Here is a 57,671-nt window from a genome sequence, read left to right as displayed (position 1 = left end):
CGCGGCGTGTTCTGATCGCGCGCCGCCGGGCGCCGGATTGCAAACTTTGCACGCAGCGACGCCCGGACTTTCATTTTGACAATCGCGCTGGCGGCGCGCCCGGATGCTTTCGGGCGTGCCGCCTTGTGCTTGGGGCTTCGCGCCGAATGGCACGGGCCTTGCTTAACGCTCCTTGTCGATCGCAACGCCGGACGGCCAGCGGCACCATGCCGCTGCGCTAAGACGCGAGGCTGCCTGGGAGGCCACGTCGAGCCGGATGGTCGCGCGGTCTTTTATAAGGAGAAGTGAAATGACGATCGGAACCATCCTGCTGATCATCCTGATCCTGCTGTTGATCGGCGCCATTCCGTCCTGGCCGCACAGCCGCAGCTGGGGTTACGGACCGAGCGGGATTCTCGGCGTCGTGCTGATCGTGGTCATCGTTCTATTGCTCATGGGCCGGATATGACGTCTTGCGGAGCGTGCGCGCTCCGCGACCGGCTCGAATAAAGAGGGGCGCCCGATCGGAGCGCCCCTCTTTTTTTTCGTCGATGCCCGCTTTAGACGCGCATGACCTGCCCGTTCGGCTCGATCTTGCGCGGAATCACCGGCTCGCTCTCTTTCGGCGATGCCGCCTTCGCACGCGGCGCGGCCATCGGCTGATCGATGGCGCCCTTGTCGGCGACCTGCTTGACCGCCGTCGCGCTCTTGCGCTTTTTCTTCGCCGCGATGCGCGATGCGGCGTGCGCCTTCGGCTTGGCCTTGGCGAACTGCGGCTGGGCTGGCTGCGCTTCCGGCGGGTTCCAGACTTCCGTGTAACGCTGCGAAGCCATGACGGGCGACGTCCCCAGCACGAAAGCGATCGTCAGGAATGCGAGCTTCAAGTCGTTTCGCTCCATCGTTGATGCCCTAGTGACCTTGCCCCGCGCGGCGCGAGAGAATCGCGTCGAGCGAGCGCTCGGAGGTTTCGAGTTCGCAGAGCGCGGCGTCGAGGCGCTCGAGCGACCGCGCGACGGACTGCGCGCCGAGTTCGAAGTCCGGCTCGCCGCGCGTGGCGTCGAACGCGGCGTTCACGGCGCGGGTCGCGCGCATGAAACGTTCGAGCGCGGCGGCTTCGAGCGAAACGTGGCGGGAAATCATCGGCGAACTCCTTGTTGCTGACAAGCTGTACGAATATACAGTAACGCTGCCGCCCGGCAAACAAACGGCGCGCAGCGTCGCAAAAATGCCGAACCGCCCATTGACGGCTTTCGTTGCGCTCGACGCGACGCTTTGTCGCGCTGTTTCTTCAACAGGCGACGGTTAAGCCGCGCTTAATTCTGCGCGGCCACACTCGTTTCGCGATTCAGCCCGCGCCGCGTTCATACGGCGCCGCGCATCCGGAATCGGAGTTATCAACGAGGAATGTGCCATGCCCGCCAACTTTGCCGCGCGCCCGACGTTCGCCAATCTCGCTCGCGCGATGCGCAGCCATACCGCGCTGAAGCTCAGCCGCTGCCGGCTGTCCGCGCCGATCGAGCCGCCGGGGGGCGAGCCGTACCGCACGGTCGAGTGGACGCTGAAAACCGATCCGCGCGTGCAGCGCTGCGTGCTGCGCGCCGATTGCACGCCATCCGATATCGCCGACGCCTTGCGGGCCCACGTGCCGGGCCGCCGCTACGGTCCGTCCGACGACGACGAGTGACTCATCGCGCAAAAGCGAGATTTCGCTTGAACTAATCCATATATGGACTAACATGCGTTAAGAGTTCCTTTGGAGACTTAACGACATGCCTCATGCCGCACACGTCGCATCGCCGGCGGCAGACCGCGCGCCGCGCCCCGCGCTCAACGTCGGCGAACTGTCCGCCGCAGGCTTGCGCGCGTTCGCAAAGATCGCCGAGGCTTGGGCGCTGTCCACGGACGAGCAGATCAGGCTCCTAGGCTCTCCCGGCCGTTCCACCTTCTTCAAGTGGAAGTCCGCGCCGCAATCGGCGCGGCTCGGCCGCGATACGCTCGAACGCCTTTCGCTCATTCTCGGCATCTACAAGGCGCTGCAGATCCTGCTGCCGGAACCGCAAGCCGCCGACGGCTGGATCAAGCGCCCTAACAGCGCGCCGCCGTTCGGCGGACGGCCCGCGCTCGATCGCATGCTGGCGGGCAACGTCAGCGATCTCGTCGCCGTGCGCCAGTATCTCGACGCGATGCGAGGCGGCTGGGCGTGACGGGAGACAAGGCTGTATCGAACTGGCGGGACACGTGGCCGCACGGCGAGGTGCACTGGTCGCCGGCGTATCGCGTCATTCCCACGCGCTTTCCGGCGGTGAATCTCTTCGACCGCGTCGCGTCGCCGCAGGATTTCGACGCGCTCTATGCGCTCGAAGCCATGACCAACGACCGCCTGCGCACCGAAGTCGGCGAACTCGATCTCGTGCCGCGCGAGGAGCGCTGCTTCGGACCGGGCTGCGGGCCGATCATGGCCGCGTTCACGCATCTGAACCCGAACGGCAGCCGCTTTTCCGACGGCAGCTACGGCGTCTTCTACTGCGCGCGCGAGCGCCAGACGGCGATTGCCGAGACGCGCTATCACGCGGGCATTTTTCTCGCCGCGACGAAGGAAGCGCCGCTGCGCCAGCAAATGCGCCTCTATCGCGTGACGGCGCGCGGCGAAGTGGTGGATTTGCGCGGCGACGGCATCGCGCGGGCGGGGCTGGATGCGCGCATTCTCGATCCCGACGAGTACGCATACGGCAAGACGCTCGGCCGCGCGGTGCGAGCGGCGGGCGCGCCCGGCATCGTGTATCCGTCGGTGCGCGATCCGAAGGGCGAATGCCTCGCCGCTTTGCGCACGACGCTGCTGCGCGATTGCCACCACGCCGCGTATCTCGAATACAACTGGAATGGCGACGCAATCGATTGCGTGTTCGAGCTGAATCAGGTCGGCTAGGCGCGCATCAGCCGATGGCCACCGCCGTCGACGTGCGCGTGCGCGACAGCTTTTTCGTCGCGGGCCGCGCGGCCTTCGGCGCGGTCTTGCGCGCGACGGTCTGAAGCGCCTGCGCCGCCGCGTCCTTCTTGCTGCCCTTCAGTGCGCCCGCGCGCGCCTTGCGGCTCGATTCCGCGAGCAGGCCGGTGAGCCGCGCATCGCTCGCGGCGGCGCCCTTGCGGTTCGCGCGCGCGGCCTCGCGCGCCCGGCGCTTCGCGTCCTTCTCGAGGAAGATGACGAGCGCGGCTTCGTCGATCTTGAGCCCGTGACGGCGCGACGCGGACAGCGCCTCGGCCAGTTCGCCGGCTTCGAACGCCTCGATCACCGCCGGATGCACGTAGCACTTGCGGCAGACCGCCGGCGTGTTGCGCAGCAGTTGCGACACTTCCTTGATGGTCCCGACGACGTGCTTGCGCGCCTCCGTCACCGTTTCCCATTTGAGCTTTCGGAGCGCCGCGAGCGCGAACACGCTGCCGGCCCACGTGCGGTAGTCCTTCGCCGTGAAGTCCGCGCCGGTGACTTCGCGCAGATAGTCGTTGATGTCGGACGAACTCACCGCATGACGCTCGCCGTCCGCATCGAGATACTGGAAGAGGTCCTGGCCCGGCAGGTCCATGCAGCGCTTCACGATGCGCGCGACCCGCGCATCGCTCACGGCGACATCGTGCTCGATGCCGCTCTTGCCGCGAAACTTGAACCGCAGCGTCCCCGCCGACACCTTCAGGTGGCGCTTTCTGAGCGTCGTCAACCCATACGAGCGGTTCTCGCGCGCGTATTCCTCGCTGCCGATGCGGATGAGCGTCGTATCGAGCAGGCGCACGACGGTGGCGAGCACCTTGTCGCGCGGCATGCCGTCGAGCGCGAGATCGCGCATGACGCGGGCGCGCAGCTTCGGCAGCACGGCGCCGAACGCGAGCATGCGCTCGTACTTGTTCGCGTCGCGCGTTTCGCGCCATTGCGGGTGATAGCGGTACTGCTTGCGCCCGCGCGCGTCGCGCCCGGTGGCCTGAAGGTGGCCGCGCGCGTCGGGGCAAATCCAGACATCGACGTAGGCGGGCGGAATGGCGAGCGCGTTGATGCGGCGAATCTCCGCTTCGTCTTCGATGCGCTTGCCCTGCGTATTGAAGTAGACGAACGCGCCGTCGATCCATTCGCGCGTGTAGCCGCGCCGCGAATCGTCGACGTAGCGCAGGCCCGGCGGAAGCTCATCCACGATCGCCTGAGCCACGGCGTTCTGCGCGGCGCAGGCTTCCTGCGCAGCCCCGTTGCCGCTTTTACGCCCGGCGTTGCGTCCCGCGTTGCCACCGTTCTTCGCCACTGCGCGCCTCGACTTTCTACTTTCGATTGATGGCGACGATGACAGCAACGCGCGTGCCTCGGAACCGGTCCGGCTAAGGCAGCGCCAGTTCGCGCGCGCCTTCTGACGCGGCCCAGCGCTCCTTGACCGACCAGCGCTCCTCGGTGCCCGCCTGGACGATGGTGAGCCGCCCTTCCGCTGCGAACGCGCCCGTGTCGATATAAATCTGCGCGCCGATCTGCCGGACCGCGCGCATCGGCGTGTGACCGCAGTAGGTCGGCGACAGCCCGCGCTGCAGCGACGGGTCGCCGTTGCCGAGCGCGAGCGAGCGGCCCCATAGCATCTCGCCGCGCGTGTTGTCGGAGAAATCGGCGGCGTCGAGATCCGCGTCGCTGCCGAAAAATTCCGCGTGCAGCACGTTGAAGCGCCGCGCGCCCTCGCCGACGACGCGCACGAGCGGCAGCGGCGCGAGCCGGGTCGCGAGCAGGCGCAGTTGTTCGTCCGCGAGCGTTTCGGCCCACGCGCCGCCGATCGCGTACCACGACTGGCGGCGCATCTCGCCGGTTGCCACCGCGATCAGCGAATCCTCGTGATTGCCGAGCACCGGATAGAACCACGGCTTGTCGATGAGGTCGATCGCGGCGAGCGAATCCGTGCCGCGATCGATGAGATCGCCGACGGAAAACAGGCGATCGCGCGAGCCGTCGAAATCGATCTCGCGCAACAGATAGCGCAACGCATCCATGCAGCCGTGCAGATCGCCGACCACGAAATCGCGGCCGACGTCATTGGCGGGATGCCTGCACACGACGGGATAAGTAGGATCATTCATGCGTCGATCTTAGCGCCGGGGAAATGGGACGTGTGCGCGCTGGGTCGCTTTCGTCGCGGAATTCGCATCGCCGACGCGCGACGTTTCGCTTGCGGGGTTCCTGACGATTCGATCGCGAATGCACATGTCCGAAAAAGTTGATTATTGCGCGATTGCGCGCAGCCGCGCGACGTCCGCCGCGCGCGTGGCGGCGCGCGGATCGCCGAACTGACGCGTCACGAAACTGGCGAGCGCGGCGATTTCTTCGTCCGACAGTTGCGCGCCGAACGCGGGCATCGACGCGCTCGCGCCGCGACTTGGGCGCTGGACGCCGTGCAGAATCACGAGAACGAGGTTGCTCGGGTCCATCGCGCCGAGCGCGCCGGTCACGGCGTCGTGTACGAGCGGCGGAAACGCGCGGCCCTCGCCTTCGCCGCTGATGCCGTGACAGCTCGCGCAGGCGGCGGCGTAAAGCCGCGCGCCATCGGCGTGCGCCGCGGCGGTCGGCGCGAAAACGGACATCGCGTCGAGCGCCGTCACATCGACCTTCGCCGGCTGGCCGAAGCTCCATCGCGAAGGCGCGCGTTCGTCGCCCGCCACGACCGGCATCGAACGCAGATAGACGACCATCGCGCGCAGATCGTCGCCGCTCAGAAACTGCGTGCTGTTCGCCACGACTTCCGCCATCGGCCCGACCGCGTATGCACGGCCGGGCGCCGCGCCGGTCGCGAGATAGCGCAGCAGTTCGTCGTCGCGCCATGCGCCGATGCCCGCCACGCGCGCGGGCGTCAGATTGCCCGCGCGCCAGCCGGCCACCGTCGCGCCGCCGAGCCGCTCGCCGTCCTTCAATCCGCCGAGCAGGTTGCGCGGCGTGTGGCACTGCCCGCAATGGCCGAGCGCGTCGACGAGATACGCGCCGCGATTCCACTGTGCGCTCTTTGCCGGATCGGGCACGAAGCGCCCCGGCGAGAAATTGAACGCGTTCCACACGGCCATCAGCCAGCGCTGATCGAACGGAAAGGCGAGCGCGTGGCGCGGCGGCGTGTAGCGCACGGGCGGCACGGTCGCGAGATAGGCGCGCATGGCGAGCACGTCGCTGTCGGAGAGGCGCGTGTAGGCCGTGTACGGGAACGCCGGATACAGCCGCTCGCCGTGCCTGCCGATGCCCTCGCGCATCGCGCGGACGAACTGCGCGTCGGTCCACGCGCCGATACCGGTCGCGCGGTCGCTCGTGATGTTCGGCGTATAGAACGTGCCGAAGCGCGTCGCGATAGCCCGGCCGCCCGCGAACGGGCGCGCCGGGTCCGCCGTGTGGCACGCCATGCAGCCGCCCGCGCGCACGAGATACGGGCGCGCTCGACGTCTGCGGCCAACGCCGCGTCGCGGAACACGAAGGCCAGCGCAAGCAGCGCAAGAACGGCGAACGCGCGCTTCGTCATCGCAACGACGCTTCCAGCGTGTCCGCGAGCCGCAGCGCGAGCGCCGCGATGGTCAGCGTGCAGTTGACCGAGCCGCCCGCAGGCATCACCGCGCTTCCGGCGATGAACAGATTCGGATGCTCGTGCGCGCGGCAATCGGCATCGACGACGGAATCGTTCGCGTCGCGGCCCATGATCGCCGTGCCCATGATGTGGCTGCTGGGCGCGAGCGCATCGTCGTATTCGATTTCCTGACCGTCGAACCAGCCGGCTATGCGCGCAAAAAGCGCACGCGTGTCGGCGCCGCTGCGGCGCACGTAGTCGTCGATCGAATACGTGATTTCGGGGCGCGGCAGCCCGAGCGCGTCCTTCTGCGCGGAGAGCGTCACGCGGTTCTCCGGCGAGGCCACTTGCTCGTGGAAGCTGCCGAGTGTGAGGCGCCGCGCGGAGCGCTCGCGGATTTGCCGGTCGAGTTCGCCGCCCGTCAGCCCGTCCTCGATCAGCTTCGCCGTGACGACGAGCGTCGGCGCCGCATTCGACAGATGCAGCTTCTTCGCCGCCTGCTGGCCGCGAAACGCGCCGTCGCGGAAATCGACGACCGAGCTCATCTCCACCGGCCCGCGCCCCGGCCACAGCGCTTCGTTGGCGAGAAAGCTCACGCCGATGCCCGGATGGTCCATCAGATTGCGCCCGACCTGATCCGAGCCGTTCGCGATGCCCTTCGGAAAGCGCGCCGACGCGGACATCAGCAGCAGCTTCGGCGTTTCGATGCCGTTCGCCGCGATGACGAAGCGCTTGCCCGTCACGCGCGTGCTCGCGCCGTGCGGGTCCTTGTAGTCGATCGCGACGATCTCGCCCCGCTCGTTCGACTCGATGCGGTACGCGACCGCCTGCGCGATCAGCGTCGCGCCCGCGCGCTCGGCTTTGTCGGCGTGCGTCGCGCCGTGATAGAGCGCGCCGATCGGACATACCGGCATGCAGTTGTTCGCGCCGCAGCACGGCGGGCGGCCGTCGTAGACGCGGCTGTTGCGCGCCATCGGCTCGGGAACCGCGTGCAGCGACTGCGCGGCGAGCACTTCGCCGAAACGCCGGTCCATGTAGGAGAGCGGCAACGGAGGCATCGGATACGGACTGGAGCGCGGCGAGCCGAGATCGATGTCCGGTCCCGCGACGCCCAGTTCGCGTTCGGCTTGCGCGTACCACGGCTCGAGCGTTTCGTACGGAAACGGCCAGTCGCGCCCGACGCCGTATCGCGTGCGCAGCGCGAAATCGGCCGGCAGGAGCCGCCACGCGGCGCCCGCCCAATGCCACGTCGTCCCGCCGACGAGCCGCAGAAACTGCGGCTCATACACCTGCGCGCCCCGATTGACGAGATAGCTGCCCGGATTCGTCGGCTCGGGACGCGGCGCGTGGCGCTCGAGCGGATAAGGCGCGCACGGGTCGCGCTTTTCGGGCGCGCGCCGAAAGTTCTCGACGATCTGCCAGCGCGCGAGACGCGGCCCCGCCTCCAGCACGATGACCGACGCGCCCGCCTTAGCCAGCCGATGCGCGACGAGACTGCCCGCCACGCCCGACCCGACGATGACCACGTCCCCCGCTGTCGAAACCGCCATGCGCTATGCCTTTGTCGTTTGCGTTTTACGGCTTGCTCGCCCAGTCGGCTGGCTGGCCGCGGCAGTAGGAAGGAACCGTGAGCATGTCGCGCACGGGATCGAACATCAGTGCGCGCTCGAACGCGACGACTTCGGCTTGCGCGCCAACGCCCGCCACGCCGAGATACCACGCGCGCATCGTGTCGCCGACGGTTTTTGCCAGGTCCGGCTGCGTCGCGTGCAGCGCGGCGGTGACGACATCGCTCGGCGTGCCGCCGTGCGTGGACAGCCACCGGTCGAGCCGCGCGATCTTCGCGTCGAACTGCGCGTCGGCGTGCGCGAGCGCCGCATGCACGCGTTGCGCGAGAAGCGAATCGAAGCCGCTGCGTCCGGTGAGCTTCATCGATACGGCGATGAACCTGTCCAGCGCGGCAGGCGCCGCTGGCGTCGAAGACACGGAAGCAGCCGAAACTGCCGCCGAAGCGCATGCGCCCGTCAACATCGCGCGACGCATCGCGAAGGACACGCGCTTACGTTTGAACATCGCTCGATCTCATGTGGCTCTCATGTGGATCTCATCTGGATGTAAGCCGCGTCAGTGATAATCGCTCGCTCCAGGCGACGCCGACTCTCTCTCTCGCGACGATGAACCTTCTCCCGCCCGTCCTGCGCACGCGCCCGCGCGCCTTCATCGGCCTGCTCGTTGGTTTCTTCATCGCCGCTTTGGTTCCGGCGCATGTGCGCGCGACGGTGCGCGCGCTGATCGGCTGGGACGCGGCCGTGTGGCTGTATCTCGCGCTCATCTGGCTGCAGATGGCCACTGCGCGGCAAAGCAACGTGCAGGCGCTCGCCGAACGTGAGGACGAGAACGCCGCCGCCGTGCTGGTGATCGTGAGTCTCGCGGCCATCGCGAGCCTCGTCGCGATCGTCGTCGAACTGGCGGCGGCGAAGAGCCTCGGCGCGCACGCGTTTCCGAACTACGCGCTCACCGGCGCGACGATGCTCGGCGCGTGGTTCCTCATCCCGACGATGTTCACGCTGCACTATGCGCGGCATTACTATCGGTCGCCGTCCGGCGATCCGGCGCTCAAGTTTCCCGACCGCCATCTGAAACCCGACTATTGGGATTTCCTTTACTTCTCCTTCACGATCGCGGTCGCTTCCCAGACTTCCGATGTCGTGCTGTGCTCGACGAGCGCGCGGCGCACGGCGCTCGCGCAATCGGTGCTGTCGTTCTTCTTCAATCTCGCGGTGCTCGGGCTCTCCGTCAACATCGCGGCGAGCATGGTCGGCGGCTGATAGCCGAACGTTCGTCGGCTTCCTGCCTTCCCCGGCGCGGCGCGCAATGCGCCTGTCACATGCGGGCCATACGCTCTTCGAGATTCGCCTTGTAAAAACGCGGCGCGCGGCGCAGTCAGTTTTACACGTGGCACGCGCGTGCGCTTCTCAGTGCTGCGGCGTGAGCGCAATCAGACCCCGATCGAACATAAGTCCGAAATGATCGTGGGGCGCCGCACATACGCGAAACACCGGTGGCACGTAGATTGCTGGATTGCTGCACTGCGCAAGCAATTTCCAGAACAAACTCGATCAGCATCAAAACGCGCGGCCCGGCTCTTCCTCGTTACGTCGACAACAAGAGCGAGGCGCATGGCCATCGCCGCGTCAGCCCGCACAGGAGCCCATTTTGCCTTTGAACGTACTGCTGGTCGCCTCCGAGGCCGTCCCGCTCGCCAAGACCGGGGGTCTCGGCGATATGGTCAGCGCTTATGCCGCCGCCCTGCGCGCCGCTGGCGTCGACGCGACCATCCTTCTGCCCGCTTACCCGAAGGCGATTGCCCAGGCGGAAGGCATCAGCAAGTTGTGCACGCTTCGCGGCCTGCCGGGCGGCGACGCGGCGCTCCTGCGCGCGCGCATGCCCGATACCGGCGTGCCGGTTCTCCTGCTGCGCTGCGATGCGCTTTATGCGCGCACCGGCCTCTATCAGGACGCGCAGGGCCGCGACTATCCGGACAACGCCGTGCGCTTCGCGACGCTGTCGGCTGCCGCCGTGCGGATCGCGCAAGGCGTGCGCGGCGTGAAGAAGCCGGACATCGTTCACGCGCACGACTGGCACAGCGGCCTCACGCCGCTTCTGATGAAGCATGCCGACGTGCAGGCGAAGAGCGTTTTCACGATCCACAACCTCGCGTTCCAGGGCAACTACGCGCTCTCTCTCGGTGCGTCGCTCGGCGTGCCGGAGAAGTGGCTGGTGCACGCGCTGAGCGATCCGAAGAGCATCGAGTTCTATGGCGCGCTGAGTCTGATGAAAGCGGGCATCGTTCACAGCGACCGCGTGACGACCGTGAGCGAAACCTACGCGCGCGAGATTCTCACGCCGCGCTTCGGGCATCTGATGGAAGGCGTGCTGCAAAGCTGCGCCGGCAAGCTCTCGGGGGTGGTGAACGGCATCGACGAAGATACGTGGAATCCGGCCATCGATCCGCTCATCGAGCGCAACTATTCGTTCGACGACATGCGCGGCAAGCACGCCTGCAAGCGCCGCCTGCAGCGCATGTTCGGCCTGCCCGCCGATCCGTTCGCGCCGCTCATGGCGATCGGTAGCCGCATGACGGGCCAAAAGCTCGCGGATGTGGTGATCGAAGCGCTGCCGCGTCTGCTGGAGCGTCATCCGCGGCTCCAGCTCGCGGTGATCGGCCAGGGCGAGGCGTATATCGAAAAGGGCTTCAGAAAGCTCGCGCAGGCGTGGCCGGATCGCGTGGGCGTGCATATCGGCTATGACGAGCGGCGCGCGCACGCGCTGCACGCGGGCGCGGACATTCTTCTGCACGGCAGCCGCTTCGAGCCGTGCGGCCTCACGCAGATGTACGCAATGCGCTACGGCACGCTGCCCGTCGCGTCGCGCGTGGGCGGCCTTGCCGACACCATCGTCGATGCGGGGCATGGCGCGGACATCGCCGCACGCGAGACGCTCTACGTTCGCGACGGCACGCACGACGCGCCCATCGCCGTGCATGACGGGACGCGCGCGCCCACCGGCTTTCTCTTCGACGGCGAAACGCCCGACGACGTCATCGCGGCCGCAAGCCGCGCGATCGACGCGTACATGCGCCCGCCCGTCTGGCGCGCAATGCAGCGCAACGCGATGTCGTGCGAGTTCGGCTGGGGCGAGGCTGTCGCGAAGATGATCGCGCTTTATTCGGATATCACGGGCCTGCGCCCCATCCGCGCCGCCGTCCGTCTCCGCCGCGCAGCCGATGCCGCTCCTGCCGATGCCGTTTCCGCCGCCGCTACCGCCACCGCCGCCGCTGCCGCCCGCGCGCTGCGGCACGGCGCGCACGAGCACGGCAAGCCGCTCGTCGCGAGAAGCGCCTGAGGCCCGGCGCGCGTGCCCGTCCCGGATGCGCGCACGCCGTATCGACGGCAGGCGACGCATAAACCCGGGCGCGGCACGTTCCATGCTCTTACCCCCCGTGCAATGCCGGCAGGAAATCCCTTTCGGGACCGTGGCGCGCCGGCCAAGCGCGACGAAGCGGCTGCGGCGCCCGGTGCACGGTGCATCGCGAGCGCGCGACGGGGCGTGCGTCGCTTGAGCGCGCAGCGTTTTCCGATTGTCGCGACGCGCGGCGCGCGAGACGCGCCTCAACGTGCGGACCGGCTCTTCGGCCAGTTTGACCCGTGAGCGTGATCGCGATTCGTTGCCCGCATCCCCGCCACCGCAGGACGACTCTGGAAAAGACGAACGATGGAAAACCATCAAGCTCATCATGCGTATGCGCCCCGTATCTACTTCATCGATCCCCTTCTCGTCGGCCCGCTCTCCGAGTGGCCGGCCCAGTTCGAGCACGCGGCCTCTCTCGGCTTCGACCACGTCCTGATCGGCTCGCCGTTCGTGCCCGGCAGTAACGGGCATCGCGAGGCCGTCGCCGATCATCATCGCCTGCACCCGGTTTTCGAATGCGACGCGAGCGCCGCCGACGGCCTGCGCCAGCTCGCCGATGCCGCGAAAAAGCACGGCATCACGCTGCTCGTCGATATCGTGATCGACCGCGTGAGCGCCGAAGGCGGGCTGTATCAGGACAACGCACACTGGTTCCAGCCGTTCGAAACCGCCGACGCGCGGCTCGATCCGCGCCGGCCGCCGCGTCAGCGCGACGTCGCCATCGCCAATTTCGCCGATGGCGAAGCCGCGCATCAGTTGACGCAATGGTGGGCGCGCGAACTTGCGTCGATCGCGGATGCGGGCATCGGCGGCTTTCGCTTCGATTCGCCGCACGCGGTGCCCGCGCATGTGTGGCGCAGGCTCGGCGCGGCGGTGCGCGAGAAGCATCCGCAGACGCGCTGGCTCGCGTGGACCGTGGGCGTGTCGCGCGAGGACCTGCGCGCGCTCGCCGATGCCGAATTCGACGCGGTCTTCGCCTCGACGCGCTGGTGGGACTTCAGGGGCGCATGGCTCGTCGACGAACACGCGGCGCTCTCGCGCATCGCGCCGCCGATCGCCTTTCCCGAAGAGCCGTTCGGCGCGCGCCTGATCGCCGATCTGAGCGACACGAGCGACACCGCGCTCGTGCAACGCGCCTACTGCCGCGCGCTCGATACGGCCGCCGCGCTCGGCACCGGCCTTCTCGTGCCGATGGGCTTCGAATACGGCGTCGGCTTGCCGATGTCGCAGCAATACGGCGTCGCGGCTGAATACAAGCGCGCGAAGAGCGAGGCGCGCATCGATCTTCGCGCGCAGATCAAACGCGCGAACGGCCTGCAGCGCGACACAGGCACGCTCTCCGACGTGGGCGAACTGCGCGCGCTGACCGGCGCGGGCACGCCTTACGCGGCGCTGATCCGCGCGGCGGGCGGCGACTTGCGCGATAGCGAATCGGCGGTGCTGGTCGTCATCAATCCGGATCTCGTCGCGCCGGTGCAAGTGGACACCGCGCATCTGCTCGAAGGCGTGCCCGGCAACTACACGCGCTTTGCGCCCATCGACGACGCGAAAGCCAAGCCGCAGCGCCTCGCGTCGCTCTCGCTCAACGCGGGCGAAGTGCGGCTCTTTCGCGCCGAAGCGGAGCCGTTCATCCTGCTCGCGCAGCCGCAAGTCAAACGCGGCGCGAAAACCGCCGACAAGAAATCGGTGACGGCCGCGATCGACGCGCCGCGCGTGTCGATCGAGAGCGTCACGCCTTCGGTCGATCACGGACGCTTTCCGGCCAAGCGCATCGTCGGCGAGGCGGTCGAGATTCAGGCGGCGATCTTCGCGGAAGGTCACGACAAGATCGCCGCCGCCGTGCAATGGCGCGCCGCCGACGAAACCGAATGGCACGAAACGCCGATGTCGCTCGTGCTTCCGCTCGGCAACGATTTGTGGACCGCGCGCGTTCCGCTCGAACGCGTGGGCCGTCACGAATTCGTGGTGATGGCGTGGCGCGACGACTACGCGTCGCTCGCCGATCACATGCAGAAGAAGCTGAAAGCCGGACAGAGCGTCGAACTCGAAGTGCAGGAAGCGAAGCATCTCTTCGCGCTGATTCTCGCGGAAGTGAAGACCGTCGAGGATTCGGACAGCGGTCCGCTCGAAAAGATCATCAAGGAATTCACGAAGGCCGACGACGCGCGCAAGCTCGAACTCGTGCTCGCGCCCGCGACGGCGAAGGCGGTCGAAGCCGCGCGGCACCGGCCGTTCCTGTCGCGCGATCCGGTCGTGTACCGCATCGACTCGGAGCGCGCCGCCGCGCGCTTCGCAAGCTGGTACGAGATCTTCCCGCGCTCGATGAGCGACGACGAGAACCGCCACGGCACGTTCATCGACGTCATCGGCAAGATGCCGCGCATCCGCGAAATGGGCTTCGACGTACTGTATTTCCCGCCGATTCACCCGATCGGCCTCGCCAACCGCAAGGGCAAGAACAACTCGCTCACGGCGCAGCCCGGCGATGTCGGCAGCCCGTACGCCATCGGCGGCAAGGAAGGCGGCCATACCGCCGTTCATCCGGAACTCGGCAATCTCGACGACTTCAAGCGCATGCTAGAAGCCGCGCATGAACACGGACTCGAGATCGCGCTCGACTTCGCGGTGCAATGCTCGCCGGATCATCCGTGGCTCAAGGAACATCCGACGTGGTTCGCGTGGCGTCCCGACGGCTCGCTGCGCTATGCGGAGAATCCGCCGAAGAAGTATCAGGACATCGTGAATCCGGACTTCTATGCGAAGGACGCGAAGCCCGATCTATGGATCGCACTGCGCGACGTGTTCCTGCACTGGATCGCGGCGGGCGTGCGTATTTTCCGCGTCGATAATCCGCATACGAAGCCGTTCCCGTTCTGGGAATGGGTCATCGGCGACGTGCGCGCGCGTCATCCCGACGTGATGTTCCTAGCCGAAGCGTTCACGCGTCCGCGCGTGATGAATCGTCTTGCGAAGCTCGGCTTCTCGCAGTCGTACACGTATTTCACGTGGCGCGAGACAAAGCGCGATTTCCTCGAATACATGCACGATCTGACGCAGACGGACGCGAAGGAATATTTCCGGCCGAATTTCTTCGTCAATACGCCGGACATCAATCCGCGTTTCCTGCAAAGTTCGGGGCGTCCCGGCTTCGTGATTCGCGCGGCGCTTGCCGCGACCTTGTCGGGACTGTGGGGCGTTTATAGCGGCTTCGAGTTGTGCGAATCCGCCGCGCTGCCCAATAGCGAGGAGTATCTCGATTCCGAGAAGTATCAGTTGAGGGCGTGGGACTGGAACCGGCCCGGCAACATCGTCGCGGAAGTGACGGCGCTCAACCGCATCCGCCGCGCGAATCCCGCGTTGCAGACGCATCTCGGCGTGAACTTCCTGCCCGCGCATAACGATCACATTCTCTTCTTCGAGAAGGCGAATGCATCGGGCGACAACGTCGTGCTCGTCGCGATCAATCTCGATCCGTTCAACGAGCAGGGCGCGGATATCGAGTTGCCGTGGCAGACGCTCGAACGCTGGGGCGTGAAGGAATGGGATGCGGTGGCGGTCGAGGACCAGATGACCGGCGAGCGTTTCGAGTGGCGCGGACGCCGCCAGCATGTGCGGCTCAATCCGCATTCGCTGCCGTTCGCGATCTGGCGCATCTCGCCCACGTGGGGTTTGCCGAAGCCCAAGCCGCAGCCACAGTCCGACTGAGAACGTTAATTGCGAGAGCGGAACGAGCAGACAAGCGAACGCCTACAAAAGCATTGGAGCAAACCGTGGATACAAGGGTGAAGCGCAACAAGAAGACGTCGATACTCAGCGACGATCCGCTCTGGTACAAAGACGCGATCATTTATCAGGTTCACATCAAGTCGTTCTTCGATTCGAACAACGACGGCATCGGCGACTTCGCGGGCCTGCTCGCGAAGCTCGATTACATCGCGGAACTGGGCGTCGACGCCATCTGGCTGCTGCCGTTCTATCCCTCGCCGCGCCGCGACGATGGGTATGACATCGCCGACTATCGCAACGTGCATCCGGACTACGGCACCCTCGCCGATGTGAAGCGCTTCATTCAGGAAGCGCATGCGCGCGGCATTCGCGTCATCACGGAACTCGTCATCAATCACACGTCGGACCAGCATCCGTGGTTTCAGCGAGCGCGGCGCGCGAAGCCGGGATCGAATCATCGCAACTTCTACGTGTGGTCGGATACGGACAAGAAGTACGAAGAGACGCGCATCATCTTCATCGACACGGAGCCGTCGAACTGGACGCACGATCCGGTCGCGGGCCAGTATTACTGGCATCGCTTCTATTCGCATCAGCCGGATTTGAACTTCGACAATCCCGCCGTGATGAAGGAAGTGCTGCAGATCATGCGCTTCTGGCTCGACATGGGCATCGACGGCCTGCGGCTGGATGCGGTGCCGTATCTCGTCGAACGCGAAGGCACGAACAACGAGAACCTGCCCGAGACGCACGCCATTCTCAAGCAGATTCGCGCGACCATCGACGCCGAATATCCGAACCGCATGCTGCTCGCCGAAGCGAACCAGTGGCCGGAAGACGTGAAGGAATACTTCGGCGACGAAGACGAATGCCACATGGCGTTCCACTTCCCGCTGATGCCGCGCATCTATATGTCGATTGCGAGCGAAGACCGCTTCCCGATCACGGACATCATGCGGCAGACGCCCGAACTCGGCGCGACGAATCAATGGGCGATCTTTCTGCGCAATCACGATGAACTCACGCTCGAAATGGTCACGGATTCCGAGCGCGACTACCTGTGGAACACGTATGCGAGCGATCGCCGCGCGCGCCTGAATCTCGGCATTCGCCGGCGTCTCGCGCCGCTCATGGAGCGCGACCGCCGGCGCATCGAACTCATTAATTCGCTGCTCCTGTCGATGCCGGGCACGCCCGTCATCTATTACGGCGACGAACTCGGCATGGGCGACAACATCCATCTCGGCGACCGCGACGGCGTGCGCACGCCGATGCAATGGTCGTCCGACCGCAACGGCGGCTTCTCGCGCGCCGATCCGGAACAACTCGTGCTGCCGCCCGTCATGGGTTCGCTCTACGGCTACGACGCAATCAACGTCGAAGCGCAAAGCCGCGATCCGCATTCGCTTCTGAACTGGACGCGTAAGATGCTCGCGGTGCGCCGCTCGAAGCATGCGTTCGGGCGCGGCAAGATTCGCTTTCTGAAGCCGAGCAATCGGAAGATCCTCGCGTATCTGCGCGAACTCGATGGCGAGCCGCCGATTCTCTGCGTCGCCAATCTTTCGCGCGCGCCGCAAGCGGTGGAACTCGACCTGTCGGAATTCGCCGGCTCCGTGCCGCTCGAAATGACCGCGGATCAACCGTTCCCCGCCATCGGCCAGTTGACGTATCTGCTGACCTTCCCGCCTTACGGTTTCTTGTGGTTCCAGCTATGCCCCGGCAACATGCGCCCCGCATGGTCGCAAGCGCCGTCGGAGCAATTACCGGAGTTCGTCACCATGGTGATTCGCGCAGGGCAGACGGGTCCGACGCCTGAGAACGTGCGTCTGCTCGAATCCGAGGTGTTGCCGAGCTATCTGAGCAAGCGCCGGTGGTTCGCATCGAAGGATCAGAAGCTGCATGCGGTGCGCCTTGCCGCGCTCACGACGATAGAAGGCGCGGGCTTCGCGTTCACGGAAATCGAAGCGGATGTCGGCGATCACACCGAACGCTACGTGCTGCCGCTGTCGATTGCCTGGGGCACGGAAACCACGTCGCCGCTCTATATGCAGCTCGCACTCGCGCGCGTGCGGCGCGGCCGCACGATCGGCCATATCACCGATGCGTTCGCGGTGCCGCAGTTCACCTACGGCATCCTGATCAAGCTCAAGCAGCGCGCCGTCGTCACGACCGTGCAGAAGAGCGAGATCCGCTTCCTCCCGACCGAACGCTTCGATACGCTCGATCTCAACCCGGCCTCGCCGCCTGAAATTCGCTGGCTCGCGGCCGAGCAGAGCAACAGCTCGCTCGTGATCGGCGACAAGATCGTGCTGAAGCTCGTGCGCCGCGTGGTCGGCGGCATTCATCCGGAAGCGGAGATGAGCCGCTATCTCACGAAGCTCGGCTATGCGAACACCGGCCCGCTCTATGGCGAAGTGGTGCGCGTCGATCCGCAGGACGTGCCGCATACGCTCGTGATTCTGCAAGGCTTCGTCGACAATCAGGGCGATGCCTGGAATTACGCGCTCGATTATCTGCGCCGCGTCGTCGATGAACTCGCGGTCACCGGCGAAACCGATGAGACGAAGCCCGATCAGACCGCGCAGGCAGGCAGCTTCGAAGGCTATGCGAACATCATCGGCATCATCGGCAAGCGGCTTGGCGAATTGCACGTCGCGCTCGCCACGCCGACGGACGACGAAGCGTTCGCGCCGCGCCGCGCCACCGCGAAGGACGTCAAGGGCTGGATCGACGGCACGGTGCAACTGCTTACGAGCGCGCTCGACATCCTCGCGCAGAAGATCGGCGGCTTCAACGAACATGACCGCTTCCTCGCGCAGAGTCTGCTGGATCGCCGCGACAGGCTCGTCGATGCGGTGAAGAAGCTCGTTACCGCCGACTCCGATGCGCTTTGCATCCGCATCCACGGCGACTTCCATCTGGGTCAGGTGCTGATGGCGCAAGGCGATGCATATCTGATCGACTTCGAAGGCGAACCCGCGCGCACGCTGGAAGAGCGCCGCAGAAAGACGAGTCCGCTGCGCGATGTAGCGGGGCTTCTGCGCTCGCTCTCGTATGCGAGCGCGGCGGCGCAACCGACGACCGAGAGCGCGCCCGCGCAGGTGGCCGACCGCAAGCGTGCGCTTTTCGAGCGCATGCGCGCCGTCGGCGAGGAGAGCTTCATGCGGCAATACCGGGATGCGATCGCGTCGTCGCCCGAACCGATCGCCGCCGAGAGCGCGTTCTCCGCCCTGCTCGATCTCTTCCTGATCGAAAAGGCCGCCTACGAAATCCGCTACGAAGCGGCGAACCGGCCGACGTGGATCGGTCTTCCGCTGCGGGGCCTCGCGTCGCTCGCGAGCCGTCTGCTCGGCGAGACGGGCGAGCCGCCCGCGCCCGGCACGCGACCCGTATTCGGAGCAACCAAGGACAATCCGGATGGAACCCACCATGAATAACCGCAGCGATCCGGCAGCGGATACGAGAAATCCGGCGCATGGTCTGAATCCGCTCGATACCGACGCGCTCGTGGAAGCGCGGCATCCCGATCCGTTCTCGATGCTCGGGCTGCATCAGACGGAACACGGTCATGTCGTGCGCGCGTTCTTGCCGAATGCATCGGGCGTGCGTGTCGTCGATGCATCGAATGGCGAGCCGCTCGGCACGCTCACGCGCATCCACGATGCAGGGCTTTTCGCGGGCTTCGTCGAGCGTCCGGCTGCGTACCGGCTTCAGATCGACTGGCACGGCACACCGCAGGAAACGCACGACACGTATTCGTTCGGCCCCGTTCTCTCCGACGACTCGCTCAACCGCCTCTCGAACGCCGATCCGTATGCGGTGCTCGAATGCCTCGGCTCGCGGCCGGTCACGCATGGCGGCGTCGCGGGCGTGCGCTTCGCGGTGTGGGCGCCGAATGCGCGGCGCGTGTCGGTGGTCGGCGACTTCAACACGTGGGATGGCCGCCGTCATCCGATGCGTCTGCGTCATAACGCCGGCGTGTGGGAGCTGTTCATTCCGGGCATCGGCGCGGGCACGCGCTACAAGTACGAGATCGTCGCGCGCGAAGGCCACACGCTGCCGCTCAAGGCCGATCCTTGCGCGATGCAGAGCGAGAAGCCGCCTTCGACGGCATCGGTGGTGGCGGATGCCGACGCCATCGACCATTACGCATGGACCGATGAGCAATGGATGAACACGCGCGGCGCGAAGCAGACACCGCAGGCGCCCATCGCCATTTATGAGGCGCATGCGGAGTCGTGGCTGCGCGTGACGGAAGAAGACAACCGCGGCATGAACTGGCACGAGCTTGCGGAGCGCCTGATTCCGTATGCGAAGGGCATGGGCTTCACGCATCTGGAATTCATGCCGATTGCGGAGCATCCGTTTGGCGGATCGTGGGGATATCAGCCGCTCGGCCAGTTCGCGCCGTCCGCGCGTTTCGGCACGCCGGAGCAGTTCGCGGAGTTCGTGAACCGTGCGCACGAGGCGGGGCTGGGCGTCATCATCGACTGGGTGCCGGCGCATTTTCCGAACGACGCGCACGGTCTCATCCAGTTCGACGGCACGCCGCTCTACGAGCACGCTGATCCGCGCGAGGGCTATCACCAGGACTGGAACACGATGATCTACAACCTCGGCCGCAACGAGGTGAGCGCGTTCCTGATCGCGTCGGGCCTTGCGTGGCTGAAGCGTTATCACGTCGATGGCCTGCGTGTCGATGCTGTGGCATCGATGCTCTATCGCGACTATTCGCGTAAGGCGGGCGAGTGGGTGCCGAACATCTACGGTGGACGCGAGAATCTCGAATCGATTGCGTTCCTCAAGCGCTTGAATCAGGAAGTGCGGCACATTCCGGGCGCGATCACGGTGGCGGAAGAATCCACCGCGTGGCCGGGCGTGACGGCGAGCGTGGACAGTGGCGGCTTGGGTTTCGACTTCAAGTGGAACATGGGCTGGATGCACGACTCCCTGCACTACATGCAGGAAGACCCGGTGTATCGGCAGTATCACCATCACCTGTTCACGTTCGGGATGGTGTATGCGTATTCGGAGCGCTTCGTGCTGCCGCTTTCGCACGACGAGGTGGTGCATGGCAAGGGATCGCTCATCGGCAAGATGCCGGGCGACCGCTGGCAGAAGTTCGCGAATCTGCGGGCGTATTTGAGCTTCATGTGGACGCATCCGGGCAAGAAGCTGCTTTTCATGGGCGGCGAGTTCGGGCAGGTTGCGGAGTTCAATCACGACCAGTCGCCGCACTGGCATTTGCTCGACGATGCGATGCACGGCGGGCTTCAGAAGCTCGTGCGCGATCTCAACGTGCTCTATGTGAACGAACCGGCGCTTCACAAGCTGGATTGCGATCCGCGTGGATTCGAGTGGATCGTCGGCGATGACAATGCGAACAGCGTGTTCGCGTATCGGCGCACGGATGCGGAGGGACGCGAGCTTGTCGTCGTTTGCAATATGACGCCGGTGCCGCGGGTTGGGTATCGCATTGGCTTGCCTCGCGGCGGGCGTTGGAGTGAAGTGCTCAATTCCGATGCTGCGATTTATGGCGGGTCGAATACTGGCAATGGGGGGGTCATTCATGCTGAGGACATCGGCAGTCATGGGAAGCAGCAGTCTGCTGCACTTACTCTGCCGCCGTTGGCGGTGATCGTGATTCGGGGGGATTGAGGTTTGTTGCTCGGCGGTTTCTTGCTCTGCGGTTGTTTACGCTGCTGTTGCTTGCTCTGCGGTTGTTTGCTCTGCGGTTGCTTGCTCGGCGGTTGAGTGGGTTGTTGCAACTCGTGTCGGTCTATTAGCGTTGCCCCTCCCCGGGGCGGGGGTCACTTTCTTTGCTTGGGACCAGAGTAAGGCGCTAAAGCGCCAACTCTGGTCGACACAAAGAATGTAACCAAAGAAAGCAGCTTTCTAGCCCACAGCACTTAATGTGTGGGCAGCTTGCGGAAAGAGCATTGGCACTCAGCTTATAAACAGCCTTGAATCACCTTCCGCGCCCGCTGAGCGCCACATCCTGCGAGCCCCTTGGCTCGTTAACACCATCGTTTGCAAGCGTATGTGCGCCTGTACGTGTTTGCGGTTCAACGACGCTGATGCGCCGGCGCTCGCAAAACTCATTGACGCCCGCCGCCGACTAACGACTGGACCGCAGACGCAAGCGCAAAACGCGGATGTGGTGTTATCGAGCCAAGGGGCTCGCAGGACCTGGCGCTCAGCGGGCGTGGAAGGTCATTCAAGGCTGTTTATTTACCGAGTGCCAATGCTCTTTCCGCAAGCTGCCCACGCATTAAGTGCTGCGGGCTCAGAAGCTGCTTTCTTTGGTTACTTTCTTTGTGTCGACCAGAGTTGGCGCTTTAGCGCCTTACTCTGGTCCCAAGCAAAGAAAGTGACTGCCGCCCCGCACAGGGGCAACGCAAATAGACCGACACGAAAATTAAGCACAGAAGAGAACCCGAAGAACCGCCCCGCGCCCGCGAACAAAAAGCACCTCACAAACCCCAAAAAAGGCCAAAAATGGCAAACGCATTACCCGAAAAGTTGCTCCCGGGCGCTCCGTACCCGCTAGGAGCCAACTGGGACGGCCTGGGCGTCAACTTCGCGGTGTTCTCGTCGAATGCGCACCGCATCGAGGTGTGTCTCTTCGACAGCACCGGCCGCAAGGAGCTGATGCGCTTCGACCTGCCCGAATGCACCGACGAAATCTGGCACGGCTATCTGCCGGGCGCGCATCCCGGCACCGTCTACGGCTTTCGCGCGCACGGGCCGTATCAGCCGCAACAAGGGCATCGCTTCAATCCGCACAAGCTGCTGCTCGATCCCTACGCGAAAAAGCTCGTCGGCCCCTGGCGATGGTCCGATGCCCTCTTCGGCTATCGCGTGCATTCGAACCGGCTCGACATGTCGATGGACCGGCGCGATTCCGCGCCCGCCATGCCCAAGTGCATCGTCACCGACGACGCCTTCGACTGGTCCCGCGACGTGCGTCCCGATACGCCCTGGGGCGAAACCGTCATCTACGAAACGCATGTGCGCGGCGCATCGATGGCCCGCCACGATATTCGCCAGCACGAACGCGGCACGTTCGCCGCGCTCTCGTCGCCGTGGTTCATCGAGCATCTGCAAAAGCTCGGCATCACCGCCGTCGAGTTTCTGCCGGTGCACGCCTTTCTCAACGACCGCTTTCTCATCGAGCGCGGACTGCGCAATTACTGGGGCTACAACACCGCCGCGTTCTTCGCGCCCGAGCCGTCGTATCTGTCGACGCACCGCCTCAACGAAATGCGTATCGCCGTGCGGCAACTGCATGCGGCAGGCATCGAAGTCATTCTCGACGTCGTCTATAACCACACCTGCGAAGGCAACGAACTCGGGCCGACGCTCTCGTGGCGCGGTCTCGACAACGCGAGCTACTACCGCCTCATTCCCGGCGACGAGCGGCATTACATCAACGAAACCGGCTGCGGCAACACGGTGAACCTGTCGCATCCGCGCGTGCTGCAAATGGTGATGGACTCGCTGCGCTACTGGTGCACGGCGTTCAACATCGATGGCTTCCGTTTCGATCTCGGCGTGACGCTCGGGCGCGAAGGACACGGCTTCGATCCCGGCTCCGGCTTCTTCGACGCAGTCCGCCAGGACCCCGTCCTCTCCACGCGCAAGCTCATCTCCGAGCCGTGGGACATCGGTCCGGACGGCTACCAGGTCGGCAATCATCCGCCCGGCTTCGCCGAATGGAACGACAAGTTCCGCGATGGCGTGCGGCGCTTCTGGCGCGGCGATTCCGGCATGCGGCCCGATCTCGCCGCGCGTCTCACCGGCTCGGCGGAACTCTTCAACCGGCGCTTCCGGAAGCCGTGGGCGTCGGTCAATTTCGTCGCGTCGCACGACGGCTTCACGCTCGCGGATGTCACCGCGTACACGCACAAGCACAACGAAGCGAATCAGGAAGGCAACAACGACGGCCATAACGAAAACTGCAGCGCGAACTGGGGCGTGGAAGGCCCGACCGACGACCCCGCGATCCTCGATGTGCGCGCCCGTCTCGCGCGCTCGATGCTCGCGACCACGCTGCTCTCGCTCGGCACGCCGATGATCCTCGGCGGCGACGAGTTCCTTCGCACGCAGCACGGCAACAACAACGCGTATTGCCAGGACAACGAGCTTTCCTGGCTCGACTGGGACGCGGCGCACAGCGCGCCCGGCGTGGAGATGACGGAGTTCGTCGCGCGCGTGATCGCGCTCAGAAAAAAGTACCCGGTGCTGCGGGAAACGCGCTTTCTCTATGGCGACCGCGAAGTGCTGCCCGGCCTCTACGACGTGAGCTGGTTCGACGAGCGGGGCAACGCGCTCGCCATCGAAGCGTGGCAGGACCCCGAAGGCCGCGCGCTCACGTTGCGTCGCGCGGGCCCCGGAACCAGCGGCGAAATCGACGTCGTTCTGCTCATGATCAACGGCTCCGCGCAGAAGCTGATGTTCGCGCCGCCCGCGCCGCACTTGGAATGGAACGTGCTGCTAGACAGCGCGGAGCCGGACGCCATCGAGCGGCCGCTTGTCGGCAGCGAACTGGAGCTGGACGCGCACAGCATCGTCGTGCTGCTCGCGCAGCCAACCGGTGAAGCGGACTGGCAGGCCGTATGGATGGCGGGCGCGCATCAGGGTCCGCGTCTTCTGACCGCGTTGCCGCCGGACCCCGGAACGTTGGCGTCGAACCGGCCATCCGAGCCGGACGCGACACCGAGCGACACCTCGGCGACACCTTAGCGACGCGCGAGCGACGGCATCGTCAGGCAACGCACCGAGGCTCGCGGCGGCACGCATCACATTGGCAATGCGACAAAGCAAACCAGGCACGAAATCATGTCCGAACGTCCGATCGATCCTCACCAGCATCAACACGCGCATTGCCTTCCTTTCGGCGCGCATCTGACCGGCGCCGAACGCGAGAATCCGCGCACGCGCTTTCGTTTTTGGGCGCCGTCGCGCGACCGCGTTCAAGTGGAGATTCAGCGAGCCGGCAGCACGACGCCCGAACTCGTCGACATGCAGGCAACCGGCGACGGCTGGTACGAAGCCGAAGCCGACGCAGGCGCGGGCACGCTGTATCGCTATCGTTTCGACGATGACCTCGCCGTACCCGATCCCGCATCGCGCTTTCAGCCGCAGGACGTGCATGGCCCGAGCGAAGTCGTCGATCCGCGCGCGTATCGCTGGACGAACACGAACTGGCATGGCCGGCCGTGGGAAGAGACCGTGCTTTATGAACTGCACGTCGGCGCGATGGGCGGTTATGCGGGCGTCACCGCGCGTCTGCCGGAACTCGCGCAGCTCGGCGTGACGGCCATCGAACTGATGCCGCTCAACGACTTCTCCGGCACGCGCAACTGGGGCTATGACGGCGTGCTGCCCTATGCGCCCGATTCGGCCTATGGCCGCCCCGAAGAACTCAAGCAGCTCATCGACACCGCGCATGGTTTGGGCCTTATGGTGTTTCTCGATGTCGTCTATAACCACTTCGGGCCGGACGGCAACTATCTGCATGCGTATGCGAAGACGTTCTTCCGCGAAGGCGTGAACACGCCGTGGGGTCCTGCGATCGATTTCGAACGGCCGCAAGTGCGCGACTTCTTCTTCGACAACGCGCTCTACTGGCTCAACGAATATCGCTTCGATGGCCTGCGCCTCGATGCAGTGCACGCGATCAACGACGACGAATGGCTGCGCGAACTCGCGGATCGCGTGCGCAGTTCCGTCGAAGCCGAGCGGCATGTGCATCTCGTGCTGGAGAACGAGCACAACACCGCGAGCCTGCTGGAAAAGCACTTCGACGCGCAATGGAGCGACGACGCCCACAACACGCTGCACGTGCTGCTGACCGGCGAGAGCGAGAGCTACTACGAGGCGTATTCGGACAAGCCCATCGAAAAGCTCGCGCGCGTGCTTGCCGAAGGCTTCGTGTATCAGGGCGATCCATCGCCCATTCACGATGGCGCGCCGCGCGGCGAGCCGAGCGGACATCTGCCGCCCACGGCTTTCGTGATGTTTCTGCAGAACCACGATCAAGTCGGCAATCGCGCGATGGGCGAACGCCTGCGCTCGCTCACCGATGATGATTCGCTTCATGCCGCCACCGGCCTGCTGCTGATTTCGCCGCAAATCCCGATGCTTTTCATGGAAGAGCAGTACGGCTCGAAGCAGCCGTTCCTCTTCTTCACCGACTATCACGACGAACTCGCCGATGCCGTTCGCGAAGGCCGCCGCAAGGAATTTGCGAAGTTCTCCGCATTCACCGATGAAAAGCGCCGCGCGCAGATTCCCGATCCGAACGACAAGCGCACGTTCGAGATGTCGTCGCCCAATGTGGCGAACAAAGAAGACGAACTCGATCGTCTCGAATGGCTGCACTTCTATCGTTCGGCGCTGACGGTGCGCGCGAAGCTCATCACGCCGCGTCTGAAGGGCGCGAAATCGCTTGGGGCGAACGTGATCGGCGAAAAAGCGCTCGTCGCGCGCTGGAAGCTCGGCGACGGCGAGACGCTCTCTATCGCACTCAATCTCGCCGATGCGCCCGTCGCGCTCTCGGATGCACCGCAGGGCAAGGTCATCTTCGAGACGCCGCCGCGTGCGCAGGATCGCGCGAGCGAGGGCGAACTGAGCGGCCGAACGTTCGTCGCCTGGCTCACCGGCGACGTGAACGAATACGCGAGTGCGCACGACGCGCGCCGGCTGGAACCGACCGAGGGACAACGCACGTGAGCGCCGCGAACACCGCAAACGAAGCGCGTCCGCGCTCGACCATCGAAACGCTCGCGCAACGCGCGGGCTTCGAAGTCGAGTGGCAGGACGCGCACAAGAGCACGCAGCGCGTGCCGGAAAAAACCCTGCGCGTGCTGCTCGAAAAGCTCGGCCTGCCGTGCGGCAACGCCGCGCAGATCAAGCAGAGCATGTCCGCCATCGATGCCGAAATGAGTGGCCGAAAGCTGCCGCCGCTCATCACGGCAGAGGTGGATCGCGGCATCGCGCTGCCGGTGTCGGCGGCGAAGTCGGGCGCGCGCTATCGCATCGAAATGGAAAGCGGCGAGGTCATCGACGGGCGCTTTACGTCGCCCAAGGGCGAGACCGCCCTGCTCGCGCCGATTGCCGAGCCGGGCTATCACACGCTCGTCATCAACGACCATCGCACGACGCTCGCGGTCGCGCCCGCGCGCTGCTATACGGTCGACGATGCGTGGCGCGCCCTCGGCCAGGACGCCGATGCGCAGAAAGCGCCGCCGCTCTGGGGCGTCGCCGCGCAAGTCTATGGCGTGCGGCGCAACGGCGACGGCGGCGTGGGCGACTTCACCGCGCTCGCCGCGCTTGCGACGCAGGCCGCGAAGCGCGGCAGCCATGCGCTCGCCATCAGCCCGATGCACGCGATGTTCACCGCCGAGCCGAACAAGTGCAGTCCGTACTCGCCTTCGTCGCGGCTCTTTCTCAACATCGCGCATATCGACCCGGCGGCCGTGCTCGGCGCGCCGGCCGCGCGCGCGGCGATCGAGAAGGCGGGCGTCGCCGATGAGTTGACCGAACTCGAGCGCCTCTCGCTGATCGACTGGCCGCGCGCGATGAAAGCGCGCATCGCCGTGCTGCGCGCGCTCTTCGACGGCTTCTCGCAAGACGACGATTCCCCGTTCGCGAAGGACTTCGCCGCGTTCGTGAAGGAAGGCGGACGCGCGCTCGAAGACCACGCGCGCTTCGAAGCGCTGCAGGCGGAACAACTCGCGCAAAACGGCGAAGGTCACTGGCGCAACTGGCCCGAAGACCTGCGCGATCCGCGCAGCGAAGCCGTGGCCGCGTTCGCCGAGGCGCATCGGCGCGAGGTGGACTTTCATCTCTTCACGCAATGGCTCGCGGCCAAGGGACTCATGCACGCGCAGCACGCCGCGCGCGATGCGGGCATGGCCGTCGGCCTCGTCGCGGATCTCGCGGTCGGCTGCGACAGCGCGGGCAGTCACGCATGGTCGTATCGCGACGACATGCTGACGGGCGTGTCCGTCGGCGCGCCGCCCGATCTCTTCAATCAGGCCGGGCAATCGTGGGGCCTCACGACGTTCTCGCCGCGCGCGATGCGCATGCAGGGCTTCGCCGCGTTCATCGACATGTTGCGCGCCGCGTTCGCGCAGGCGGGCGGCATCCGCATCGATCACATTCTCGGCTTGCGGCGGCTGTGGCTCGTGCCCGAAGGCGAAAGCGCGAAGGACGGCGCGTATCTGCGCTATCCGTTCGAGGACCTGTTGCGGCTCATCGCGCTGGAATCGTGGCGGCATCGCGCGATCGTCGTTGGCGAGGATCTCGGCACCGTGCCGCCCGGCTTCAGCGAGCGTTTGCAGGAGCAGGGTTTGCTAGGTATTCGGGTGCTATGGTTCGAACGTGCTCAGGATGGCGAAGGATTCAAGCCGCCGGGCGAATGGAGCGACGGCGTAACCGCGACGACGACGACGCACGACCTGCCCACCGTCAACGGATGGTGGCGCGGGGAAGACATCGAATGGCGCTCGAAGATCGGCCAGACGATGGCGCGCGAAGACGGACGCGATCCGGTCGAAGCGGCGATGGAAGAGCGCGGCGTGGATCGCGGGCATTTGTGGCGCGCGTTTCAGGAAGCGGGCATCGCGCCGAAAGACGTCGAGGCGCCGCCTATCGACAACGCGCCCATCGATGAAGCGCTCGCATTCGTCGGCATGACGCCCGCGCCGCTCGTCACGTATCCGCTCGAAGACCTGCTCGGCCTCGTGGAGCAGCCGAACCTGCCCGGTTCCATCGACGAGCATCCGAACTGGCGGCGGCGTCTCGCGCTGCCGGTCGAAGAAATGTTCGCCGACGATGCATTCAGCGACCGCCTGCTCGCCGTGGACTCGGCGCGCAAGCGTTCCGTGCAGCAAGACAATTCAGACACCCCAAAGCCCGAAACACCATGACCGTACCGCGCTCCACGCTAAGGCTTCAGCTTCACAAGGGCTTCACGTTCGACGACGCCGCCGCGCAGGTGGACTACTTCGCCTCGCTCGGCGTGAGTCATGCGTATGCGTCGCCGATCACGACGGCGACATCCGGCTCCACGCACGGCTACGACACCGTCGACTATACGAAGGTCAATCCCGAACTCGGCGGCGAGGAAGGCTTGCGACGCTTCGTCGAGAAACTGCGCGCGCATGAAATGGGACTGATCGTCGATGTCGTGCCGAATCACATGGGCGTCGGCGGCTCGGAGAATGCGTGGTGGCAGGACATCCTCGAATGGGGACGCCACGCGGCGCATGCGCGCTTCTTCGATGTGGACTGGCATTCGCCCGATCCCGCGCTGCGCGGCAAGGTGCTTGCGCCGTTTCTCGGCGCCGCGTATGGCGAGGAGCTGCAAGGCGGCAAGATCAAGCTCGCGTATCGCGCGGACGAAGGGCGCTTCGTGATCGAGTACTACTCGCACGTGTTTCCCGTCTGTCCGGTCGATTACCCCGCCGTGCTTCAAGAAGCGCCCGAACTCGCGCAACGTTTCGCGGGCCTCACGACGCAGCCCGCCGATCAGCCGCGCGCCGCCGATGCGCGCACGGCGCTCGTGACCATCGCGCAGACCGAAGGCGGACAGGCCGCGATCCAGGCGGTTCTCGCGGCGCATTCGCCGGAGACGAATGCGGGCCGCGAGCGTCTGCATCGGCTGCTCGAGCGGCAGCATTTCCGCCTCGCATGGTGGCGCACCGCTGCGGACGAAGTGAACTGGCGGCGCTTCTTCGACGTGAGCACGCTCGGCGGCGTGCGCGTCGAACGGCCGGAAGTCTTCGAGGCATCGCATGCGCTCATTTTCCGGCTCTTCACCGAGGGCCTTATCGACGGCGTGCGTATCGATCACGTCGACGGGCTGGCCGAGCCGCGCGAATACTGCCAGCGTCTGCGCGCGCGGCTCGAAGAGCTGTCGGCCGAGCGGCCCGAGGCATTGCGCAACGGCAATGGCCATACGTACTTCGTCGTCGAAAAGATTCTTGCGCGCGGCGAGCCGCTGCGTCGCGACTGGCAAGTGGACGGCACCACCGGCTACGACTTCATGAACGATGTCGGCGCGCTCTTGCACGATCCCGCGGGCGCCGAACCGCTTGCCGCGCTGTGGGCGGAACTCACGGGCAAGAGCGGCAATTTCGCCGACGAAGCGTTGATCGCGCGGCGCAAGATTCTCGCGGAGAATCTCGCGGCGGAACTCGATCGCGTGACACGCGCGCTGCATCGCATCGCACGCGATGCGCAGACCACGCGCGACTACACGTTCACGTCGATTCGCCGTGTGGTTGCCGAACTCGTCGTGCACTTTCCGGTGTATCGCATCTATCCGGTGGGCGGCGTGCGCAGTGCCGAGGACGACCGATACTTCTTACAGGCGCTCGACGCCGCGCGCGCATCGCTTGCGCATGCGGACCACGTCATACTCGATCAGGTGGCGCAGTGGCTCGGCGGCAAGCTGCCCGACGATGCATCGCACACCGAACGAAACGAACGCAACGAGAAGAACGATCGTCAGCGCGAACGTGCGGCGGAGCGTGGCCGCGATCGCGATCGCAATCAGGCGCAGGCGGCTTCCGGCCAAGCACAGAATCCGCAGGCATCGGCGGGATCGCAGCGGCGCGCGGCGCAAACGCTGTTTTCGCAGCTGACATCGCCGGTGGCGGCGAAGGCTGTCGAGGATACGGCGTGCTATCGCTATGGACGGCTCATCTCGCGCAACGAAGTGGGCGCCGATCCGGGCGAGTTTTCGCTGTCGCTGGAGGAGTTTCACAAGGCGAACCGCGAGCGTCTCGCCACGTTTCCGCATGCGATGCTGTGCACCGCGACGCACGATCACAAGCGCGGCGAGGATGTGCGCGCGCGCATCGCCGCATTGAGCGAGATTCCAGACGAATGGGCCGCGACGCTCAAGGCATGGTCGACGCTGAATGCGCCGTTGCGACGCGGACCGAATGGCGGCCATAACGAAACGAGCGACAGCAGGGACTGGGCGCCCGGCCCCGCCGCCGAGTCGATGCTGTATCAGACGCTCGTCGGATGCTGGCCGCTCACGCTCGCGCCCGACGACGAAGCCGGCGTACAGGAGCTTGCGGAGCGCGTCGCGCAATGGCAATTGAAGGCGTTACGCGAAGGCAAGCTGCGCACGAGCTGGTTTGCGCCGGACGAGGCGTATGAGCAGGCGTGCAGGGACTTTCTCTTCGATATCGTCGCGCCGCAGCGTCGCAATGGCTTCTTGCAGGAGCTATCGAAGTTCGTCGAGCGCATCGGGCCGATCGGTGCGATCGACAGCTTTCAGCAGACGCTCTTGCGGCTCGCGTCGCCGGGCGTGCCGGATCTTTACCAGGGCACGGAGCTATGGGATTTCAGTCTCGTCGATCCGGATAATCGCCGGCCTGTGGACTATGAATTGCGCCGCAAGTGGCTTGAGGAAATCGACGAGAAGGGACCGCCTTCGGAGCAGATGGCCAACTGGCGCGACGGACGTGTGAAGCTCGGACTCGTGCGCCGGGCGCTTGCCTTGCGCAAGCATTGCGAATCGCTGTTTGCTCAGGGCGAGTATCTGCCTTTGGCTGTGCAGGGCGAGCATGCGAAGCATGTCATCGCTTATGCGCGGCATGCGGGCAGTGCTTATGCGATCGTCATTGCGACGCGGCATGCTGCTTCGTTGCTCGGCTCTGCGCCCGATTTGCCGCTCGTTTCCCCTTCCGTTTGGGGCGATACTTCCGTCGTTCTGCCCGAGGCGCTTCATTCGCGAGCGTTGTTCGATTGGCTCAGTCCTCATGCGCCTAAAGCCGATGGCGAGCGGCTATTTTTGCGCGATGCGCTTGGGGTTATGCCGGTTGCTTTGCTTGTTGAGGAGGGAGTACCGGGGGGTTAGGTTCTTTTTGCTCTCGCTGGGGCGTTGCTTATGTCGGTTTATTGGGCTGCCCCTGTGCGGGGCGGGGCAACGCCAATAGACCGACAAGACAATTAAGCACAACAAAAAAAGGTCTCATTGAGCCTCCTCAAACGCCTCCTCACGAGGATAAACCCGCACAAGCACAATCCTAGGCCCATTCATCTTCTTGACGACGATATCGAACCGATCGAACCCGACCCGCTGCCCTTCGGAGGGCAAATCGCCAAGCGCATTGATAACGAGCCCGCCGACGGACTCGGCGCGCCCTTCATCGATATCGATACCGAGCGCACGCTCGAGCGACACCACGGGCAACGAGCCCTTGCCCATCAGCGTGCCGTCGTCCATGCGCGACCAATCCGCATCACCCTGACGGAATTCGTCGTGAATCTGGCCCACGAGCGCGCCAAGCAAGTTATCGAGCGTGATGAAACCGATCGGCTTTGCGCCCTTCCTGCCGACAATCGCGAAATGCGGCGCACCCTTGCGAAAGCGCCTGAATAGTTCGAGCGCCGACAAGTTAGGCGCCACATACTGCACCGGCCGTACATAGCGCGACAGCTTGTCGAGCTTGCTCATGTCTTTCGTGAGACTGAAGCTGAACGTGCGGCTCTCCGGCGCGCGCGCAAGCAACAAGTCCTTCAAATGAATCATGCCGATCACCCGCTCGCCCGACGCATCCGCGTATAACGGATAGCGGCTGAAGCGATGCCGCGTAATCACCGCAAGGTTGTCGCGCGCCGGCAAGTCGTTGCGCAGACCGATGAGTTCGTGCGCAGGCCGCATCAGATCCGAGACCGTCATGCGGCTGAAATCGAGCGAATGCGCAATGGTGTTCCACTCGTCCGCGTTATAGGAAGACGCGCCGCCATGACGCCGTCCACGCAAAATCAGCTTGAGTTCATCGGTTGAATAATGCGCGTCGTGTCCATGTTCCCCCGACATGCCAAAGAGCCGCAGCACGAGAATCGCGCTCGTATTCAGCACCCAGATGAACGGGTACATCAGCCAATAGAAGCCATAGAGCGGTGTCGCGAGCCACAGGCCTACTTGCTCCGCACGACGAATGGCCCACGACTTCGGCGCGAGTTCTCCGACGACGATATGCAAAAAGGAAATGGCCGAGAACGCGAAGAAGAGCGAGATGGACTCGACGAGCTTTTCCGAATGCACGCCGATAAGCGCAAAGAGCGGATGCAGAATCGTTGCGAAAGCAGGCTCGCCGATCCAGCCGAGCCCAAGCGACGCCAGCGTGATGCCGAGCTGGCACGCGGAAAGATAAGCATCGAGCTGGCCGTGCACCTTGGCCAGCAATCGCCCTGGCAGACCATTCGTTCGCGCGATGGCCTTGACACGCGTCGTCCTGAGTTTGACGAGCCCGAATTCCGCCGCCACGAAAAAACCATTGAGGGCGACGAGCAACAATGCGCCAACGAGCGCGACAACCTGAGCCAAGGCAACTCTCTTTCGGAAATGGAAAGCGTCAGTATATGGGCGACAGGCAATCGAAAGTGAATTTACATCCCGGCAACCGCAATGCGCGCCGATAGCACGGCCTCCGCACCATCGACGATATTCGCATGCTCGAACGCGCCGCCATGCGCTTCGGCCACGCGCTTGCAAAGCGCGAGTCCCCACGCGATGCGCCCGTTCTCGCGCGGCTCCAACGCCTGACGTCGCGCAAAGGCTTCGAGCACATGCGGCGCCGAAGAATCGTTGAGCGCTTGCGCCGATGCAACGAAGCGCACGTCCGTGCGCCACATGCCGCCCTCGATGTTGCTCGACACTTGCACGCTCGCATCGCGCGCGCTCGCTTCGGCGGCAAACGCGAGCATGAGCCAGAGCATTTGCGTGAGGCGCTCGGCATCGGCTTCGACCTGCTCTTCCGCAAGCGGCGACTCCACGTTGATGGCGACGCCACGCGCGCGCGCGATGCTGGATCGCGCAAGCGCCACGCTTCGTTCGAGCAACGGACGCACCGCGACGGGCGCGAGCAAAAGCGCGACGGCCTTGGTTTCCGCGCGCGTCCTATCGACGGATTGCTCGATGAGCTTCACCTGCTGTTCGACGCCCGAGCGGATACCGGCAAGCGCGCGTTGCGCAGCGGGATCGTTTGCATCGACTTTGCGTTCGAGCACATAGCCCCAGCTATGAATTGCGTTGAGCGGACCGCGCAAATCGTGCGAAACGATCGACAGCACATGATCGCGCATGAAAAGCGACGCCTCCGCTCGCAGATGCGCGAGGCGTGTCGCGCTGTCCTGCGCGTCGGGCGCGCCCGCGCATGGCGAGACGATCAGCGTGACGGAGTCGCTCGCCGGCAGCGCGAGAATGGTGAAGCTGCGCGTGGCATCGTCTTCGCCGAACGAGACTTGCGCGCGGCGGATGCCATTGCCGGCGAGCGCGGCATCCGCAGCGTCGGCGAGCGCCGCGGCAACCGGCTTCGGCAAGGTGCTTTGCGTGAGCGCGCGCTGGCGCAGTGCGGCCAAATCGATATCGAAGATATGAGCGAAGGCGGCATCGGCCGAAATGCAGCGCTGGGCTGTATCGAGCACCAGCACGCCATCGTTTCCTGCCACGGCCGGATCGCCGGATTGCGCGCCTGTGCGTTCGACCGAACTGGAGAAAGACGTGGTCACGGTTATTGGTCCTTGCATGTATCGATTATTGCGGTAGTTGCCGCGTCGAGCGGCCGCCGAGTTGTCAGGCGAAATGCCTGAACCATCGACCTGTTCGGGCTTTCGTAAGGCCATTATATGTGAGCACCCCACGCTTATCCGTCGCTCGAAAGCGGGCTTGCCACGGCGTCTATTAGCAAGCCATGTGCGTGCTTTCACGCGTGCGCGCCGTGCATTTCCTTGCGATGAAGCAGGCGCGCCCAAGGCACTGAGTTTCCTTCGCTATGCGGGCTTCACCACCAAGCGGCCGCTTCTCGTCAGAACATTCGTGCGTCGTCGAACATTCGAACCTTACAATTAGCCATAAGCTCCCTCTCAAGATAGCGCCACGGTCGGCAGGTCCTTAAGGGCCGCACTCGGGGAAACAGACGCCGACCATTCAGCACGCTCTCGGCCACGGTAAGACTCAATCAAAACCTCAACCGGTGACACGAGCCTATGACACGCGCCCGCAGCGACGCACCGACTCTGCTGTCGGTGGTTATCCCGGCGTATAACGTCGAACACTACATCGCCGCTTCTCTCGAATCCGCGCTTTCGCAGCCGCGCTCCGACGAGATGGAAATCATCGTCATCGACGACGGTTCGACAGACCGCACGCTCGAACGTATCCGTGAGGTGCAGCGCACCGAACGCGGCAAGAACATCCACGTCATTCATCAGGAAAACCGGGGCGTCTCGGCCGCGCGCAATCGCGCGATCGCGCAGGCGTCTTCGCGCTATATCGGCTTTCTCGATTCCGACGACGTCTGGTCCGCCGATTTCACCGCCAGGATCATGCCGCTGCTCGACCGGAGCGCGGCGGACATCGTCGAATTCAACGTGGGCATCATCAATTCGAATGGCAAGGTGATCGACAAGGTCAAGCTGATCGATCAGGCGACCATCGGCCCGCGACGATGCGATCTGTCGGCGCTGCTCGACTTCGCGCGCGTCTATCAGGTGTTCCCGGCAGCGCGCGTCTATAAGCGCGAACTGTGGGACGGCATCGAGTTTCCAGCGGGACGCGTGTACGAAGACGCCTCCGCGATTCCGCTCGTCTATGCACGCGCGCGCTCGCTTTATCGTCTTGCGGACGAGCTCTACTTCTATCGGCGGCGCGCGGGCAGCATCACGACCCGCGCGACGCCTTACACGGTCACGAGCCTCGCTGTCTGCGCCGAAGAAACTTTGCAGCGCTGCAATGGAGGCGTGCTCGATCCGTTCTGGCTCGCGATGTTCCATAAGGTCTTTTCGTATGCGTGCTTTCAGGCGGCACGCGTCGACACCCCTGCATTCGATGAATCGCTGCAAATCATCGAAGCCACCGCAGCGCGTTACCGCCTGTTTGCCGCGAATCGCACCGACACGCCCGGAGAACTGCGCTTTCATCGACGCATCGTCGCGGACCGGCGCTGGTTCCAGGCCAAGCGCATCGTCAAGCGCGCGCTCGGCATGGAATTGCGCGCGCCTGTCGCAACGCCGCGCGCGCTTGCGCCAGGCGACCTGAGCGGCAAGCCAGCCGCTAATCCATAAAAGAACCCAGCGAGGCGCTCAATGCAGATCTATCCGATGAGACCCGGCTTCACCGCCGGCGACTGGTTCGAACTCGCGGTGCAGCCGGGTTCGCGCTTTGGCATCGCCATTTATCATCAGGGCGACGACGAAAACCTGACGAGCGTGGGCGGCGTCGCCGCGCAGCCGGGCGGCAGCGTCAAGGCCGAAATGAAGCACGGCAGAGTCGTGTTTCAGTCGCCGGGAAGTCTCGCGCCTGTGCGCTTCGATCAGGACTGGGGCTGGCCTGTCATCACGATCAAGCCGAATAGAGACGCGCTTCAAAGCGGTGCGTATGTCGCGATCGCGTATGAAGTTGGTGCAAACGGTGAACCATTGACGGACCTCGGACGTCGTGTCATCGCGCACAAGCCGATCTTCGCCGGACCGCCCGATAGCGACAGCATGGCGCTCGTCATCGCGCGGCCAAGAAAGCGCTCTGCCGACCTCGCGTATATCGTGCCGGTCAATACCTACCACGCGTACAACTCGATGGGCGGCGGATGCTATTACGGCGACCCCATTCACCGCACGCATCCGCAAACGCGCGTGAGTCTGCTGCGTCCCGGCGGCGGTCTCGGCGCGCAACTCGGCGAGCCGACCGATCCCTACGACCCGCGCTCGCCGCGTCAGCAGTTCACGCATTGGGACGCGAAGTTCATTCGATGGCTGCGCGCAGAAGGCATCGCATGCGACTTCTATACGGACCATGACCTGCATCGCGGCACCGATCTTGCGCTCGAAGACTACCGCTGCATGTTGAGCGTCGGGCATCACGAATACTGGAGCAAGGAGATGCGCGAGCGCGTTTCGCGCTTCATCGCACAGGGCGGCAATCTCGCGATCTTCAGCGGCAATACGTGCTTTCGCCCAATCGATTACGGCGATGCCGCCATCGACGGCGATTACGCCATCATGAATCGCCTCGGCGCGCAGTGGCCGGGGCACGACGAGTCGGATCTAATCGGCCTGAGCTACGGCTATGGCGGCGGCAAGTACGGCGTGTGGAAGCGCTTGCGCGGCGGCTGGATCAAGCGCGAGCGCGAAGCGATAGGCTATACCGTGCGTCAGGACGATCACTGGGTCTTTGCGGGCACGGGCCTTCGCAACGGCGAGACGTTCGGTGCGCTCGACCGCCTCGTCGGTTATGAGGTCGATGGCGTGCCGCACGAGCCTAACGGCTTCGTCGCACTTGCCGATACGGTGAAGCTCACCGGCTGGGACATCGGCGGTGCAGGCGCAATGGGCGTGTTCCAGCCGGATCGAAACGGCCACGCGAAACAGGGCCTCGTGTTCAACGGCGGCACGACCGACTGGCCGCGCGTCCTCATGGACACGAACGCGGAGAGCCGGCTCGTCGTCGATCAGATCACGCGCAATGTGGTGCGCAAGTTCATCGGCTTGCCGGCGCACTGCATCGTGCGTGAAGATGCGATCATCGATGCGGCAAGCGATCTCGCGCGTGAAAGCGCGGATAGCGCGGCGGCATAGCGATTCCGTCATCTTCGTGCATCATGATGCCTGGATGGCATGGCACGCGACGCGCCCGAACGTGCGTGTGCAAACCCACTGAAGAATAGTTTTTTTTGCGGTTTAATGCTGGCGGGTACGTCCTGCGTCATACCCGCGCCGCAATGCGGCCGGTACTGACGCCAGAGCCTTGCTGTTATTGAGTCATCAATCTCGCACATGACCCTTCGTGCGCCCGTCGTCAATTCAACGACACGGGCGCTCCATCTTTTTGGCCTTGCGTATCAGCCATGCCGGATTACGCTTTGACGAAACTATTCGCTTCGAGCGTTGTCAGGCAAATGCCCGCCAGAAAGGGGGTTCCATGGGTTATGCGCCAATCAGCATTTTTTGCATCGCCGAAATCAGGGCAGCACTCAAGCCGGGAAAAACCGCTCAATGGCTTCTTTTCGTAAGAACTTCACCATCCTGATGACGTTGCAGGTATCGACATACCTTGCACCGCTTTTGACGCTTCCGTGGCTCGCACGCGTTCTCGGGCCGAGCGAATATGGCCGCCTCTCCTTCGCCATGGCTTTCACGGCGTATTTCATCACGCTGACCAACTTCAGCTTCTCTCTTACGGCCACACCCAAGATATCCATCAATCGCGAAAACCGCGCGCTGCGCTCAAGGGTCTTCTGGGAGACGATGTACGCGCAGATCGCGCTTTCTGTCGCGGGCTTTCTCGTGCTGCTGGTGCTCACGCTCGTCGTGCCGATGCTCGCCGAGAATCGCCAGTTGCTGCTCGTGGGCTTCGGCATGGCCATTGGTTCGATGCTTATTCCGACCTGGTATTTCCAGGGCGTCGAAGACCTCGGGATGATCAGCGCGCTGGTGTTCGTGGGCCGCGCGCTCAGCATCCCGGCCATGTATCTCTTCGTGCGTCATCACGACGACGTCAACATCGCAATGCTCGTCAACACGCTCGTGCCGCTCGTGTCGGGTATCGCAATTTGCACGTATTTGTACTTTCGACGCGAGCTCGACTTCGTTCATGTGCCGCTCAAGGTCATCATCGAGCGTCTCAAGGAAGGATGGAGCGTGTTCATGGCGACCTCGCTCGTCGACATCTATGCGTCGAGCAACATCGTGCTTTTGACGTTCATTGCGGGTAACGTCGCGGGCGGTTATTTCGCGGCGGCCGACAAGCTGATCCGCGCGGCGCTGAACATGCTGAGGCCGCTCAAGACCGCTGCTTATCCGCGCGTGAGCTTCCTCATGCACCACGCGCGCGAGGATGCGTTCGCGTTCCTGCGCAAGATGTTCATGCTGCAAGGGACGATTGTCTCGCTCATTTCCGTGGGCATTTTCTTTGGCGCGCCGCTCGCGGTGAAAGTGCTATACGGCCCGCAGTTCGGCCCGACCGTAGACGTGCTGCGCTGGATGGCCTTCGTTCCTTTGATGTCCGGCCTTACCGACCTTTTCGGCGTTCAAACCATGCTTCCGCTTGGCATGAAGTCGCATTTCAGCCGCGTGCTGATCGGCTCAGCCGTGTTGAACTTCGGCTTGCTTGCGGTGCTTGCCAAGCTCTTCGGCGAGCAGGGCGCCGCAGCCACGGTGTTGATCGTCGAAACGGCCATTGCAGCGGCGATGGCTTTCACGCTGCACCTCGAGGGCGTGTCGTTGCTGAAGCGTCCAATGACCGGAAGCGCGGGTTCGTGAGCTGGCGCGTTTCCTGCGTAGCAATGGCGGTTTTCCGTTTTGGTGCCGCACGTCCCTTTCGCTACCCGACGTTCTTCAGAACACAAAGGCTGAGGAATTCGCCCCGCTGCTGCTGGCGGAACGGACCTCGGCCACCGTCCTCGCGCGCGTTTAGCGCGCTACTCTAAAAGTTGCTGGCGTGTATGTGTGCTGCCGCACGGACGGAAGCAGTTTCGGGGTTTATGGTACTACGTGACAATACTTATTGTGAGCGCGGAATGAAATCAGACGACCTGTCTTTCGAGCGTGTGCAAAAGCTCGTCGAGAGCGCCGAGAACTTGCGCATGCAATCGGCTGCGGTGCCCGTGAAGGATCTGAAGGTCTTGCTGGAGGTTTGCGAGATCGCCTTCAAGCAACGCATTTCCTCCGACGCGAAACCCGAACCCGAAGTCAATTAACTTCATCGCAACGATCAACCTCAGCAAAGAAGGATCAGGCGCGCAGCAATGCTCGCGAAAGCCGGCAAGGAACGCTCGCCGGCTGCCAGGGAAGTCTTCTAAAAACGAATCAATGACCAAATGACATGGCGTCCCGCACGAATCTCGATTCGCGGGACGTGTCATCGCAGTTGAATGAGGCAAGGCTTCGGCAGCTCGCACATGCAAGGCTGACGCAGCGCTTCGCACCCGCATTCATGCAGCGGGCAACGCAAAACGACGCGGTCGATCGGGGTGCTTGCAAAACGAGTGGTCGATACCACACTCGGCTTGCAATGCTGCGCGCTTGTTTCCGTAAATTGTGTTTTCCTTTGAACGTGGATGCGCTCGCACCGTCTTAGTATGCTGAACCGAGTGAATGTGTGTTGCCCATCATCGATAACAAATAGGCCACTTTTCTTCTCCATTGCGAGTGCCGCGGGGCGCACGGCGAATCGCCAATCGAAGAGTCAAACATGAAAGAGATCGTCCATATAACCGAGGCATTTGGCGGCGGGGTGCTATCGATGCTGACCCAGCTGTCCAATCGCGCAGCGGCCGCAGGAGTCGGCGTAACGATCCTTCATTCGATGCGGCCGGAAACGCCGGCGAACTTCGAGAAGCTGTTCCATCCGGCCGTCAAGTTCAAGCATGTCAGCATGTGCCGCGAGGTCCATCTCAAGAACGACTGGGCGGGCGTGCGCGACCTCGTGCGTGCGTTGCGCGAATGCGATCCCCAAGTCGTGCATCTGCATTCGTCGAAGGCGGGCGTGCTCGGCCGCGTGGCCGCGCGCATCGCGGCGCCGCGGGCGCGCGTCTTCTATTCGCCGCACGGCCTCGCGTTCTTGCGGCGCGACGTATCGGCTGCCAAGCAGTTCGCCTATCTCACGTTCGAGCGCATCGCCGCGCGCATGGGCGGCACCATCGTCGCGTGTTCGACGAGCGAGCTGCGCGAAATCGAAACGAAAGTCTATGCGCCCCGCGCACGGATGATTGAGAACGGCGTGAACGTCGACGAGATTCTTCCGCGCGTCGAGAAGCGCAACGGCGAGCTCGTCATCGGCATGAGCGGGCGTGCGTCCTACCAGAAGAATCACGAAGCCTTCGCGAAGCTTGCCTCCAACTTGCAGGGACCGTCGATCGAGTTTCTGTGGATCGGCGGCAATGCCGACGAAGTGCCCGCCGAAAACACCGGCGCGGTCACATGCAGCGGATGGGTCACGCGCGAACGCGCGCTCGAACTCACATCCGAACTCGACGTCTACGTGCAGACCTCGCGTTGGGAAGGCATGCCCATCGCGCTGATCGAAGCGCAGGTGGCCGGCATTCCCGCAGTCGTGACCGACGTGGTCGGCAATCGCGACGTCGTGCAGCATGGCGTGACCGGCTTCGTCGCGAAGAGTATCGAGGACATGGAAGGCTATCTCGTGCGCCTGCGCGACAGCCCCGATCTGCGCGCACGCATGGGAACGGCCGCGCGCGTCTCGGCAAGCAAGCGCTTCTCGATGGAGACCATCTTCCGTCAATGGCTTTCGATGTATGAATTCGGTTCCGAAAAGCCTTCGCGCGAGCCGCTTGGCACGAACGAAGTCGCATCGTACGAGACCAGCTCCGACTCACAGTTCTAAAGCGCAAGACATGGACACATCGATCGCCTCACACAAGCTCGTCTACAACGGTCGCTTCACGAGCCAGAAGACCACCGGCGTTCAGCGCGTCGCGCGTGAACTCGTCGCCGCGCTGATGAAGTTGCCCGAAGGATCGCACCTTACGCTGGCCGTGCCTCCGCAGCCCGGCCTCGTGCCGGTGGACGGCGTGCCGACGGTCGAACTCGGTTTCGGCAAGGGCGTGTTCTGGGAGCAGATCGTGTTGCCGCTCTTCGCGGGGCGCTCGCGCATCGTCAATCTCAGCAACTCGGGCTCGATCTTCCGTCCGAATCAGATCATCTACATGCACGACGCCGCGGTGTTCGACACGCCCGCGCATTTCTCGTGGAAGTTCCGCATGTGGTATCGCGTGATGTTCTGGATTCTCGCGCGCACGTCCAGTTGCGTGATGACGAATTCGAAGTTCTCGCGCGACCGTCTCGCGCATCATGTCGGCGTGAATCCGGAACGCATCGGCGTCGTGCCGCTCGCGGCGGACCATCTGGATCACGTCGTGCCGGATACGTCGGTCATCGGCGAACTGAAGCTCACGCCCAACCGCTACGTGCTCGCGGTGAGCAGCATGAATCCGACGAAGAACTTCAAGCGCCTCGTGGAAGCTTTCATGCGCCTGAACGATCCCTCGATCGATCTCGTCATCGTCGGCATGAAAAACGCGACCATCTTCGGCAAGGCGCAGGACTTGTCGAGTTCACCGAACGTCAAGCAGGCGGGCTATGTCAGCGACGAAAAGCTCAAGGCGCTGTATCAGCACGCGGCTTGCTTCCTTTATCCGTCGATCTACGAAGGCTTTGGCATTCCGCCGCTCGAAGCGATGCGCAACGGCTGCCCGACGCTCGTGGGACGCGCGGCCGCGCTGCCCGAAACGTGCGCCGACGCATCCATCTACTGCGATCCCTATTCGGTCGACGACATTGCAGCGAAGCTGCGAGAACTACTGGATTCGCCTAAGCTGAGTGAAGACCTCAGGCGCCGCGGCCTCGCACATGCCGAGCGATATCGCTGGACGGAGAGCGCGCGACTGTTGATGCAGTTCATAAACAGAGCATAAAGACGCGCAAAACGCGCGCTTAAGGGGAGAAAAAGGTGAACGTTGGGATCTATTGCGATTCAGGCATCAACGGAGGGCATGAGGAAATGCTCAAGCGTTTCATGCTCGCGCTCATTTCGAGCGGGAACGTGGAGACGCTGCACATCTTCGTCCCCAAGGCGAACGCGGCACTATTCCGTTACGTGAGCGAACTGGCTCGCCATCACGCGAAGGTGCGCACCATCGGTCTCTCTTATACGGCCGAATCGATACGCGGCAATCCGTTCGCGCTGCTGCGCGTGATCCGCTCGACGGCGGCCACGCTGCGCACGCTGCGCCTGTCGAAACTGCTGATCGCGCAGGGCACGATTGCATCGGGAATCGCCGGTCTCTTCGCCGCGCGCTATGCACGCGTGCCGACGCTCAGCTACTTGCCGCTCGTGGACGACGCGTCCGCCGGCGCGAGCCTCACCGACAAGCTGAAATGGCTCGTCAAGCGCGTGCTTTATCGCATGCCCGACGAGTTCGTGACGCTCAACGAACATCTGCGCGACAAGCTCGGCACGCTCGCGCCGCATGCGCGCACGATGATTCTCGAAAACTACGTGGACGACCGCTTCAGCCGTTCGACGCTCACCAAGCCGGCGGCGCGCGCCGCGCTCGGCTTGCCCGATGACGGCACGACGATCGTCACGCACGTGGGCCGGATCAACTTCAGGCAGAAGCGGCAAGACTTCCTGATGGAAGCCATACAGCGTCACGCCGATGCGTTCAGGCGCACGCTCGTGCTGATCGTCGGCGAAGGCCCGGACGCGGCGCGCCTTGCCGCGATGGTCGACGCAAACCCGACGCTTTCCGCATGCGTGCGGCTCGTCGGGCCGCAGAACGACGTGCTTCCGTATATCGTCGCAAGCGATGCGCTCGTGCTGCCATCAGCCTATGAAGGCGTGCCGCTCGTCATGATCGAAGCGGTGCTCGCGGAACGGCCCATCGTCGTGTCGCGCGTATCGGGGCTGGATTCGTATCTGCCGAACGCGCTGCTCTTTCCCGCCGGCGATCACGACGCGTTCGTCGAACGCATCTTCGCCGCGCGCGACGTTCCCATGACCGGACTCGCGAGCGACTACCGCCGCCGGTTCTCGCGCGAAGCATTCGACGCGCAGGCACAAAACGTGATGATGCCCGCTGTTCCGTGCCGTGGCGCGTTCGACCCGGCATCGCCGCAACACTCGGATGTACCCGGCTAAGCCCTTCTCATGAGGACCGAACATTGAAGCGAAGGTTATGGTTGGTGGCATCGTTTGTCGGCATGCTGCTTTGCGGCTCCAGTCTGGTTGATGCGCGAACCGCCGGTTCTGAGCATTCGAACAACCCGAAGATGCAATGCGGCAGCCGCTCGCCAGGGGTCTTCTACGGCGTGGCAGGACACATCGAACATCGCGGAGCGTATCGGTCGAGCGACTACGACTTGCAGATTTCACAGCTCCGCGATCTCGGCGTCACGATCTACGCGCAAGATGTTTCGAACGAGGAAAGCGCGCACATGGTCGCCGATTTCGCGCGACAGGCCGCGAAGCAATGCATCGGCGTACTCGCGCTCGTGACGCCTTTCGAGCCGCAAAAGCGCGCGAACGAAGAGGAAACGTATGAACGCGGCTACGCGCTCGGCAAGACGGCGGGCACCGTGCTCAAGGGACTCGTGACGTACTATCAGGTCGGCAATGAGTACGACAACTGGACGATTCTCGGCTCGGACCGCAGCGGCGAACATCCATCGGATTACGACAACGCGATGTTCATGAAAGCGCGCGGGTCGATTCTCGGACTCATCAAGGGCATCCGCGGCGCGAACCCCGACGCGAAGATCCTGCTCACGTCGTTCAGCTGGCTGCATTACGGCTTCACGGACATGCTCGCCGCAGGCACGCAGCCGGACGGCAGCAAGGGCCACCCTATCCCGAAGTGGGACATCACCGCATGGCATTGGTACTCGAACATGGGATCGATTACGGCGGCGGGCGGTCAGAAGGTCGACGTGCTGAAGCGTCTGCGCGACAGCTATGGCAAGCCCATCTGGATCACGGAATACGGCGTGCGCCCGAATCATGCGGACCCTGGCGGCTATCTCGTCAGCAAGGATGCACTTGGGGGCTTCGTGTCGATGGCCAAGACCTACGACATTCAAAACGTCACGTTGTACGAGCTGTACGACGATCAGCGCTTCGGAGGCGACGGCAATTACGGCGTGATTCATGACGACGGCCGCACGCACAAGGCGCGCTTCGACGTCGTGCGCGATTTCATCAAGGCGAACCCGATGCCCTGAATCAAGAGGCAAAAAGGTGCGTGCGACGCATGATCCATGAGCGGAATCAGTAACTATCACTTCGATCGCCGCATGCGCAACCGGCATGCCCGCTCTGGCGCGAAGTAGTTCGTTCGCTACTTAACAGACGTATTCAGTTCGGGACCCGAAGATAGGTCCGACGCTAAAACTTTTGAGCATAGGTATCGATTCGCACACTGCCAGCGTGAGGCAACGCCTCCTCTCATCTGCGGATCGATAAAGCGCCTCGCGTTTTCGCGATTCGCGCTTCGCTAGCTCGGGCGCAACTCGACGAGCCAACGCCCCAAGCCTTGAGCCTTGCCGGCAAACGCCGGATCAAAATTACGACAGACGTACCGCGGCCGACCGCGCGGGCTCTTCGTTGTTTCACGGCCCGGAACACCACGCTTACATTCGAACAGAGGATACCGCCTTTGAACACGCTATACGTCAACTCCGGATCTTCGCGTCCTGGCAAGGACGACAATGAATTCACGGCAAGCGACATGATCAAGCTGCTGCGCGATCACATCGGCATCCTGCTGATGTTCATCGGCGCGGCAGCCGCACTCGCTACCGCTTACGCGTTCCTCGCGGAGCCCATCTATTCGTCGGATGTCGTCATCCGCGTGGATCCGCCGGACCCGAACGCGCTCGGCATCGCGCCGCAAAGTCAGATGCAGACGCAGGAGCCGCAACTGTCGGCCATGCAGCTCGCGCCCGCGGAAATCTCGGTCATGAAGAGCCGCTCGGTGCTGGAACCGGTTGTCAACCAGTTCCACTTCGACATCCGCGTCAAGCCGCACACGATGCCGGTGATCGGCTGGATCGCGGACATGTTCGCGAAGCGCGGCCATCTCGCGCCCGCGTGGTTCGGCATGAACTCGTATGCGTGGGGCGGCGAGGATCTTCACATCAGCCGGCTCGACGTGCCGCCCTCACTCGAAGACGCGAAGCTCGACTTCACGCTGCTCGACAATAACCAGTACGAGCTTCAGGACCCCGATGGCAACGTGGTCGTGCGCGGCAAGATCGGCCAGCCCGCGTCGGCGCATGGCGTGACCATGCTCGTCGATGGCGTCGTCGGCCGTCCGGGTGTTCACTTCGCCGTGACGCGCTACAACACGCTCGATGCAATCGACCTGCTGCTCAAGTCGATCAAGGTGGCCGAGTCCACGAAGGACACGGGCATCGTGGAAATCTCGTATAACGGCGACGATCCCGATGAAACGGCCGCGGTCGCCAACGCGCTCGGTCAGGCTTATCTCGCCGCCGCAGTCGCGAGCCGTCAGGCCAACGACACGAAGACGCTCGAATTCATCCGTTCGGAATTGCCGCGCCTCGAAAGCGATCTCAAGCAGGCCGAAGGCCGCTTGAGCGCGTTCCGTTCGAAGTCGCAGTCGGTTCAGCCGATCAACGAAGCGCAGGCGTATCTGCAAGGCAGCATCACGTCGATGCAGCAACTCGCGATGCTGCAACTGCAGCGCACGCAGGCATTGCAGCGCTTCACGCCCGACAGCCCGCAAGTGCGCAATCTCGATCAGCAGATCTCGCAATACGAGCAGACGAACAAGCAGATTCAGTCGCGCTTCGACAGCATGCCCGCTTCCGAGCGTCAAAGCGCCGAGCTCACTCGCGATGCGCGCGTGGCCGAAACCGTCTATCTCGGCATGATGAACAAGGCCGAAGAGCTTTCGGTGCGCCGCGCAAGCACGACCGGCGGCGCGCATATCGTCGATGACGCGCTGCGCCCGCATCGCCCGGTGAAGCCGAACAAGCCGCTCGTGATCGTCGCGGGCACGGCGCTCGGCTTCTTCGTCGGCACGTTCTTCATCTTCCTGCGTCGCCACGCGATGATCGGCGTCACCGATCCGATGTTCGTCGAACGTCGCCTCTCGGTGCCGGTGCTCGGCGAAGTGCTGTTCAGCCGTCAGCAGCAGATGCTGGATCACGAGATCGCCGTCTCTCCGGTCGATCACGCGCTCGGTTACTCGGGCGCCGCGTCCGCGACGAACGCGCCGCCCAAGGCATTGCCGCATTACAAGCAGGCCGTGCACGACGGCATCACGATGCCGAACATCGGCGAACTGGATCACGACGCGCGCCTGCTCGCGACGCGCTATCCGCACGATCCGGCCGTCGAAGCGCTGCGCGCGGTGCGCACCGAGCTGTATCGCGATCTCGTGAATGCGCCGAACAACATCGTCATGCTGACCGGCCCGATTCCCTCGGCGGGCAAGAGCTTCGTCGCGGCGAACCTCGCCGTGCTGCTCGCGGAAATCGGCCTGCGCGTGCTGCTGATCGATGGCGACTTGCGTCGCGGACACATCGCAGCGTTCTTCAAGCAGTCGAATCCGGGCGGTCTGTCGGAAGTATTGAAGGGCGAGATGGGCGTAGCCGATGCGATCCGCCATGTCGGCGTGCCGGGCCTTTCGTTCCTGTCGTGCGGCAGCTATCCCGACAATCCTTCCGAACTGCTGATGATGCCGGGCTTCCGCGACATGCTCGCACGCATGAGCGAGCAGTTCGATCTGGTGATGATCGATACGCCGCCGTTCCTCGCCGTGACCGATGCCGCGATCGTCGCGAGCGATGCCGGCTCGACCGTTCTCGTGCTGCGTTCGGGCATCCAGAGCGAGGAGGAGATCGAGGAGACGGTGAAGAAGGTGCATCGCGCGGGCGGGCGTCTCGTCGGCTCGGTGTTCAACGCCATTCCGAAGCGCCGCAGCAACCGACGCAGCTACGGTTATGCGGCGGCCTACACGAGCACGTTCAAGCCGGTGAATTGATGCGCGCATCGACGCATGACAGCCTGAATGCCTGAACGCATGAGCGAAGCGCCGCGTGCCCGTCACGCGGCGTTGTTTGTATGAGTCGCTGCTCGCCACTTGTTCCGCGTTTCATCGTGAACGTTCGACTGTCGGCATGAGGCGGCGAAGCAAACACAGATGCAGCACTACTCTCTACGATGAAAGATAAAGCAACGCTGATCGACTCGTATTACCGGATCTGGGCCTTCGCGATGCCGGTTACGTCGTTCCTCGTGATCCCTTCCATTCAGGGCACGACGATCGGCTATCTGATGTGCTTCCTGTCGGTGCCGCTCGTGCTGCTGTTCGGCGGCCGCTCGCGCAAGAGCTATATGCATTTCGTGGGCGCGGCGCTTCTCGTCTGGCTGCTCATGCTCTGCACGACGCAGCTTGCGGACGTCCTGGCGCCCTTCGATGTCGACTTCAGCAAGATACAGCTTGTCGACGACAAGGATCCCGTCACGTTCATCATGCGCAAGAGCATGTTCACGCAGTCCATCTACGTGGCAGCCGTCGTGCTCTATGCGGGTTACGTCTACTACTACTACAAGCCGCGATGGGACCAGTGGCTTCTCGCCGCCGTGACGCTCTTCGCGATCTACGGCATGTACGAGGTCGTGTACTACGTGCTGACGGGCTCGCCCGGCGACTTCATCTCGAACCGCGCATTCGGCGATCAGTTCGGCCGCGGCATCGTGCGCTCGGACGGCACGGTGAACGGCAGCTCGTTCCAGGTCATGAGCGTGGGCGGCATGTCGATCCAGCGTCTCAAGGCGCTGACAGGCGAACCGTCGATGTACGCGATGTCCATCTTCCCCTTCTGGGTCTATTTCAACGCCACGTCGCGCCTGCGCTGGCCTGTGTGGATCATCGGCGTGTCGCTGATCATGAGTACGTCGTCGACCGTGCTGATCGGCTATGCGGTGTTCGCGCTCATCCGCATGCGCAAGATCGGCATCAACCCGATCAAGGCGCTGGTCGGGCTTCTGCTCGTGGGCCTCGTCGCGTTCATCTTGCAGGACTACATCGCCGATCTCTTCCAGCAGATGGTGCTGGACAAGCTCGAAGGAAAGAACGAGTCCGGCTCCGACCGCGCCATGCTCTTCCTCGAATCCCTGCGCCTGTGGCTGCATGCGTCGCCGTTCAATCAGCTCTTCGGCATCGGCTTCGGCTACATCCGCTCGACCGACCTTTTCTCCACGCTGCTCGTGAATACCGGCGTGGTCGGGCTGGTCGGCATCAGCGTGCTGATGCTGTATCCCGCGTTCAAGCTCGACTGGGACCCGCGCGGCATCGCGCTGCGCCAGTGCTGCGCGGCCACCTGGACGATGATGATGGTCTCCGTGCCCGAGTTCGCCTACCTCGCGCCGTGGACTTTCGTCGCGATGGCTTACGTGCGCGTGCGTGCGCTCAAGCTCGCAAGACGCGATGCGCACGATCGCACCGCAGGCCTCGCGATGGAACGGTCGCATATCGGCACGGAGTTCGGCGTGCAGGTGAGCCTGAACGTCGGCGCGCGCGTGCAGTCGCCGATGAGCGCGCACGAACGTCCGCGCATCGGCAGCAGAATGAATCCGCGCGGGCGTCATTCGTAAGCGCGCAGGGTCCGGCTTCCATCGTTGCTACGCTCTACAATGTCGGTTTCGACCATCGGCGTAGAGCCGTGCAACCAGGGAGCAAACCATGTCGACAGTCACGACCGATTCCGGTCTCAAGTATGAAGACGTCACCGTTGGGGAAGGCGCGGAAGCCGTCGCGGGCAAGACCGTCAGCGTGCATTACACCGGCTGGCTGACCGACGGCCAGAAGTTCGATTCCAGCAAGGACCGCAACGACCCGTTCGCCTTCGTGCTGGGCGGCGGCATGGTCATCAAGGGCTGGGACGAAGGCGTGCAAGGCATGAAGGTCGGCGGCGTGCGGCGCCTGACCATTCCGCCGCAACTCGGCTACGGCGCGCGCGGCGCGGGCGGCGTCATTCCGCCGAACGCCACGCTCGTGTTCGAAGTGGAACTGCTCGACGTCTGAGCATTGCTCGATGAGCGCGCCGCTTCATCGCCCGACCGTTTCGCTGCGCCGCTATGAAGCGGTGCAGGCGTGGGACGAGCACGACTTTCATCAGATCGTGCTCGGCTTCGATGGCGCGATGGGCATGGCGGTCGATGGCAGCGAGTCGCACATCGACCGCCATCGCGCGTGGATCATTCCCGCGGGCGCGCGTCACGAGTACTGGGCGGAAGGCGTGAACCGCCAACTCGTGCTCGATCTTCCCGCTTCGTCGGTCGCGGTGCCGGCGCGCTTTTTCGATCGCGCACGCACCGTCGAACTCGATCCGCATCTCACGCAACTCGTCGCAAGCGTCGCATTGCACGCGCATACCGACGATACCGCCCTGCCCGCCCGCTTCGCGTGGCAAGCGGCCACGCATCTATGCGGCGCGCTGATGGCCGATGCCGGCGCGTCGCCCGGCGCGGACCTGCGCGGCCTCGACTTCGCGCGCATCGACCGATGGCTGCGCGCGCATCTTTCGGAGCCGCTGCGCGTGGCCGATCTCGCCGCGCATTGCGGCTTCGGCATGCGGCGCTTTCATCAATTATTCAACGAAGCGTTCGGCGAGACGCCGCATCGCTATCTGCATCGCTTGCGGCTCGATGCGGCGCTCACGCTGCTCGCCGATCCGCGCGCTTCGCTCTCCGACATCGCGCTCGATATCGGCTTCGCGGATCAAAGCGCGTTCACGCATGCGTTCTCGAAGCGCTTCGGCATGGCGCCGGGGCAATGGCGCAACAGCGGGCTGACGCGCGGGCAATAGACGCAAAAAAGCCCGCTCGTCTTATCGACCGAGCGGGCCCTATGACGAACGCCGAACTTCTTATTCCACCGACAACTGCAGGTGCAATTGCGAACGCACGGGGCCGCCTTCGAGCGCTTCGCTCGCGATATCGCGGTCGGACTGCGCTTGCGGCGCGAGGCGCGCGGTTTCGATGCGATCGAGGTAGTCGGTCGTGATGTCGCCGGTGATGTAGTTGCCGTCGAAGCACGATGCCTCGAATTCCTTCAACGCCGGATTGATGTCGCGAATCGCGCTCTTCAGGTCTTCCACGTCCTGATAGACGAGATAATCGGCGCCGATCATGCGCGCGACTTCTTCATCGCTGCGGCCATGCGCGACGAGTTCGCCGCGCGTCGGCATGTCGATTCCGTACACGTTCGGGAACTTCACCGGCGGCGCGGCGGACGCGAAGATCACCTTGTTCGCGCCAGCATCGCGCGCCATCTGCACGATTTCATGCGAAGTCGTGCCGCGCACGATGGAATCGTCGACGATCAGCACGTTCTTGCCCTTGAACTCGATGCCCATTGCGTTCAGCTTCTGGCGCACGGACTTCTTGCGCACCGCCTGGCCCGGCATGATGAACGTGCGGCCCACGTAGCGGTTCTTGAAGAAGCCTTCGCGATATTCGACGCCCAGCTTCGCGGCGACCTGCATCGCGGCGGGACGCGAGGAATCGGGAATGGGCATGACCACGTCGATATCCACGTCCGGCAGCACGCGCTTGATCTTTTCGGCGAGGTAGTCGCCCATGCGCAGACGCGCGTTGTAGACCGGCACGCCGTCGAGACACGAATCCGGACGCGCGAGATACACGAGTTCGAAGATGCACGGGTTCAACGCCGGCTTCTCCGCGCATTGATGGTTGTGCAGATTGCCTTCCGCGTCGATGAAAATGGCTTCGCCCGGTTCGACATCGCGCACGAACTCGAAGCCGATGCCTTCGATCGCCACGGATTCCGACGCCACCATCCATTCGACGCCCGTTGCCGTTTCCAGCTTGCCGAGCACGAGCGGGCGAATGCCGAACGGATCGCGGAACGCGATGAGACCGTAGCCGGCGATCAGCGAGACGATCGCATACGAACCCTTCACGCGGCGATGCACGCCCGCGACCGCCTTCCACAGCGCGGCGGCGTCGAGCTGAAGGCCCGAACTCGCGAGCTGCAGTTCGTGCGCGAACACGTTGAGCAGCACTTCGGTGTCGGATGCGGTGTTGATGTGCCGGCGATCGATGCGGAACATCTCGTCCTTCAACTGCATCCAGTTCGTCAGATTGCCGTTGTGCGCGAGGATGATGCCGAACGGCGCGTTGACGTAGAACGGCTGCGCTTCTTCCTCGCTCGACGCGGAACCGGCCGTCGGATAGCGAACCTGGCCGATACCGACGTTGCCCGGCAAGCTGCGCATGTTGCGCGTGCGAAAGACGTCGCGCACCATGCCGTTCGCCTTGTGCATGTGGAAGTTGTTGCCGTTCGCCGTGGCGATGCCCGCTGCGTCCTGACCGCGATGCTGCAGCAGCAGCAGGCTGTCATAGATGAGCTGGTTGACGGGGCTTTGGGAAACTACACCTACGATGCCGCACATGGCATGGTCCTTCAAAGAGTCGAAACGGGGTCGAAAAGCGTGTCGGCTGCGCGCGCCGCAGGCATCGGAGCGATGCGATGCGGCGACGCGCGGTGCCGTCGCGCGTTCCTCGTGTAGCCTGCCGTTCGTCTATTGTGCGGCGTTTCGCGCCGTGTCGCCTGGTTCGGGTGCGACGTGCACATACGCGGCGAGCGTATCGGGGAGCAGCGGTCTCAATTCGCGCACGCCCTGTTCGGCCATCGGCCTCAGCAGAGCGTTGCGCCAAAAATCCTTCTGCGGCAGTTCGGTCAGGCCAGCGAGGGCGACCAGGATCACCACCAGTATTGCGCCTCTGACGAGGCCGAAAAGCAGGCCGAGCGACCGGTCGACACCGCGCAGGCCAGTGACTTCCGTGATGCGCGTGAGCAGCGCGGACAGCACGCTCGACAGCAGCAGCACCGCGCCGACCACCAGCAAAAACGCGACGAGCCATTGCGTCAACGCGCCGCCCGGCCACGTCGCCGGAATGTAGGGCACGACGACGCTCACGAAGCGGCCCGCAATCAGAATGGCCGCGATCCAGCCAACGAGTCCGAACGCCTCCGCGAGCAGTCCGCGCCACATGCCGCGCAATGCGGACAAGCCGATGACGGCCATGACGGCGTAGTCGAAGCTCGTGAACATCGACGTTTAGTTCGACGCCGGCCGCTTGCCGCCAGCGAGCCCTGCCTGGCGCACCTTCACGAGCGCGGCGGACGCCGACGCGCGATCGGGGAACGGCCCTGCGCGCAGCAGCGCGCGCGACGAGCCGTCGGACTGCTGGCGATGTTCGAGATACGCGGGCACGCCCGCCGCTTTCAACTTGGCGACCCAGTTCTGCGCGGCGGTTTCGTCGTCGAACGTGCCGATTTGCAGCACGAAGCGGCTGCCCGCCGGGGACGCCGGCGTGTTCGCGCTCGATGTCGTGTTCGCGCTGCTATTCGTTTCCGGTGCGGGCTCGGCGGGTTGCGGCTTCGCCGCTTGTTTCGCCGCTTGCTTCGGGACGGCTGCCGGCTGGCTTGCAGGCTTTGCGTCGGGCTTTGCGGGCGCTTCTTTCTGCGCCTGCGGCTGAGTCACACCCGCCGCGACGTTGGCCGGCTCGGAAGCCGTCGTTGTCGCCGCAGCCGGCTTTTCATGCGCGACGCCCGCTTGCGTGTCGGCGTCGTTCGCCTCGCGCGACGCCTTGGCAGCGGGCGCGGTGCGATTGGGGATGTCGATGGAAATGTCGTCGGTGACGGGCTTCGGGCGTGAATCCAGCACCATCGGCAAAACGATGACCGCGGCGAGCACCAGCGCGATCGCGCCGACGAGCCGCCGCCGCGCGCGCTGCTTCTCGGGCAGCGTGGGATCGAGCATCATCGCGTCGGCGTCGGTGCGCTCCGTTCTGCGCGTGCGGCGTTCCGTGCGCACGGTATGACGCGCGCCCCGCGAGGAATCGGAGTACGCGTCGTTCGCGACGCGGGCGTCGTCTTTCTTGCCGAACGAGAAAAGTCCCATGTATGGCTTGGTGCGAGAAGCGTGGACGTCCGGTTGCGCCGACCGTCTCAGTGATGCTGCGATTTCCGGTAGGCCATGACGCCAGCCACCGTATAGAAACTACCGAAGACCACTATTCTATCATTTTCGGAAGCACGGCTTAACGCGTCTCGAAATGCGTCGGCGGGCGTCTCGAACTGTGCAACGCTGCTGTCGGGTCCGTCGTTGACGCCGGCTTCTCGAAGCGCCGCATCGAGCCGTTGCGCCGTGGCCGCGCGCGGCGTCGGCAGCGCGGTGACGTTCCAGTGATCGATCTCGCCCTTCAGTTGCTGCACGATGCCTTCGATATCCTTGTCGCCCATCGCGCCGAAAACCGCGTAGGTGTAGGGGAAAAAGCCCATGTTGCCGAGGTTTTGCGCGAGAACCGCAGCCGCGTGCGGGTTATGCGCGACATCGAGAATGAGCTGCGGTTTGCCGGGCAACACCTGGAAGCGCCCCGGCAGTTCCACGTTCGCAAGCCCGAGCCGGATGTCCTGCGCGGAGACCGGCAGCCGGTCGCGCAGCGCCTCGAGCGCCGCCAGTGCCGCCGACGTGTTGATGAGCTGGTTCGCGCCGCGCAGCGCCGGATAAGCGAGCGCCGCGCGCCGCTGAGTCCGGCCGATGTAGCTCCACTGCTGCCGCTCGTTACCCGGCTGCGCTTCGTAGCGGAAATCGCGTCCGACGAGCCACAGATCCGCGCCGACGGCTTCGGCGTGATCGATCAGGCTTTGCGGCGGCGAAGGATCGCCGCAGACGGCAGGCTTGCCCGCGCGGAAAATGCCCGCTTTCTCGAAACCGATCTTCTCGCGCGTGTCGCCCAGATAATCCGTGTGATCGATGTCGATGCTCGTCACCACGGCGCAGTCCGTATCGACGATATTGACGGCATCGAGCCGCCCGCCGAGCCCGACTTCCAGGATCACGGCGTCGAGTCCGCGCGACGCGAACAGATGCAGGATCGCGAGCGTCGTGAATTCGAAATATGTGAGCGTTGCCGGATCGGACAGGCTCGCACGCGCCTTTTCGACGGCCTCGAAGTGTTCGAGCAGGTCGGCATCGCTGGCGTCCGCGCCGTCGATGCGCGCGCGCTCGTTGAACGCGAGCAGATGCGGCGACGTATGGCAGCCGACCCGATAACCCGCGCGCAGCATGATGCTTTCGAGGATCGCGCACGTCGAGCCTTTGCCGTTCGTGCCGCCGACCGTGATGACGGGACAGTCGAACGTGAGGCCGAGCGCTTCCTTCACGCGTCCGATGCGCGCGAGGCCCATGTCGATGCCGACCGGATGCGCCGCTTCCAGATGGGCGAGCCACGCGTCGAGAGTGGGAAATGTGGTCATTTTCGAGATCGGTAAAGCAAAAGCGCCGCGCGGAACCTCGCGGTTCACGCGCGGCGCTGCGCTGGCGAAAGACGGTTCAAGCGACCGAATCGGCCGGCTGCCGCGTCATCAATGCCATCAATTGAGCCAGTTCCTCGCGCATCTTGCGGCGATCGACGATCATGTCGACCGCGCCCTTCTGCAGCAGGAATTCCGCGCGCTGAAAACCTTCCGGCAGCTTTTCGCGCACCGTCTGCTCGATCACGCGCGGCCCCGCGAAGCCGATCAGCGCCTTGGGTTCCGCGATCACGACATCGCCCAAGAACGCGAAGCTCGCGGATACGCCGCCCATCGTCGGATCGGTCAGCACGGAAATGAACGGCAGCTTCGCGTCGGCGAGCTTGGTGAGGAGCGCCGTGGTTTTCGCCATCTGCATGAGCGAGAGCAGGCTTTCCTGCATGCGCGCGCCGCCCGAAGCCGTGAAGCAGATGAACGGCACGTTCTGCTCGATCGCATTGCGTGCGCCGCGCACGAAGCGTTCGCCGACGACCGAGCCCATCGAGCCGCCCATGAACGAGAACTCGAAACAGGCGACCACGCACGGCAGCGTGTGGATTGCGCCGCCCATGACGACCATCGCGTCGGTTTCGTCGGTGTCTTCCATCGCCTCTTTCAGGCGATCCGGATATTTGCGGCTGTCCTTGAACTTCAGCGCGTCGACCGGCACGACTTCCTGGCCGATCTCATAGCGGCCTTCCGGATCGAGCAGGCGATCGAGCCGCTCGCGCGCGCCGATGCGCATATGGTGGCTGCACTTCGGGCAAACGTGCAGGTTCGCCTCGACGTCGTTGCGGTACAGCACCGCCTCGCACGCCGGACACTTCACCCACAGCCCTTCGGGGATTCCCTTGCGGCTTTTGGGATCGGTTTGCTTGATCTTGGGCGGCAACAGTTTGTCGAGCCAGCTCATCGTTTTTCCTTGACTGATCGGGGCCGCGGCGCGGCGGCGAATGTTATTTGGCGGAATCGAGCGCCGCGCGAATTTCGGCGATGAAGCTCGTAAGCGACGCGGCGGCCGTCTCTGGCGGCGCCTCTTCGAGCAACTGCACGAGCCGGCTGCCGATGACGACGGCGTCCGCCACTTGCGCGACCGCGCGGGCGGTTTGCGCGTCGCGAATGCCGAAACCGACGCCGACGGGCAGCGCCACGTGCGACTTGATGGCCGGGATTTTACTCGCGATGCTGGAAACGTCCAGATTTGCCGCGCCGGTCACGCCCTTGAGCGACACGTAGTACACGTAGCCGCTCGCGATCCTGCCGACGGCCGCGACGCGCTCGTCGGTGGACGTAGGCGCGAGCAGGAAGATCGGGTCGATGCCGGCTGCGCGCATCGTCGAGCCGAACGCTTCGGCTTCCTCGGGCGGGTAATCGACGACCAGCACGCCGTCCACGCCGGCTTCCTTCGCGGCTTTCGCGAACGCGTCCGCGCCCATGCGCTCGATCGGATTCGCGTAGCCCATCAGGACGACGGGCGTCGTGTCGTCGGTTTCGCGAAAGCGGGCGACATCGGCGAGCACGCGTTTCAACGTGACGCCGCGTGCGAGCGCGCGCTCCGACGAGCGCTGGATGACGGGGCCATCGGCCATCGGGTCCGAAAACGGCACGCCCAGTTCGATGACGTCCGCGCCGCCCTTGGCGAGCGCGTGCATGAATTCGACGGTTTGCTCCGGGTTCGGATCGCCCGCGGTGATGAACGGGATTAGCCCTTTCCTGCCTTGCGCGGCGAGTGCCGCGAACGTGTTCTTGATGCGGGACATGTGGGTTCTCGAAAACGTATTCGTTAGCGTCGGTAATCGACGCGACCAGCGACGCGACTAGCGACGAACGCCTGCGCAGCGCGACTCTATTCGGCGGCTTCGGTTTCGGCGGTCTTGGCGGCGCGCGACGGCGCGGGCACAGCTTGCGCCCGGGCAATGCGCCCTTCCGCGATCGCGCAGTAATCCGCGTTGATCTCGTAGCCGGTGAAAAGCCGCCCGTGCCGCGCGCACGCGACGGCCGTCGTGCCGCTGCCCATGAACGGGTCGAGCACGCGCCCGCCCGGCGGACAACTCGCGAGGACCATGCGCTCGACGATCTCCAGCGGCTTCTGCGTCGGATGATCGACCCGCTCCGCGTGCTGCCGATGCAGACGCGACACGGACCAGACGTCCTTCGGGTTGTAGCCCATCTCCAGCCACTTGCTGCCTTCGAAGATCTTGCGCGAGCGTGCCTTTTTCGTCGCTGCGTCGTAGGGAATGCGCACCGGATCGAGATCGAAGTAGTAGTCCTTCGATACCGCGAAATAGCCGATGTTGTCGTGCACCGACGTGAACTTGCGCGTCGTTCCGCCCATGCTCGGCACGCGCCGGTCCCAGACGATCTCGTTGACCATCGTCATCCGGCGCTTGAGGAACACGAACAGTTCTGGCGAATATTGCCAGGTGCAGAAGATGTACATCGAGCCGCTCTTCTTGAGCTTCGGAATCGCGATGTCCAGCCAGCGATACGTCCACTCGAGGAAAGCCTCGCCGGAGAGCATGTCGGAGTCGTTCCCGTAGTCCTTGCCGAGTCCGTAGGGCGGATCGGCGACGATCAGATCGATCGACGCATCGGGAATGCTCGCGGCATCGGCGAGAAAATCGCGGTTTCGAACGTCGATGCCGGCGCCCTGCAGCGCGCCGGCGGACATCGGCTCGTCGATAACGGTGCGCACGGCGGCTTAGAACTGAATGCCCGATCGCTCCGCGACCGTGTGCATGTCCTTGTCGCCACGGCCCGAGAGATTGACGAGCAGCACCTTGTCGCGCGGCAGCGTCTTCGCGAGCTTCGCGCCGTAGGCAAGCGCGTGACTCGATTCGAGCGCCGGAATGATGCCCTCGATACGGCAGCAGTCGTGGAACGCCTTGAGCGCCTCGTCGTCCGTGATGCCGACGTACTCGGCGCGGCCCGCGTCCTTCAGCCACGCATGCTCCGGACCGACGCCCGGATAGTCGAGGCCCGCCGACACCGAATGCGTCTCGATGATCTGGCCGTCGTCGTCCTGCAGCAGATACGTGCGGTTGCCGTGCAGCACGCCGGGGCTTCCGCCCATGAGCGACGCCGCGTGGCGGCCGGTGTCGATACCGTCGCCCGCCGCTTCGACGCCGATCAACCGGACGGCCTGATCGTCGATATACGGATAAAAAATGCCCATTGCGTTCGATCCGCCGCCTACACACGCGATGACCGCGTCCGGCTGGCGGCCGGCCATTTCGGGCATCTGCACGCGGCATTCGTCGCCGATCACGCGCTGGAAGTCGCGCACCATCATCGGATACGGATGCGGTCCCGCCACCGTCCCGATGATGTAGAACGTGTTCTCCACGTTCGTCACCCAGTCGCGCATGGCTTCGTTGAGCGCATCTTTCAACGTGCGCGAGCCCGATTCCACCGGCACGACGGTCGCGCCGAGCAGCTTCATGCGATACACGTTCGCGGCCTGACGCCTCACGTCCTCCGCGCCCATATAGACGACGCATTCCATGCCGAAGCGCGCCGCGATGGTCGCCGTCGC

Annotated in this window: 44 protein-coding genes (2 of these 44 cut by a window edge); 27 read left to right on the top strand and 17 right to left on the bottom strand. The window is 64.2% G+C overall.

What is annotated here, in order from left to right:
- On the top strand, positions 1 to 15 hold the end of the coding sequence (locus LDZ27_RS15285) for an inorganic phosphate transporter (RefSeq protein WP_244816835.1). 1,569 nt of this gene lie to the left of the window's left edge; 15 of the gene's 1,584 nt are visible here — the last part of the coding sequence; its start codon lies off the left edge, out of view; the stop codon is at positions 13 to 15.
- A 274-nt stretch (positions 16 to 289) separates the two neighbouring features.
- Positions 290 to 448, top strand: a complete 159-nt coding sequence (locus LDZ27_RS15280; RefSeq protein WP_040050372.1) for a DUF3309 family protein — start codon at positions 290 to 292, stop codon at positions 446 to 448.
- A gap of 91 nt (positions 449 to 539) precedes the next feature.
- Here the strand turns inward: LDZ27_RS15280 and LDZ27_RS15275 are convergent, their stop codons facing one another.
- Entirely contained in the window at positions 540 to 863 is a 324-nt protein-coding gene (locus tag LDZ27_RS15275) for a hypothetical protein (RefSeq protein ID WP_244816834.1), read from the bottom strand.
- Positions 864 to 888: 25 nt separating this feature from the next.
- Complete coding sequence (locus tag LDZ27_RS15270) at positions 889 to 1,119, bottom strand: hypothetical protein (protein ID WP_244816833.1); 231 nt, start codon at positions 1,117 to 1,119, stop codon at positions 889 to 891.
- A gap of 271 nt (positions 1,120 to 1,390) precedes the next feature.
- Between LDZ27_RS15270 and LDZ27_RS15265 the strand changes: the two genes are divergently transcribed.
- The 3 genes from LDZ27_RS15265 to LDZ27_RS15255 all read left to right on the top strand — a co-directional run bounded on the left by LDZ27_RS15265 (position 1,391) and on the right by LDZ27_RS15255 (position 2,905).
- Positions 1,391 to 1,663 (top strand): DUF2866 domain-containing protein, encoded by a 273-nt coding sequence (locus tag LDZ27_RS15265; RefSeq protein ID WP_244816832.1) that lies wholly within the window; start codon positions 1,391 to 1,393, stop codon positions 1,661 to 1,663.
- An 85-nt stretch (positions 1,664 to 1,748) separates the two neighbouring features.
- Entirely contained in the window at positions 1,749 to 2,183 is a 435-nt protein-coding gene (locus tag LDZ27_RS15260) for an MbcA/ParS/Xre antitoxin family protein (protein ID WP_244816831.1), read from the top strand.
- Positions 2,180 to 2,905, top strand: coding sequence for an RES family NAD+ phosphorylase (locus LDZ27_RS15255; RefSeq protein ID WP_244816830.1), 726 nt, complete (start codon positions 2,180 to 2,182; stop codon positions 2,903 to 2,905). The genes LDZ27_RS15260 and LDZ27_RS15255 overlap by 4 nt, the downstream gene beginning before the upstream one ends.
- A 7-nt stretch (positions 2,906 to 2,912) precedes the next feature.
- Here LDZ27_RS15255 and LDZ27_RS15250 read toward each other — a convergent pair whose 3' ends face one another.
- From LDZ27_RS15250 to LDZ27_RS15230, 5 genes are all read right to left on the bottom strand, one after another.
- Positions 2,913 to 4,262 (bottom strand): DNA topoisomerase IB, encoded by a 1,350-nt coding sequence (locus LDZ27_RS15250; RefSeq protein ID WP_370653428.1) that lies wholly within the window; start codon positions 4,260 to 4,262, stop codon positions 2,913 to 2,915.
- A gap of 73 nt (positions 4,263 to 4,335) precedes the next feature.
- Positions 4,336 to 5,073, bottom strand: coding sequence for a metallophosphoesterase (locus LDZ27_RS15245; RefSeq protein WP_244816829.1), 738 nt, complete (start codon positions 5,071 to 5,073; stop codon positions 4,336 to 4,338).
- A 141-nt stretch (positions 5,074 to 5,214) separates the two neighbouring features.
- Entirely contained in the window at positions 5,215 to 6,375 is a 1,161-nt protein-coding gene (locus LDZ27_RS15240; protein ID WP_244816828.1) for a cytochrome c, read from the bottom strand.
- 112 nt (positions 6,376 to 6,487) lie between these two features.
- A complete protein-coding gene (locus LDZ27_RS15235; RefSeq protein WP_244816827.1) occupies positions 6,488 to 8,083 on the bottom strand; it encodes a GMC family oxidoreductase in 1,596 nt (531 codons plus the stop codon).
- Between the two features lie 25 nt (positions 8,084 to 8,108).
- On the bottom strand, positions 8,109 to 8,519 hold the full coding sequence (locus LDZ27_RS15230; protein WP_244816826.1) for a sorbitol dehydrogenase family protein: 411 nt from the start codon (positions 8,517 to 8,519) through the stop codon (positions 8,109 to 8,111).
- On the opposite strand from LDZ27_RS15230, the gene LDZ27_RS15225 reads away from it, so the two are divergent.
- From LDZ27_RS15225 to treY, 10 genes are all read left to right on the top strand, one after another.
- The gene (locus LDZ27_RS15225) at positions 8,455 to 8,664 is read left to right on the top strand and encodes a hypothetical protein (protein ID WP_244817324.1); all 210 of its coding nucleotides are present in this window, start codon (positions 8,455 to 8,457) and stop codon (positions 8,662 to 8,664) included. The genes LDZ27_RS15230 and LDZ27_RS15225 overlap by 65 nt on opposite strands.
- Before the next feature lie 43 nt (positions 8,665 to 8,707).
- Entirely contained in the window at positions 8,708 to 9,361 is a 654-nt protein-coding gene (locus LDZ27_RS15220; protein ID WP_244816825.1) for a DUF1345 domain-containing protein, read from the top strand.
- A 388-nt stretch (positions 9,362 to 9,749) separates the two neighbouring features.
- Positions 9,750 to 11,438: a glycogen synthase GlgA gene (glgA, locus tag LDZ27_RS15215; RefSeq protein WP_244816824.1), complete on the top strand. Its 1,689-nt coding sequence runs from the start codon at positions 9,750 to 9,752 to the stop codon at positions 11,436 to 11,438.
- Between the two features lie 369 nt (positions 11,439 to 11,807).
- Positions 11,808 to 15,209 (top strand): maltotransferase domain-containing protein, encoded by a 3,402-nt coding sequence (locus LDZ27_RS15210; protein ID WP_244816823.1) that lies wholly within the window; start codon positions 11,808 to 11,810, stop codon positions 15,207 to 15,209.
- Between the two features lie 65 nt (positions 15,210 to 15,274).
- Positions 15,275 to 18,667 (top strand): maltose alpha-D-glucosyltransferase, encoded by a 3,393-nt coding sequence (gene treS, locus LDZ27_RS15205; RefSeq protein ID WP_244816822.1) that lies wholly within the window; start codon positions 15,275 to 15,277, stop codon positions 18,665 to 18,667.
- A complete protein-coding gene (gene glgB / locus LDZ27_RS15200) occupies positions 18,660 to 20,888 on the top strand; it encodes a 1,4-alpha-glucan branching protein GlgB (protein ID WP_244816821.1) in 2,229 nt (742 codons plus the stop codon). The genes treS and glgB overlap by 8 nt, the downstream gene beginning before the upstream one ends.
- Positions 20,889 to 21,728: 840 nt before the next feature.
- A complete protein-coding gene (gene glgX, locus LDZ27_RS15195; RefSeq protein WP_244816820.1) occupies positions 21,729 to 23,975 on the top strand; it encodes a glycogen debranching protein GlgX in 2,247 nt (748 codons plus the stop codon).
- A 96-nt stretch (positions 23,976 to 24,071) separates the two neighbouring features.
- Complete coding sequence (gene treZ / locus LDZ27_RS15190) at positions 24,072 to 25,967, top strand: malto-oligosyltrehalose trehalohydrolase (protein ID WP_244816819.1); 1,896 nt, start codon at positions 24,072 to 24,074, stop codon at positions 25,965 to 25,967.
- Positions 25,964 to 28,168: a 4-alpha-glucanotransferase gene (gene malQ / locus LDZ27_RS15185; RefSeq protein WP_244816818.1), complete on the top strand. Its 2,205-nt coding sequence runs from the start codon at positions 25,964 to 25,966 to the stop codon at positions 28,166 to 28,168. Before treZ ends, malQ begins: the two co-directional genes overlap by 4 nt.
- Positions 28,165 to 31,116: a malto-oligosyltrehalose synthase gene (treY, locus tag LDZ27_RS15180; RefSeq protein WP_244816817.1), complete on the top strand. Its 2,952-nt coding sequence runs from the start codon at positions 28,165 to 28,167 to the stop codon at positions 31,114 to 31,116. Before malQ ends, treY begins: the two co-directional genes overlap by 4 nt.
- A 114-nt stretch (positions 31,117 to 31,230) precedes the next feature.
- Here treY and LDZ27_RS15175 read toward each other — a convergent pair whose 3' ends face one another.
- Together LDZ27_RS15175 and LDZ27_RS15170 are read right to left on the bottom strand one after the other, a co-directional pair.
- Complete coding sequence (locus tag LDZ27_RS15175; protein WP_244816816.1) at positions 31,231 to 32,592, bottom strand: hemolysin family protein; 1,362 nt, start codon at positions 32,590 to 32,592, stop codon at positions 31,231 to 31,233.
- Between the two features lie 62 nt (positions 32,593 to 32,654).
- On the bottom strand, positions 32,655 to 33,776 hold the full coding sequence (locus LDZ27_RS15170; protein ID WP_370653427.1) for a sensor histidine kinase: 1,122 nt from the start codon (positions 33,774 to 33,776) through the stop codon (positions 32,655 to 32,657).
- Positions 33,777 to 34,253: 477 nt separating this feature from the next.
- On the opposite strand from LDZ27_RS15170, the gene LDZ27_RS15160 reads away from it, so the two are divergent.
- From LDZ27_RS15160 to LDZ27_RS15105, 12 genes are all read left to right on the top strand, one after another.
- Entirely contained in the window at positions 34,254 to 35,330 is a 1,077-nt protein-coding gene (locus tag LDZ27_RS15160; protein ID WP_244816815.1) for a glycosyltransferase family 2 protein, read from the top strand.
- A 21-nt stretch (positions 35,331 to 35,351) separates the two neighbouring features.
- Entirely contained in the window at positions 35,352 to 36,839 is a 1,488-nt protein-coding gene (locus LDZ27_RS15155; protein ID WP_244816814.1) for a N,N-dimethylformamidase beta subunit family domain-containing protein, read from the top strand.
- Between the two features lie 417 nt (positions 36,840 to 37,256).
- The gene (locus LDZ27_RS15150) at positions 37,257 to 38,522 is read left to right on the top strand and encodes a flippase (protein ID WP_244816813.1); all 1,266 of its coding nucleotides are present in this window, start codon (positions 37,257 to 37,259) and stop codon (positions 38,520 to 38,522) included.
- A 257-nt stretch (positions 38,523 to 38,779) separates the two neighbouring features.
- Complete coding sequence (locus LDZ27_RS15145; RefSeq protein ID WP_244816812.1) at positions 38,780 to 38,959, top strand: hypothetical protein; 180 nt, start codon at positions 38,780 to 38,782, stop codon at positions 38,957 to 38,959.
- Between the two features lie 494 nt (positions 38,960 to 39,453).
- Positions 39,454 to 40,605 carry a glycosyltransferase gene (locus LDZ27_RS15140; RefSeq protein ID WP_244816811.1) on the top strand — a complete coding sequence of 384 codons (1,152 nt, stop codon included), beginning with the start codon at positions 39,454 to 39,456 and terminating at the stop codon, positions 40,603 to 40,605.
- Positions 40,606 to 40,615: 10 nt separating this feature from the next.
- On the top strand, positions 40,616 to 41,695 hold the full coding sequence (locus LDZ27_RS15135) for a glycosyltransferase family 1 protein (RefSeq protein WP_244816810.1): 1,080 nt from the start codon (positions 40,616 to 40,618) through the stop codon (positions 41,693 to 41,695).
- Positions 41,696 to 41,781: 86 nt separating this feature from the next.
- A complete protein-coding gene (locus LDZ27_RS15130) occupies positions 41,782 to 42,921 on the top strand; it encodes a glycosyltransferase (RefSeq protein WP_244816809.1) in 1,140 nt (379 codons plus the stop codon).
- Between the two features lie 44 nt (positions 42,922 to 42,965).
- Positions 42,966 to 44,000, top strand: coding sequence for a glycosyl hydrolase (locus LDZ27_RS15125; RefSeq protein WP_244816808.1), 1,035 nt, complete (start codon positions 42,966 to 42,968; stop codon positions 43,998 to 44,000).
- A 506-nt stretch (positions 44,001 to 44,506) separates the two neighbouring features.
- On the top strand, positions 44,507 to 46,789 hold the full coding sequence (locus LDZ27_RS15120; RefSeq protein ID WP_244816807.1) for a polysaccharide biosynthesis tyrosine autokinase: 2,283 nt from the start codon (positions 44,507 to 44,509) through the stop codon (positions 46,787 to 46,789).
- Positions 46,790 to 46,968: 179 nt separating this feature from the next.
- Positions 46,969 to 48,405, top strand: coding sequence for a hypothetical protein (locus tag LDZ27_RS15115; protein ID WP_244816806.1), 1,437 nt, complete (start codon positions 46,969 to 46,971; stop codon positions 48,403 to 48,405).
- Between the two features lie 88 nt (positions 48,406 to 48,493).
- Positions 48,494 to 48,835, top strand: a complete 342-nt coding sequence (locus LDZ27_RS15110; RefSeq protein ID WP_040049973.1) for an FKBP-type peptidyl-prolyl cis-trans isomerase — start codon at positions 48,494 to 48,496, stop codon at positions 48,833 to 48,835.
- A 10-nt stretch (positions 48,836 to 48,845) separates the two neighbouring features.
- Positions 48,846 to 49,619, top strand: coding sequence for an AraC family transcriptional regulator (locus LDZ27_RS15105; protein WP_244816805.1), 774 nt, complete (start codon positions 48,846 to 48,848; stop codon positions 49,617 to 49,619).
- Between the two features lie 60 nt (positions 49,620 to 49,679).
- Here the strand turns inward: LDZ27_RS15105 and purF are convergent, their stop codons facing one another.
- The 8 genes from purF to trpB form a co-directional block, all read right to left on the bottom strand.
- Positions 49,680 to 51,227 carry an amidophosphoribosyltransferase gene (purF, locus tag LDZ27_RS15100; protein ID WP_244816804.1) on the bottom strand — a complete coding sequence of 516 codons (1,548 nt, stop codon included), beginning with the start codon at positions 51,225 to 51,227 and terminating at the stop codon, positions 49,680 to 49,682.
- Between the two features lie 129 nt (positions 51,228 to 51,356).
- Complete coding sequence (locus LDZ27_RS15095; protein WP_244816803.1) at positions 51,357 to 51,890, bottom strand: CvpA family protein; 534 nt, start codon at positions 51,888 to 51,890, stop codon at positions 51,357 to 51,359.
- Positions 51,891 to 51,896: 6 nt separating this feature from the next.
- Positions 51,897 to 52,742 carry an SPOR domain-containing protein gene (locus LDZ27_RS15090; RefSeq protein WP_244816802.1) on the bottom strand — a complete coding sequence of 282 codons (846 nt, stop codon included), beginning with the start codon at positions 52,740 to 52,742 and terminating at the stop codon, positions 51,897 to 51,899.
- 47 nt (positions 52,743 to 52,789) lie between these two features.
- Positions 52,790 to 54,100, bottom strand: coding sequence for a bifunctional tetrahydrofolate synthase/dihydrofolate synthase (gene folC, locus LDZ27_RS15085; RefSeq protein WP_244816801.1), 1,311 nt, complete (start codon positions 54,098 to 54,100; stop codon positions 52,790 to 52,792).
- A 76-nt stretch (positions 54,101 to 54,176) separates the two neighbouring features.
- Positions 54,177 to 55,049, bottom strand: coding sequence for an acetyl-CoA carboxylase, carboxyltransferase subunit beta (accD, locus tag LDZ27_RS15080; RefSeq protein WP_244816800.1), 873 nt, complete (start codon positions 55,047 to 55,049; stop codon positions 54,177 to 54,179).
- A gap of 43 nt (positions 55,050 to 55,092) precedes the next feature.
- Positions 55,093 to 55,896 (bottom strand): tryptophan synthase subunit alpha, encoded by an 804-nt coding sequence (gene trpA / locus LDZ27_RS15075; RefSeq protein WP_244816799.1) that lies wholly within the window; start codon positions 55,894 to 55,896, stop codon positions 55,093 to 55,095.
- 86 nt (positions 55,897 to 55,982) lie between these two features.
- Complete coding sequence (locus tag LDZ27_RS15070) at positions 55,983 to 56,807, bottom strand: site-specific DNA-methyltransferase (protein ID WP_244817285.1); 825 nt, start codon at positions 56,805 to 56,807, stop codon at positions 55,983 to 55,985.
- 30 nt (positions 56,808 to 56,837) lie between these two features.
- Positions 56,838 to 57,671, bottom strand: partial view of a tryptophan synthase subunit beta gene (gene trpB / locus LDZ27_RS15065; protein ID WP_244816798.1) — the 3' portion only. Its footprint extends 360 nt past the window's final position; 834 of the gene's 1,194 nt are visible here — the last part of the coding sequence; its start codon lies beyond the right edge, outside the window; its stop codon occupies positions 56,838 to 56,840.

Source organism: Caballeronia sp. Lep1P3, assembly GCF_022879595.1.
Classification (GTDB): Bacteria; Pseudomonadota; Gammaproteobacteria; order Burkholderiales; family Burkholderiaceae; genus Caballeronia.
Note: the sequence above shows the minus strand (reverse complement) of the source record. Positions and strands in the feature narration are given on the sequence as shown.

Coding starts and splice junctions, on each gene's coding strand:
- LDZ27_RS15280 (WP_040050372.1), top strand. CDS start 290: ATGACGATCGGAACCATCCTGCTGATCATCCTGATCCTGCTGTTGATC.
- LDZ27_RS15270 (WP_244816833.1), bottom strand. CDS start 1,119: ATGATTTCCCGCCACGTTTCGCTCGAAGCCGCCGCGCTCGAACGTTTC.
- LDZ27_RS15265 (WP_244816832.1), top strand. CDS start 1,391: ATGCCCGCCAACTTTGCCGCGCGCCCGACGTTCGCCAATCTCGCTCGC.
- LDZ27_RS15260 (WP_244816831.1), top strand. CDS start 1,749: ATGCCTCATGCCGCACACGTCGCATCGCCGGCGGCAGACCGCGCGCCG.
- LDZ27_RS15245 (WP_244816829.1), bottom strand. CDS start 5,073: ATGAATGATCCTACTTATCCCGTCGTGTGCAGGCATCCCGCCAATGAC.
- LDZ27_RS15240 (WP_244816828.1), bottom strand. CDS start 6,375: ATGGCGTGCCACACGGCGGACCCGGCGCGCCCGTTCGCGGGCGGCCGG.
- LDZ27_RS15235 (WP_244816827.1), bottom strand. CDS start 8,083: ATGGCGGTTTCGACAGCGGGGGACGTGGTCATCGTCGGGTCGGGCGTG.
- LDZ27_RS15220 (WP_244816825.1), top strand. CDS start 8,708: ATGAACCTTCTCCCGCCCGTCCTGCGCACGCGCCCGCGCGCCTTCATC.
- LDZ27_RS15210 (WP_244816823.1), top strand. CDS start 11,808: ATGGAAAACCATCAAGCTCATCATGCGTATGCGCCCCGTATCTACTTC.
- glgB (WP_244816821.1), top strand. CDS start 18,660: ATGAATAACCGCAGCGATCCGGCAGCGGATACGAGAAATCCGGCGCAT.
- glgX (WP_244816820.1), top strand. CDS start 21,729: ATGGCAAACGCATTACCCGAAAAGTTGCTCCCGGGCGCTCCGTACCCG.
- treZ (WP_244816819.1), top strand. CDS start 24,072: ATGTCCGAACGTCCGATCGATCCTCACCAGCATCAACACGCGCATTGC.
- treY (WP_244816817.1), top strand. CDS start 28,165: ATGACCGTACCGCGCTCCACGCTAAGGCTTCAGCTTCACAAGGGCTTC.
- LDZ27_RS15160 (WP_244816815.1), top strand. CDS start 34,254: ATGACACGCGCCCGCAGCGACGCACCGACTCTGCTGTCGGTGGTTATC.
- LDZ27_RS15155 (WP_244816814.1), top strand. CDS start 35,352: ATGCAGATCTATCCGATGAGACCCGGCTTCACCGCCGGCGACTGGTTC.
- LDZ27_RS15150 (WP_244816813.1), top strand. CDS start 37,257: ATGGCTTCTTTTCGTAAGAACTTCACCATCCTGATGACGTTGCAGGTA.
- LDZ27_RS15145 (WP_244816812.1), top strand. CDS start 38,780: ATGAAATCAGACGACCTGTCTTTCGAGCGTGTGCAAAAGCTCGTCGAG.
- LDZ27_RS15140 (WP_244816811.1), top strand. CDS start 39,454: ATGAAAGAGATCGTCCATATAACCGAGGCATTTGGCGGCGGGGTGCTA.
- LDZ27_RS15135 (WP_244816810.1), top strand. CDS start 40,616: ATGGACACATCGATCGCCTCACACAAGCTCGTCTACAACGGTCGCTTC.
- LDZ27_RS15130 (WP_244816809.1), top strand. CDS start 41,782: ATGCTCAAGCGTTTCATGCTCGCGCTCATTTCGAGCGGGAACGTGGAG.
- LDZ27_RS15120 (WP_244816807.1), top strand. CDS start 44,507: ATGATCAAGCTGCTGCGCGATCACATCGGCATCCTGCTGATGTTCATC.
- LDZ27_RS15115 (WP_244816806.1), top strand. CDS start 46,969: ATGAAAGATAAAGCAACGCTGATCGACTCGTATTACCGGATCTGGGCC.
- LDZ27_RS15110 (WP_040049973.1), top strand. CDS start 48,494: ATGTCGACAGTCACGACCGATTCCGGTCTCAAGTATGAAGACGTCACC.
- LDZ27_RS15105 (WP_244816805.1), top strand. CDS start 48,846: ATGAGCGCGCCGCTTCATCGCCCGACCGTTTCGCTGCGCCGCTATGAA.
- purF (WP_244816804.1), bottom strand. CDS start 51,227: ATGTGCGGCATCGTAGGTGTAGTTTCCCAAAGCCCCGTCAACCAGCTC.
- LDZ27_RS15095 (WP_244816803.1), bottom strand. CDS start 51,890: ATGTTCACGAGCTTCGACTACGCCGTCATGGCCGTCATCGGCTTGTCC.
- LDZ27_RS15090 (WP_244816802.1), bottom strand. CDS start 52,742: ATGGGACTTTTCTCGTTCGGCAAGAAAGACGACGCCCGCGTCGCGAAC.
- folC (WP_244816801.1), bottom strand. CDS start 54,100: ATGACCACATTTCCCACTCTCGACGCGTGGCTCGCCCATCTGGAAGCG.
- accD (WP_244816800.1), bottom strand. CDS start 55,049: ATGAGCTGGCTCGACAAACTGTTGCCGCCCAAGATCAAGCAAACCGAT.
- trpA (WP_244816799.1), bottom strand. CDS start 55,896: ATGTCCCGCATCAAGAACACGTTCGCGGCACTCGCCGCGCAAGGCAGG.
- LDZ27_RS15070 (WP_244817285.1), bottom strand. CDS start 56,807: ATGTCCGCCGGCGCGCTGCAGGGCGCCGGCATCGACGTTCGAAACCGC.